The organism is Arthrobacter sp. Edens01 (assembly GCF_001307035.1).
Taxonomy (GTDB): domain Bacteria; phylum Actinomycetota; class Actinomycetes; order Actinomycetales; family Micrococcaceae; genus Arthrobacter_B.
In genome coordinates, this window is record NZ_LKIU01000002.1 from 795,229 (window position 1) to 852,526 (window position 57,298).

Here is a 57,298-nt window from a genome sequence, read left to right on the forward strand (position 1 = left end):
GCGTATTTGCGTCCGCCCAGGGAAGCCTTGTTCTTCGCGGCCTTGGCAACGGAGACGAAGTTGCCGTCCGAGCCTTCCCGGCTGACCAGCTTGTAAACCAGCCCCGCAGTTGGCGCGCCGGAACCCGTCACCAGGGACGTGCCGACGCCGTAGGTGTCCACGGGCGCGGAAGCCAGGGCTGCAATGGCGTATTCATCCAGGTCTGAGGTCACCATGATCCGGGTCGACGTGTTCCCGAGATCGTCCAGCAGCTCGCGGACCCACTGGGCCTGGGCCACCAGGTCACCGGAGTCCAGCCGGACGCCGCCCAGCTTGTGCCCGGCAACGGCAACGGCGTTGCGGACGCCCTGTTCGACGTCGTACGTGTCCACGAGCAGGGAGGTATTGAGTCCCAGCGAAGCGGTCTGGGCCCTGAACGCATCCATCTCCGAGTCATGGAGCAGCGTGAAGGAGTGCGCTGCGGTGCCGACGGTCTTGATGCCGTAGCGAAGCCCGGCTTCCAGGTTGGAGGTGCTGTCGAACCCGGCGATGAACGCCGCACGTGCGGCGGCGACGGCGGCTTCTTCATGGGTGCGGCGCGAGCCCATTTCAATGCACGGACGGCCCCCGGCGGCGCTGGTCATCCGGGAAGCGGCGGAGGCAATCGCACTGTCATGGTTGAGCACGGACAGGATCAGGGTCTCAAGGATGCAGGCTTCACCGAAGCTGGCTTCGACCTGCAGGATGGGGGATCCGGGGAAGTACACGTCCCCTTCCGCGTACCCGGTGATGGTGCCGGTGAAACGGAAATCGGCCAGCCAGGCCAGCGTCCGGTCATCCACGACGCCGGTGGACCCGAGGAAATCCAGCTGGGCTTCCTCGAAACGGAAACTGCCCAGTGCCTCGAGCAGCCTGCCGGTGCCGGCGACTATCCCGTAGCGCCGTCCATCCGGCAGCTTCCGGGCGAAGGCCTCGAACACTGAGCGCCTCTCGGCGGTCCCGGCGTGCAGGGCGGCCTGCAGCATGGTCAGTTCGTAGTGGTCGGTGTACAGGGCAGCATTTGGCTGCTGCCACGCGGTGGTAGCGTTCACACCCAAAACTCTAACCCGCCGTCCCCGGCCTGCGCCGCACCCGCTCACCTGTTGGCCGCACCCGCACGGCGGGCCAAACTACAATTGGCACCATGAGCGTAGCCACCCTCCCGGGCACCGGGACACAGACCGACTCCCGGACTGCAGAGCAGACTGCCACCGATGTGCCCTGGGTCGTGATCGTCTGGAATGATCCGGTAAACCTGATGAGCTACGTCAGCTACGTCTTCCAAAGCTACTTCGGCTATTCGGAGGCGAAGGCCAACCAGCTGATGCTCCAGGTCCACAACGACGGCAAGTCGGTAGTGGCCACCGGCCCCCGCGAAGAAGCCGAACGACACACCCTGGCAATGCACTCCTACGGTCTCTGGGCAACGTTCCAGAAGGCCGACCAGTCCTAACCAGGCCCGCACACCACAGGAAAGGTCGCTTTGGCTACCGGATTCAAGCTCACCCGCAAGGGAATCACCGCCCAACTGGAGCCGGGGGAGCGCTCACTGCTGCGCGGCCTGTTCTCCGACGTCACAACCATGCTGGAACCGGAGTCTGCCGCCCATGAGGATCCGCTGGCAGCCATGGTGGGCCTGGACGCCAGTGCCGAGGTCCCCGGGGATCCGGCACTGCTGCGGCTGCTGCCCGACGCGGTTCGGGAGAACGACGCCGATGCCCTCGAGTTTCGGCGGCTCACCGAACGTTCCCTGAGGGAAGGGAAAATCGGCTCGCTCCGGGCCGCCTCCCTGGCCCTTGAATCCAGCCCGCTGAACCTGGACCCGGCACAGGCCCGTCATTTCGCCCAGGCCCTGAACGACGTGCGCCTGGTGCTTGGATCCCGGCTGGGACTTGAAACGGATGAGGATGCAGAGGCCCTGCATGACATCACGGAGCCGGGTGATGCGCAGAACGTCGACGAGTACCTGGCCCTTGTCTACAACTTCGTCACCTGGCTGCAGGAAACCCTGATGAAGGCCCTGCTGGACAGCCTGCCCCGGCGCTGACGGTCCGCACGGCAGCGGCCCCGGCAGCGGCAATTGTGACCAAGACCACGGATTCCCGGGTGCGCCCTGTCCGGGCCGGGGACTATTGTCAATACATCATGAGCTCTGACCATCCGGGTACTTCGCCGCTGAAGGACGACCTGCCGAAGACCACTGACGCACCGATCGGAATTTTCGATTCGGGAGTTGGTGGCCTGACGGTTGCCCGTGCCGTGATTGACCAGCTGCCAAACGAATCCATCCTCTACGTCGGAGACACGGCACACGGACCGTATGGCCCGCTGCCGATCGCCGACGTGCGGGCCTACGCACTGGGCGTTATGGATGAACTGGTGGACGCCGGCGTCAAGCTCCTGGTGATTGCCTGCAACTCCGCTTCGGCCGCCGTCCTGCGCGATGCCCGCGAGCGCTACACCGGCCGCTACGGAATCCCCGTCATCGAAGTCATCCAGCCGGCCGTCCGCAGGGCTGTCGCTGCGACGAGGTCCGGACGCATCGGCGTGATTGGCACCGCCGCGACGGTGAGCTCAAGGGCCTACGACGACACGTTCGCGGCAGCCCCGCACCTGACGGTGTCCTCAGTGGCCTGCCCCGCGTTCGTCGAGTATGTGGAAGCCGGAGTTACCGCCGGACCCGAACTCCTTGAGGCGGCGGAAGAATACCTGGCACCGCTGAAGGACGACGGCGTTGACACCCTGGTTCTGGGCTGCACCCACTATCCACTGCTTACCGGCGTTATCTCCTACGTGATGGGTGAGAACGTCACGCTGGTTTCCAGTGCGGAGGAAACCGCGAAGGACGTCTACAAGGCACTGCTCACCCACGGACTGCAGCGCGGGGCAGGGGTGCCGCCGCGGCATCGCTTCGTTGCCACCGGAGACGCGGAATCCTTCGAGCTGCTTGCCCGCCGGTTCCTCGGACCCGAAGTGGTGCGCGTGGAGCACGCAGACTCGGTTGCTGCCAGGTATCCCACGGGGGTACTGGCACGAATCACTCCCGAAATGATCGCTGCCGCGCGTGCCCAGGCCGGTCTGCCGGCAGCCGGCGCGGCCCTGGGGAACGGTGCCCGGTGAAACTGACAATCGTGGGCTGTTCGGGTTCCTTCCCGGGCCCGGCCTCACCCGCCTCCTGCTACCTCGTTACCGCCAATGACGGCGAACGGGACTGGCGCATCCTCCTGGACCTGGGCAACGGCTCACTCGGCACGCTCCAGCGCTACATGGACATTAAGGACATCGACGCTGTCCTCATCACTCACCTGCATCCGGACCACTTCATGGATCTCTGCGGGCTGCACGTGGCCGTGCACTGGGACCCCAATGGCTGGAACCGGGACCGCGTGAAGGTATACGGCCCGGAGGCCACCGCGGACCGGATCGCGGTTGCCTACGGCCTGGACCCGGAACCGGGTATGCATGAGGACTTCGAGTTCCTGTCCTGGACCGCCGGCGTCCCTGTCCGGATCGGACCGTTTACGGTGACCCCGTACCCCGTGTCCCACCCGGCGGAGGAAGCCTATGCGCTTCGGGTGGAAGCAGCGGTGCCTGCCAAGGACGGCACCGAGGTAATCCGTACCCTGGCCTATTCCGGGGATACAGATTCCTGCCCCGGGCTGGAAGAAGCAGCGCGGGACACTGATGTGTTCCTCTGCGAAGCCGCATTCCATGAAGGCCGCGACGACGCGATTGCCGGTGTGCACCTGACGGGCAAGCGTGCCGGGGCCGCTGCCACTGCTGCCGGCGCCCGCCGCCTGCTGCTGACCCACCTGCCGGTCTGGAACGACGCGAACAGGGCCGTCGCCGAGGCAAGGGAAACCTACAGCGGAGACCTCGCCGTCGCGGTCGCCGGTGTTTCCTATGATGTGGGCACCGCGTTTGTTCCGCCGCTCGCCGTCGAACGGCTCTCCCCGCCCCTTGGCCACCCCTCGGAAGGACGTCCGGTAAGCGGCCGATAGACTGGGGCGCATGACTACAGCTTCTTCGTCTGCCCTGCGTGCCGACGGCCGCACCCCTGACCAGCTCCGCAGCATCAGCATTACCCGCGGCTGGTCCAGCCAGGCCGAGGGCTCGGCACTGATCGAGTTCGGCAGCACGCGCGTGCTGTGCACTGCCTCCCTCACGCCCGGAGTTCCCCGCTGGCTCAAGGGCGAAGGCAAGGGCTGGGTCACCGCTGAATATGCGATGCTGCCGCGGGCCACGAATACCCGCAATGACCGCGAATCGGTCAAGGGCAAGATCGGCGGACGCACCCACGAAATCTCCCGGCTCATCGGACGCTCCCTCCGCTCGGTCATCGACACCCGTGCCCTGGGCGAGAACACCGTAGTCCTGGACTGCGACGTCCTGCAGGCCGACGGCGGCACCCGCACGGCGGCCATTACGGGCGCCTATGTGGCCCTTGCGGACGCGCTGGCCTGGGCCAAGGAGAACAAGCTGGTGGCACGGAACGCAGAACCTCTGCTGGATACCGTGGCTGCGGTCAGCGTCGGCATCATTGACGGCGTGCCGATGCTGGACCTGCCGTACGTGGAAGACGTCCGGGCGCAGACCGACATGAACGTGGTGGTGACCGGCAGCGGCAAGTTCGTGGAGGTGCAGGGCACCGCCGAAGGAGCTCCGTTCGACCGCGCCGAACTCGATGCCCTGCTGGACCTGGCACTGCTCGGCACCTCTGAGCTGGCCGATATCCAGCGGCGCACGCTCGCAGGCCAGTGACCGCCCCCGGGCCCCGGCTGGTGCTTGCCACCCGCAACGCCGGAAAACTGAGGGAACTGCGCGAACTGCTGCGCGGACGGATCGAAGGGCTCGACGTCGACACCCAGGTGATCGACGCCGCCGCTGCCGGCGTGCCCGACGTTCCCGAAACGGGAGTCACGTTCGAAGAGAATTCCCTGCTGAAGGCACGCGCCGTGGCAGCGGCCACCGGACTGCCCGCCATCGCCGATGACTCCGGGCTGTCAGTGGACGTCCTGGGCGGTGCGCCCGGCATCTTCTCGGCCCGCTGGTCCGGGGTGCACGGCAACGACCAGGCAAACCTCGATTTGCTGCTGGCACAGCTGGCCGATATCGGCCCGGAACACCGGGGTGCTGCCTTTATCTGTGCAGCTGCGCTGGCAGTGCCGGGCGGCCAAGATGTCGTAGAGCACGGTGAGCTGCGGGGAACCCTGCTGGCGCAGCCGCGGGGGAGCGGAGGTTTCGGCTACGATCCGATCCTGCAGCCGGTCGGCGAGACGCGCAGCTGTGCGGAGCTCTCCGGGCCGGAGAAGAACGCCATCAGCCACCGGGGCCAGGCTTTCCGGGCACTGCTTCCGGCCATTGTCCGGGTGCTGGCGGGGTCTGAACCCGAGCAACTGACGTGAAATACGCCACTGGCTGAGGCCGGCGGGCCCTGCGGCGCCGGTCCCGGGCGGCCCGCTTCGTTCTTGCCCCGCGGGGGGATAGGGCACAATTGGTTCCGATATGAGTATCCTGACCAGCGCCTCCGTTGACCCTGCCAGCTCCGAATCGGCCCTGGGAGGGGTCGCCCAGTGGGCCGTGGACATCATGGAGGCGATCGGCGCCCCTGGTGCCGGCCTGGCAATCGCACTCGAGAACCTCTTTCCGCCGCTTCCCAGTGAAGTAATCCTTCCGCTGGCCGGTTTCGCAGCCAGCCAGGGCAACTTCTCCCTGGTTGAGGCGCTGATCTGGACCACGCTCGGTTCACTTCTGGGCGCGTGGGCGCTTTATGGCCTGGGAGCCTGGCTGGGACGTGACCGGATGCGGGCCATCGTCGCCAAGGTTCCGCTGGTGGACATCGAAGATGTCGACAAAGTAGAGGCGTGGTTCAACCGGCACGGCTACAAAGCGGTGTTCTTCGGCCGGATGATTCCGATTTTCCGGTCCCTGATTTCAATACCGGCGGGCATCGAGAAAATGCCCATGCTCAAGTTCCTCGGCCTCACCTTCGCGGGCAGCCTGATCTGGAATTCAATCTTCGTGTTCTCCGGCTATTTCCTGGGTGAAAGCTGGCACATCGTGGAGGAGTACGCCGGAATTTTCCAGAAGATCGTGATTGCCGCAGTTCTTGTCGGCGGCATCTGGTACCTCACCACGAAGATCCGGTCCTACCGGCGGAGGAAGGCCCAGCGCGCGGCCGAAGAGTCCTGACGTGGGAGTGGATTTCACCTCCATCGACTTTGAAACAGCCAATGGATTCCGCGGATCACCCTGCTCCGTTGGGCTGAGCAAAGTCCGAGGGGGACGGATCGTCGAGGAAGCCTCCTGGCTGATGCGGCCACCGGAAGGCCATGACTTCTTCGACCGGCGCAACACCCGGATCCACGGCATCGAGGAACACCAGGTGGCTGACAAGCCGCGTTTCGGGGAACTGTTTCCAGAGATCGGCGCGTTCATAGGGGATGACCTCCTCGTGGCCCACAATGCCGCGTTCGACCTGGGCGTGATTCGCTCCGCCCTGGAGGTTTCCGGCCTGGCCGGACCCGCCTACGACTACGCGTGCACGGTTGTTCTTTCCCGCCGCACGTACTCCCTGCCCTCACACTCGCTGCCGTTCGTGGCCGAGGCCGCCGGCGTCCCGCTGGAACACCACCACGACGCAACCGCAGATGCCCGGGCATGTGCCGGAATCATGATCGATATTGTTGCGCGATCAGGGGCCGGCAGCCTGGCAGAGTACTTCGCGCTGCAGGGCCTGCGCCCTAACCATGCCCCGGCGTACCGCCCGGGCCTGGACGAGCTGTCCAAAGCCACACGGGACGCGCTGGAGCGCGGAACCGGTACCGCTGCCACTGCTGGTTCATCGTTTGGCGGCTGGCCGTCCGAAGGCGTAAACCCGCCCCCGAACCCGGCGGCACAGCCGGGACATCCCCTTTACGGCCAGACCATCGTCTTTACCGGAAACCTCGGGATGCCCCGTCAAAACGCGAAGGACCGCGCCGCGGAGCTGGGTGCGCGCCCGGCCAGCAACGTTACGCGTGCCACCACCGTGCTGGTGGTGGGCGACGGCTTCGAGGCCGGAGACCTGCGCAACGGGCGGGTCACCGGGAAGGCCCGCCGCGTACTGGAATTGCATGAACGCGGACAGCGGATTGAAGTGCTGTCCGAGGCCGAGTTCCTCCAGATGATCGGCGGCACCTGGCCTGTGGGCAGCCAGTAGGCCGTACGAATACCGTGCTTCGCCCGGTTTCTCTTCCGGCACCTTGAGCCAGGGGTGAGAGTTAGCCGACCGTGACGCCCAGCAGGGCCTCGGCCATCTTCTCCACGGTTACCCGGGCATCGATGGCGGCGGCCCACTCTGCAGGCATGGCCTCCCGGCCGTAGAGCACTCCGAGGATGTTTCCGGTGACTGAGGCAGTGGAGTCGCTGTCGCCGTCGTGATTTACCGCCAGCGCAGCAGCCTTGCGGAAATGCTGTTCCGGTGAACCGGCATCTGCTGTTGCCAGCGCGGCGTAGAGACCAATGGCGAGGGCTTCCTCCGCTACCCAGCCTTCACCGAGTGCCGCCTTGAGGCGTTCCGGCGAAGGACGGGACTGCCCGGCCAGGTCCTCCGAAGCGAGCGCCACGGCGGCTTCGAGCCGCTGGGCCAGTTCAGGGACCCCGCTGGCTGCGGCACGTTCGACGGCGTTGGCCGCGGCGGCCTGCAGGGTGGCATCCGCCGGCAGCAGATCATGGATGAGGGTGCTGAACACGGCGGCACTGTGCAGGGCCGAAGGATGCCCGTGTGTCAGGGCCGCGCCGTCGGCGCTGAACTTGTAGACGGTCTCCGCGGCAACATAGGGGAGCAGCCCGAATGGTGCTGACCGCATCACGGTGCCGCAGCCCTTGGAATCCGGGTTCACCGGCCGCTTGCGGGTCCCCATTTCTCCGGTGAGCAGCCCCGAAAGGCAGGCATTGCCGGGCGCGCGGCGGTGGTGCAGGACTTCCTGCCCGTCGATCCAGCGGTCCGGCTGGTCCGGTGCGTTTACGGGCAGGGCCTCGCCCTGGGTCTTGAGCCAGCGGAGGTAGGCCAGCCAGAGGCAGGCCGTCTCGTCCGCGCCAACGCCGTCATTGGCCCATTGCAGGACTTCAACCAGGCCGTCAACGGTGTACAGCGTCATCTGGGTATCGTCGGAAACGGGGGCGGGCAGTTCCAGCTGGTTAAAGCCGGTGAGCCCGGACGGCCCAAACCGCGCCCGGATGCCTTCAGCGGAATCGAATTCAACCGCGTAGCCCAGGGCATCGCCCAACGCGCCGCCCAGAAGGCAGCCGTGGACCTTCGAGCGGAAACTGGATGGATCAACCGGGGGCAGGGCAGCGGAATTATTCACTGTTCCAGCATAGGTCGCGGCGGGCCAGGTCCCTGTGCGGAGCAGCAAGTGTATGCTCAGTGCGCACCCAGCAGCCTCACAGGAACCGGTGGAAGGCTGGGGTGTTTGTGCGTCCGCTGCACGTTTCGCGTGCGCAGCGGGTCCGCATGAGGGACACCCGTTTTCACCAACTGACAAGGAACCACACCTCCATGACTGCAGAGCCACATTTCCCAGCCGGCGCCCGCGCCGCAGCTGTTGAGACCGAGGGCACAATGATCACGTCCCTGCGCTCCTACGGGCTCCTGGGCCGCAGCGTCGCCGAAGCGGCGGGTTCCTTCCTGCTGGTGCTGGCAGGCCTGGGAGTCTCCTTCTTCAACCCGTCCGGCGGGCTGTCTGCCCCGCTTGCCTTCGGCCTGGTGCTGGCAGCGGCGATGATCGCTTTCGGATACATCTCCGGGGGCCACTTCCTGCCCACCATCACCATTGGCAGCGCGCTGGCCGGCCGTACCTCCTGGAAGTCCGTGGTGCCCTACATCGTGGCGCAGCTCGTCGGTGCCCTGTTTGCGGCACTGATTCTGTGGGTCTCCATGACCGGTCACCCGCAGATTCCCGAAACCCAGCCGTTCTTCGCCGCCGTGGCCAATGGTTTTGGTGAACACTCAGCAACGCAGTTCCCGGTAGCCGGAGCACTGCTGACTGAGGTTATTGCAGCGGCGCTGCTGACCGCCGTCTTCCTCGGTGCCGGAAGCCGCCTGGCTTCCGCTGCCGGTGCCTTCGCCGTCGGCGTCACCTACGCGGCCCTGCTGACCTTCCTGGTTCCCATCACGGGCGGCTCCATCAACCCGGCCCGCTCCACCGCAGTTGCTGTCTTCGCCGAGCCGTGGGCGCTGGAACAGCTGTGGCTGTTCTGGGCCGCACCGCTGCTGGGTGCAGCCATCACCGGGCTGATCTACCGCAGCATGGATTACGCGGCACCGGCCGTCGTGGCAATCATTGAAGACGACGAGCTCCTGGCTGAGGACGAAGACCCGGCGGCCGAGGCCGCTTCCGGGGCCTCAGCGGCAGCAGGCAGCGAACACGATGTCCGGCACACCGCTGCAGACGACGCCGATGCCCGCGGTTTCTTCGAGTCAGGGGAGCCCGGCAAGGCACCGGAGTCCGGTTCTGCAGACGCTGACGGCGACGATCCTAACGGCCGTCCCCGCAGCTGATTGCCGGCCTTCGGCACGGATGCTGACCGCCCGCCGGTGACATTTCCCGTTCAGACATGGGTCTGGCGATGGGGTGTCACCGGCGGGCGGTAGTTTTATTGGTATGCGAATCCTGCACACGTCCGACTGGCATCTGGGCCGTTCCTTCCACGGTGTGGGGATGCTTCAGGCCCAGCGCTCCTTCCTTGACCAGCTGCTGGCAACCGTCCGGGAAGAGAACGTTGACGCCGTCCTCATCTCCGGTGACGTCTACGACCGCGCGCTGCCGGGCGTGGATGTGGTGGGTCTGCTGGATGAGGCCCTTGCTTCAATCACGGCTGCCGGCGCGCGTGTGGTGCTCACCAGCGGAAACCACGATTCTGCCGCGCGCCTGGGTTTCGGCGGACGGATCTTTGAACAGGGCGGAGTGCACCTGCGAACCGGAATTGCCGGGATCACCTCTCCTGTTCTGCTGGAGACGGGCAGTTCGACAGTTGCCGTGTACGGCATTCCCTATCTTGAGCCGCGGCTTGCTGCGCCCGAACTTGGCAAGGATATTTCCCCGACGCACGCCGCAGTGCTGGGCGAAGCCGTGAACCGCATCCGCCAGGACGTGTCCGAGCGCAGGGAAGCAGGGCACCCGGTCCAGCCGGTGGTCATGGCGCATACCTTTGCTTCCGGCGGCATCACGTCGGACAGCGAACGGGACCTCACCGTGGGCGGTGTGGGAGCCGTGCCGCTGGATCTCTTCAGCGGTTTCACGTATGCGGCTCTTGGCCACCTGCACGGCAGGCAGGAACTCGCTCCGAACGTCTGGTACTGCGGCTCGCCGCTGCCCTATTCCTTCTCCGAAGCCAGGCAGTCCAAGGGCGGACTCCTGGTGGATCTTGGGGGTGAGGGTCTGCGCTCCGTCACGCCGGTCCCCTGGACAGCACCAAAACGGCTGGAGATCCTCCGGGGAACGCTGGAGGGCCTGCTGGCAGATCCAGGTCTCACGGATGCTGAAGATGCCTGGTGCCAGGTCACTCTGACGGACGATTCACGTCCGGCCTGGGCCATGGAACGGATCCGGTCCCGGTTCCCCGGCACCCTGGTGCTTTCCTTCGAACCCGCTTCCGGCTCCCGCGGAGTCAATGAGAGTTACAGCCAGCGTCTGGCGAAGGCAACGGACGACCTCGATGTCTGCTGTGGATTCCTGGACCACGTTCGTTCACGCGAAGCCGCCCCGGAGGAAACGGATCTGTTTGCCGAAGTCCTCCGCAAGGTGAACGCTGCTGAGGTGGCCAAATGAGGATCCACCGCCTGGAGATGCAGGCCTTCGGCCCTTTCGCTGACCGCCAGAAAATCGACTTCGACGAGCTCGGTGCCCAGGGCCTGTTCCTGCTCAACGGTCCCACGGGCGCCGGGAAGACCAGCGTCCTCGACGCGATCTGTTTCGCGCTTTACGGGGCCGTGCCCGGCGCGCGCCAGGAAGCCCGGAAACTGCGCAGCGACCATGCTGCTCCAGGGGTCCCGCCGGAAGTGGTGCTTGAGTTCAGCGCCGGACCACGGCGGTTTACCGTTGTCCGCAGCCCGCAGTGGGAACGGCCGGCCAAACGTGCGGGCAGTGCCAGGGGTACGGTAACCGAACAGGCCAAGACGCTGCTCAGCGAACAGGTAGACGGCGAGTGGGTGCAGAAGACTGCCCGCAACGATGAGGCAGCAGCGGAGATCCAGCAGCTGCTCGGTATGAGCCGCGAGCAGTTTACCCGCGTGGTGATGCTGCCGCAGGGTGATTTCGCCGCCTTCCTCCGTGCCGATGTCACGTCACGGGCAGAGCTTCTGCAGCGTTTGTTCGGTACCTGGCATTACGAGGAAGTCGAACGTGAACTCAAGCTCCAGGCTGATGACGCAAAGGCTGAGCTGGCCCAGGCACAGACATCAGTGGACCTGCTCCGTGCCCAGGCCCGCAACGAGGCTGCGCGCTGCGCGAAGCTGCTGGGCAGGGAAGATCCCCAGGAGCTGGTCCAGGCTGCGGCCGGGGATACCGACGCGGAGGCAGCGGACGCGCAGACGGCAGCGGCTGTACCGCCCAGCCAAAGAGCCGAGACCGGTTCGGACTGGCTCCGAACGGTCCGGGAGGCCCTTGCCGGGCACCTTTCCACGCTAAAGGCAGCGCAGGCCGTGCGGACCGTGACGCTTGCCGACGCCGAGGCATTCCTGCACAAACTTGAAGCACGGCGTGCCCGCGGACTCGCCGTCCTGCAGCTCGAAGCTGAGGAACGCGAGCTCGCCCGCAGGCAGTCGTCCAGCCTGCCGCAGCGGGCAGCCCTCGAGTCACATACGCGGGCGGAAGGACTCAGGGGTTACCTGGATGCTTTCGCGTCGGCCGAGGCCGGCGCGGGGAAGTCGGCTGCCGCCGCCGTCGAAGCGCTCACGGAATTGCGGATAGCAGCGGGTCCGGCCGGATTGGGAGACCTGGTTCCTGACGCAGAGTACCAGGGCAGCGGGAGCAGCGTGCTGCCCGAAGCCGATGCCCTTCAGGGCCTGGAAGAACGCACGGCCAAGGAAACCACGGCGGCTGAGAACGCACTGGCAGACGCGGAACGGGCCGCCGCCCTGGACCGCCAGGCAGCCGGGGAACGCTCCCGGGAAACCTCCCTTCGGGCTGAAGCCGCAGCGGCGGAGGAGAAAGCGGACGAACTTCGGATCGAGCAGGAATCGCTGCGGACAGACCTTCCCCGGCTAAGGGCCCTGGCCGCCGGCACTGAACCCGCCCGCCGCCGGATGGAAGACGCGGACAAGGTCCTGGCTGCGATCGAGGCCTTTACCGAGGCGCAGGCCGCTGCGGCTGCCTCGGCAGAGAAGGCCGCACTGTCGCGGCAGCGGTACCAGGACGCACGGGAGGAATGGCAGAACCTGCTGCAGCTGCGGCTGGACCAGGCTGCGGCGGAACTGGCATCCAGTCTGGAACCGGGGGAGGGCTGCCCCGTTTGCGGCAGTGAGGCCCACCCGTCCCCGGCACCGCTCCCGGAGGACGGAAAATTCGTCACCCGGGAAGAAGAGTCCGCGGCCCGGACCGCTGCCAGGAACGCTGAACGGTCCTGGGAAGGCGCCCGCACGGCTGCCGAAACTGATGCTTCGCACGCTGCCGCCCTGCAGGCGCAGGGCGGGGACTCCGACCCCGGTGAATCCCGCATTGCCCGGGACCAGGCCGCCGAAGACCTGCAGGCCGCGGAGGAAGCGGCTGCGATCCTGGCCGTTTCCGAAGAACGCCTCCAGGAGGTGGAAACCGAATTGGGGAGGCTGGGCGAGAAACGGTCCGGCCTCCTGCAGGAAGCCGCCCAGGCGCAGGCCCGTGCCTCGGCGGCTCAGGAAGAAATCGAAGAGCTTGCCCGCAGGGGTTCCGCGGAGCTTACCGAAACCGCTGAGCTCTCGGACCGGCTGGAACGCCTGCGGACAGTGCGCCGTCTGACGGCTTCAGCCAAGACAGGCCTGCAGGGTTTCCAGCAGGCAGCGGTGTTCAGGGAAGAAGCCGAAGCCTCGCTTGCCCACGCGCTGGACGGGACGGAATTCGCCGATGCAGCTGCCGCCCGGAAAGCCCTCCTGCCCGCAGACGAGGCAGGCGCCCTGCGCCGGGAACTCGAAGCCCTCGATGCCCAAGCAGCCCGGCTGGCCCTCCGGCGTGAAAATGAGGACGCGCTTGCGGCGCTGGACAGCGACGGCACTCCTGAGCAAATACCGGACGAAGAAGACGTGGCAGAAGCGTCCGAGGCCGCCGGTGCTGCCCGCCGCGCAGTTTCCGACGGAGCAGTGCAGATCGGGCAGCTGGAGGGCTCGGCCGGAACGCTGGAGGAACTCGGTGCCCAGCTGGCGGTTGCCGAGGAAGAACTCCAGCCGCTGCACAGCAGGCACGAGCTGCTGCAGTCACTGAGCGACACGGCCCGCGGTAACGGCGAGAACAACTACCGGATGGCACTCAGCACCTATGTGCTGGCTGCGCGGCTTGAACAGGTCGCGGCCGCTGCCACCGAGCGGCTGGCGGCAATGACTGCCGGGCGGTACTCGCTGGTCCACGACGATTCACGTTCCGGAAACCGCCGTGCCGGACTCGGACTCCACGTGATCGATGACTGGACCGGGGTCCGAAGGGATACTTCGACCCTTTCAGGCGGGGAGTCCTTTATGGCGTCCCTCGCGCTGGCGCTGGGCCTGGCCGACGTGGTGCAGCAGGAATCGGGCGGAACAAGCATGGAGACCCTCTTCGTTGATGAGGGCTTCGGCAGCCTGGATGAGGAAGCACTCGAACAGGTCATGGATGCCCTGGAAGGGCTGCGCGACGGCGGCCGGGTAGTTGGGCTCGTAAGCCACGTGGCGGAAATGAAGCTGCGCATCGCCGCCCAGCTGCAGATCACCAGGGGCCGTAACGGTTCCACTGTCCGTTACCGTGCTGCGGAAGCCCTGCCTGCCTAGGACCCGCACGGACGTCCATGCCCCTCCCGGAAAGGCTGTGTACGCCGACAGCGAGAACCGTCCCGGAGGCGGTGCTGTCCGGGTTAGGATCATTCTGTATTTGGGTTGGGCGCATCGGGAGGAGGGACGATGCGCGCTTTTTCCTGAACTGAGTAATCCATGAGTCCTGAACCTTTCACGCAGCAGGCCGGCACCGAGTCCGGTATCTCCACGAACAGCGCTTCCGCTGTCGACGCACCGCCGGCCAAGGGCCGATATGCCCGGATCTATGAAATCGCCGGCGCTGCCTTTTTCTCCGTGGCCTTCCTGGCCAGGCTTCCCCTGGCAATGCTGACCATCGGGGCCCTGACCCTCGTTACCAGCATTACCGGGTCCTATGCGCAGGGCGGCTTTGCTGCCGGAGCGGTGGGCGTTGGATCGGCGCTTGGGGGTCCGGCCCTGGGGTATCTGGCGGACCGCATAGGACAGCGGCCTGTGCTGCTGGGTGCCGCCGTCGCGAATCCCCTGCTCATTGTTGCCACTCTCCTGACTGCATCCCAGCTGCCCGACGGCGGGCCGCTCCTAGCCGTGCTGGCGGCAGCCTTCGGCATGGGTGCCACCGGCCCGCAGGTCGGTCCGCTTGCCCGCGTGCGCTGGATGGCACTCACCGCCAAGGACCGCAGCGGACGGGAAATGGGCACGGCCCTGTCCTACGAGAGCATGGCCGACGAACTGAGCTTTGTGCTGGGCCCGGCTTTGGTGGGCCTGCTCGCCGCAGCTGTCGCACCCTGGCTTCCGCTGGCCCTGGCAGCTCTCCTGTCCGCCACGATGGTTAGCGCCTTTGCCTTCCACCGCTCGGCTGCTGCCGTCGTCCCGTCCCGCCGCAGGGACAGCCGCGCTGCAGCGGCGGAGAGCGGAACGCCGGAACGCGGCGGTGTGTCCTGGGGGCTTCTGGCCCTTCCCGTCCTTGGGATGGTGGCCATGGGAACCTTCTTCGGCGCCACGCAGGCGAGCCTGGCGGCCTTCGGCGGCTCATTCGGCGCAGCGGATACCGCAGGCCTCCTGTATTCGGTCATGGGCATCAGCTCGGCTGCCGCGGCACTTTCAGTTGCCTTCTGGCCGCAGCGCCTGAGCCAGTCCGTGCGCTGGGTTCTCTCGGCTGCAGCGATGACCGGGGGCACTCTGCTGCTGCTCCTGCCCTCGGGCATCCCGGGGATGCTCCTGGCGCTCTTTGTTCTCGGCATCCCGGTGGGGCCCACCATGGTCAGTATCTTCGGCATTGGTGCTGAACTTGCCCCGCGGCACCTGATGGGTACGTTCATGACGCTGCTTGCCAGCGGAACTGTTGCCGGCACTGCCGTCGGGTCGGGCCTGGCGGGGCCGCTGGCGGAAGAGTTTGGACACCCGGCAGCTTTCCTGGTGAGCGTTGGCGCGGCATGCGCGCTCCTGATCCTGGGCCTGGCGTCTGCTGTGGCTGTGCACAGGGTTAAGAGCAGGCAAGTCTAGCCCAGCCCGGGCCGGTTCCAGAGACGCCCTGCGGCTGCGGGGTAACATTACGTACGCCGATCTCGATTGTGTTTCCAATCACATCTTTTCCTTGACGGAGGGTGACGCATTTCATAGCGTTTACCTGTAGAACTTCTGTTCAACATGCGAACATCCGCAGTTGCAGGACGTTCTTGGCCCCGTACCGTTCAAACGGGGTTTCCCACCTAAAGGAGCGCACTCGTGAAACGTACTGTCCCCGTTGTTATTGCCGCTACGGCGGCCCTGGCCCTTAGCGCCTGTGGCGGCGGGTCCCTTTCCGGTGACGACAGCTCCAGTGCCGCTGCAGGCTCGTCAGACCTGACCGCACTTTCTGTCGGTGTGATCCCGATCGTCGATACCGCACCTATCTGGCTGGGCAAGGAACAGGGTTTCTTCGAGGACGAAGGCATTGACCTGGACATCCAGACCACTACGGGCGGGGCGGCTGCCGTACCCGGCGTTGTCAGCGGTGATTTCCAGTTTGCCTTCGGCAACGTCGTCTCTGTGATGGTTGCAAATGACAAGGGCCTGAACCTCGAATTCGTTTCCAACGGAAACTCGACCACCGGCGATACCACGTCCGACTTCGGCGCAGTGGTAGTGCCGGCGGACTCCGACATTGAGACCGCAGCGGACCTCGCAGGCAAGACCGTGTCCGTTAATAACCTCTCCAACATCGGCGACACGACCATCCGCAAGGTCGTTGAAAACGCCGGAGGCGACCAGGAAAGCATCAAGTTCGTTGAAATCCCGTTCCCGGACGCTCCTGCAGCGATCGAGGGCGGCCAGGTTGATGCGGCCTGGATCCTGGATCCCTTCCTGACCCAGTCCGTGGATGACGGTGCCCGGGTGATTGCTTACAACTTCGCCGAAACCCACCCCAACCTGGACATCTCCGGCTACTTCACCTCGCAGCAGTATGCGCAGGAGAACCCGGAACTCGTAGAGAAATTCACCGCAGCGATGAAGAAGTCGCTGGAGTATTCACAGGAGAACCCGGACGCAGTCCGGGAAATCGTCGGCACGTACACCAAGATCGATGAAGAGATGCGCGCCAAGATGATCCTGCCCACCTTCCGCCCCGGCTTCGACCGCGAAGGCCTGACCGTGCTCGGCGAAGCTGCAGCTAGTTACGGCACGCTGTCCAAGGCTCCTGATCTGGACGCAATGCTGCCGGCGCAGGACTAGCGTCAGTACCATTCCGCCCGGTCTGAAAAGAACGAGAGCATATGAAATCCGCTAAACGTCTTCCCACGGGACCGTTGCTGGGTGTGGCAGGAATCCTCGGGTTCCTGCTCACCTGGGAACTCATCCCGCGGCTCGGGATAGTCAACCCGCGCTTCCTTCCGCCGGCCAGCGAGGTGCTGGGTGTCTTCGTAAGCAACCTGGGTCTTGGAGCCTTCTGGGCTGCTGTCCTGGACACCATGACGGGCTGGTTCCTTGGCCTGTTGATTGCCACGGTCGCTGCAGTGGTCCTGGGCCTGCTTATCGGTTCCAGCAACTTCCTGCGCAAGGCGACCAACTCCACCATTGAGTTCCTGCGTCCGATTCCGTCCGTGGCACTCATCCCGCTTGCGGTGCTGCTGTTCGGGCTTCGGCTTGAGTCGACGCTGCTGCTTGTGATCTATGCGTCCTTCTGGCAGGTCCTGATCCAGGTGCTCTACGGGGTGGCCGACGTCGATCCCGTAGCCAATAACACCGCCAAGAGCTTTGGCCTGGGCCGGCTGGCACGCATCAGGTATGTCGTATGGCCGACCACCCTTCCGTACCTCATGACCGGCGTCCGGCTTGCCGCAGCCGTTGCACTCATCCTGGCCATCACGGCGAGCCTGATTATTGGTTCTCCGGGGCTGGGCAAGGAAATTGCCAACGCACAGTCCGGCGGCGCAATCGCCCAGATGTATGCCCTGGTGCTCACCACCGGTGTGCTGGGCATCCTCATCAATATGGGAATGCGTGTGATTGAACGCCGGACCCTGTCCTGGCACAGCTCGGTCCGCGGGGAGGTCGTAGTATGAACACGCTCAAAAAAGCCGGCTACCTGGTAGGTCTTCCGGTACTGCTGATCTTCATCTGGTGGTTCAATACGCTCGGCAGCACCAATTTCTTCGTGCCCAAGCCGGGAATGCTCGTCGATAAGCTGCTGACCGTGTGGACGGGGGAGCGGCTGGTGCAGGATGTCCTGCCGAGCCTCATCCGTTTGGTCACCGGCATCCTGCTGGCGATCGTCCTCGGTACGGTCATGGGCATTCTCATCGGCACCACCCGGTGGCTGCGGAGCCTGCTGGAACCCGTGCTGGAGTTCTTCCGCGCCATTCCGCCGCCGGTGCTGATCCCCGTTTTGATGCTCCTGATCGGTGTCAACGACCAGATGAAGGTAGCCGTGATCGTCTCGGGCTGCATCTGGCCGGTACTGCTGAACACCATCGAGGGCGTCCGCGCCGTTGACGGGGTGCTCAGCGATTCAGCCCGGACCTTCCGCATCGGCGGATTCGCCCGGCTGCGTTACCTGGTTCTTCCGAGTGCCAGCCCCCAGATCATGGCCGGCATCCGTCAGTGCCTGTCCATTGGCCTGATCCTGATGGTCATTTCGGAGATGTTCGCTTCCTCCGAAGGCCTGGGTTTCACCATCGTTCAGTTCCAGCGTTCCTTTGCCATTCCCGAAATGTGGAGCGGCATTGTGGTCCTTGGCCTGATCGGTGTGGCCATGTCATTTTTGTTCCAGTGGTCCGAGCGCCGCATCCTTGGCTGGTACCACGGCTTGAGAGAGGTAGAACATGCAGAGTAATCCCACGGAAGGCCAGGTCCAGCCGCTGCTGTCGGTCCGCGGCGTCCAGAAGATCTACAAGGTCGATGCCGGGGAGATCGAAGCTGTCCGCAACCTGACCTTCGACCTGCGTCCCGGTGAACTGGTCTGCCTGGTAGGCCCGTCAGGCAGCGGCAAGACCACACTCCTGAAGATCATTGCCGGGCTGATGGCCCCGACTTCCGGTGAAGTCGTCCTCGCTGGCAAGAAGGTCACCGAGCCGCCGAAGGACATGGCAGTTGTCTTCCAGGAATACGGGCGCAGCCTTTTCCCCTGGATGACAGTCCGCGGCAACGTGGAACTGCCGCTCAAGAACGCAGGCATAGCCAAGGGCGAGCGGAACCAGCTCGTGGATGATGCGCTGGAGGCCGTGGGCCTGGCACACGTGCCCACCAGCTATCCGTGGCAGCTCTCCGGCGGTATGCAGCAGCGCGTGGCAATTGCCCGGGCCGTTGCCTACCAGCCGAAGGTGCTGCTCATGGACGAGCCGTTTGCCGCCGTCGACGCCCAGACCCGTGCCGACCTGGAGGACCTGGTCCGCAGCGTCTGGGAGAAGCTCGGCGTGACGATCCTGTTCGTTACCCATGACATCGATGAATCCGTCTATCTGGGGGAGCGGGTGGTGGTGCTCTCGAGCTCACCGACCGTGGTCCAGGAAGACATCGTCATTGACCTGCCGGAGAAACGGGACCAGCTGACCACCCGTTCACTGCCGCGCTTCGTGGAGCTGCGGAACCACGTGTACGAGCAGATTCAGATTGCCAAGCAGAACAAGGGAGCAGTATCTGCTGAACCTGCCGCCCCCCGGACGTCGGTGCCTCATGGTGTCGCGGCAACCCACGGAGTGCTGGCAGACGGCGGCGGAGGGGCTGACGCTTCCTAGCATTGGATGAAAGCAGCATCTGCTGAACAGGGCCGGTGGACTCTCCGATTCGGAGAATCCACCGGCCCTGTGTTGTATCCCGCAGGTGGCTTAGTATCGGTAGAGCGCCCGGACACCGGTATCCGGGCCACCCGACCGAAGGACGAACCATGGCTGAAGCAGGCAAGGGCACACCCGACGAAAAGGATGAGGACGGCGGAGCAGGGCCGGAAGGCACCATCCCCGAGACCGGCGACGGCGTCGCGGCATCCAGCACCGAGGAAGCATCCAGCTTCGAACCTGAAGAGGACGCAGACGGGGTCTGAGGGTTAACCCAGGCTGGGGGCGTGCGACGGCGGGAGCGGAATGTAGATGTTCCCGGTAGTGACTCCGCCGGTGCACACCTCCTCCGCGTCTGCGTCGTCGCCGCTGGCCGGGGGCACCGCTACTTCGGGCTCCACGGCCAGGAGGCGCAGTGCGCCCGCCGCCTCGTGGGCTGCAGGACGTGCCTCGGGCAGACGGTTGGTCATGGCGCGCAGCAGTTCCACCCAGTCGCTGCCAAGCGACTCGGGGATTTCGGGGTCGCGCAGCAGCCGGGCAACGGCTGCTTCGACAATCGGACCGGGGAATGCTTTCTCTCCGGTGAGGGATTCAAGAAGTACCAGTCCAAGCGAGTAAATGTCCGTGGAGGGTGAGACTGTACCGCCCTGGGCTTGTTCGGGGCTGAGGTAGTTTGCCGTGCCGATCGTCGCACCGTGGGCTGTGGCGACGGTTGCCTCCACCATGCGGGCAATGCCGAAATCGGTGAGCTTGGGGTAGAGCCGGGAGTCGTGCTCCGCCTGCGGGTAGAGCAGGATGTTTGCCGGCTTCACATCCCGGTGGATGACGCCGTTGGAATGGACGTAGCCCAGCGCGTCGGCCAGGTCTGCCCCCAGGGAGGCTACGGATACAGCCGGCAGCGGCCCGGATTTCAAGGTCCGGCGCAGGTCCGGGCCGTCCACAAGTTCCATGACCAGGTAATTCAGGACCTGTTCGTCTTCCTCATGGTGCAGGCCGGCGTCAAGAAGGGTGACCAGGCCCGGGTGATTCAGGGTTGCCAGCAGCAGTGTCTCGGTGTGCTGGCGGCGGTAGTCGTCGTCCTCCTGGGCGCTGGGACGGAAGACCTTGACGGCGACTTCGCGGCCAAGGTTCTCATCCATCGCCCGGTACACGGACGCAGCGCCACCGGAGCCGATCAGGTCGGTGGTGCGGTAACGCTGCCCCAGGAATAAGTCCACGGGCGTCCTCACTTAGGGGTTGAACTGCGGGGATGGGTCAATGGACGGATCATGCTCGATGAATATCGAAAGCACACTTACTAATCTCATGTCAGTGTACTGATTACTCGATCCTATCCTGTCCGGACACCCTTCCCGCGCAGATCTCTCCCGCCGTAACCAACTCTTGACCTGCGGCTGCCGCTGCCGGGGAGGATTCCTACCCGCCGAGAAACTCGAGGGCTGCGGTCTTAAACGCCCGCGAGGTCACGGCATTCGCATGTCTGCGCCCGGGCAGGAGCAGCAGGTCAGCCTTTCCGTTCAGCTCTGCCAGCTGCGGAGCGCTCACAGCCAGTTCATCCTGGTCTCCGGCAACCAGCAGCAGCGGCATGGAGGGAACGGACTCCGCTGGACGGAAGGGCTCTTCCTTGATGGCCTCAATCAGCGTGAACAGCGCCTCGAGGTTATTGCTGGGGACTATCTGCGCCATCTTCAAAAGGTCGGCGCTGACCGGGTCCGGGACCGGAGTGCCTTCTGACAGGAACTTCCGTGCACCCTCCAGATCGAAGTCAGCCAGCGGATCGCCGGCGCCGGGACCTCCAAGGACCATGCGGTGCACCAGCTGCGGGGCAGCTGCGCCGAACTCCCAGGCGAGCCTTGAGCCCAGGGAATAACCGATCACGTCCACACCAGACGCCGGATCCGCGTCAACCAGCGGGGTAACGCCGGACTCATCCAGCAGCTCAAGAATTGCCTTACGAATCCGGCTGGGCCGGTAGTGTTCCCTCTCTTCGGGGCTGCCGCTGAGTCCGTGGCCGGGAAGGTCCACGGTGATGACCCGGCGGCCTGCGCCGGTCAGGGCGCCTATCCATCCGGTGGAGGCCCAGTTCATCTCCGCGGAGGAGGCGAAGCCGTGCAGGGCCAGCACCGGGCGCAGCACGCTGCCGCCGTCGGGCTCGTGAATCTGGCTGTGCAGGAGCGGGGAGGTGCTGTCCAGGGTTCCGGCGCCCATCTCAGTCCTCATCAAGGACCGCGGACAGGCGGACCCGGCGGCGTGCCGGCGCCTCCTGCGGTACGGTGCCGACAATGCCGGCGGTGTCGTCGGGAACTTCGAAGACTACGAGGGGTTCGCCCACGTTGATCTTCTCTCCGGCTTCGCCGTAGACGCGGGCAACGACGCCGGCCTGCGGGGACGGCAGCTCAACAGCAGACTTGCTGGTTTCCACCTCAACCAGCGGCTGGTTGCGCTCAACCTGGTCGCCGGGGGCAACCAGCCATTCCAGGACGGTGGCCTCGATCAGGCCTTCACCAAGGTCGGGCAGGGGGAAAGAAATTTCAGCCACGCCGGTACTCCAATACTCGCTGGATCCCAAAAAGGATGCGGTCAATGTTCGGGATGTATTCGTCTTCCAGGTCACCCGAGGGATACGGTACGTCGAATCCGGTCACTCGCTCCACCGGGGCCTTGAGTGTGTCGAAACAGTGCTGCGTGATGAGTGCGGCAACTTCCGCCCCCAGTCCCGCGGTGAGCGGGGCTTCATGGACGACGACGGCGCGGCGCGTCTTGGAAACCGAGGCAGCCAGGCCTTCGGCGTCGATCGGCTTCAGCCAGCGCAGGTCCAGCACCTCGATTTCGATTCCGTCCTCGGCGGCAAGCTCGGCCACCTGCAGGCAGCGCGCCACCATGGCGCCCCAGGCGACCAGGGTCAGGTGCCTGCCCTCGCGGACCACCTGTGAACCGTGCAGGTTTCCGGGAGTGCCCGTGTCCACGGTGTCCTTCTGCCAGTAGCGGGACTTCGGCTCCATGAAGATGACCGGGTCCGGCTGGGCGGCGGCATGCTTGAGCAGGTGGTAGGCCTGGTGGGGGCTCGACGGAGAGACGACCTTCAGGCCCGGAACGTGCGCGAAGAGCGCCTCGAGGGACTCGCCGTGGTGTTCGGGTGCACGGATGCCGCCGAAGCTGGGAACGCGGAGCGTGACCGGCATGGGCATGGTGCCGCGGCTGCGGTAGTTCATGCGTGCCAGCTGGGTGATGATCTGGTTCACCGCGGGGTAGGCAAAACCGTCGAACTGCACCTCGGGGATGGGGTGGAAGCCGGCCATCGCCAGTCCCACGGACATACCGAGGATGCCTGACTCGGCCAGTGGAGTATCGAAAACCCGATCAGCTCCGAACTGCTTCTGCAGTCCGTCAGTGATCCGGAAAACCCCGCCGAGCCGTCCCACGTCTTCACCCAGCACTACGGCCTTGGGATCCTCGGCCAGGATCTCGGCGAGTGCACGGTTCAGCGCAGCCTGCATGGACATGGTCTCTACGGTGCCGGCGGGGGCATCAGCCTCCATGGGCCGGGCTCCTTCGGTCAATTGGCTAGACATGCTCGGATTCCTCCCGCCAGGCGCGGGCCTGGGCCTTGAGTGCGTCGGTGGGTTCGGCGAAGACGTAGTCGAACATCTCCTGGCCGGGGCGGGGTTTCAGCGCCTGTACACCTTCGCGGACTGTTTCGGTGTGTGCCTTTGCCTCTGCTCCGGCGTTGTCCAGGAATGCCTGGTCTGCGGCACCGCTCTCCAGGAGCAGGTGTGCCAGGCGTGCAACGGGATCCTCGCCGCCGTCGCGCCGTTCCTCGTCGAGGGTGCGGTACCGCCCGGGATCGTCGCTGGTTGAATGCGGTCCGCGGCGGTAGGTCATAGCTTCAATGAGCACCGGCCCGTTCCCGGAGCGTGCGTGCTTCAGGGCCGCCCGTGTTGCCCGGACGACGGCGGGGGCGTCGTTGCCGTCGACGGTCACCGCGGCCATTCCATACCCGGCGGCCCGGGCTGCCACGGTGCCGCCTGCCACCTGTTCCTCGGTGGGCAGCGAGATGGCCCAGCCGTTGTTTTGGACGAAGAACACCACCGGAGCTTTGAGTACGCCGGCGAAGTTCATGGCTTCATGGACGTCGCCCTGCGAGCTTGCACCGTCGCCGAAGTAGGTGATGGCCGCCGGCAGGCCGCCGGTTTCATCCTCTGACCGGACAACGTCTGCAGCGCCCAGGCGCTGGCCATGGGCCCAGCCGACGGCGTGCAGCACCGAGCCGCCCACGACGGCCTGGATCGGTGCCAGCCGGGTAGTGACCGGATTGTAAAGGCCTCCGTGCCAGCTGGCCTTGTGTGTGGACATGTACTCCACCATGTCCACGCCAAGGGTTAGGGCGACGCCCATCTCGCGGTAGGTCGGAAACGCAAAGTCGCGCGAGGTATCCAGGGCGAACGCGCTGCCCACCTGCGCAGCTTCCTGGCCAAGTTCCGGTGCGTAGCCGGGCAGGATGCCCTGCCGCTGCCAGGCGACGGCAGCGAGGTCAAGTTCCCTGGTGGAAATAAGCAGTTTGTACAGCTGCCGCAGTTCCTCGGCGGTGAGCTCGGGGATGCTCGTTGTATCTAGGTCCATGAGGGAAACGTAACGTGAGTCACCAGACTCTGCAATACGCATCACAAACGGTAGGCACAGTGCGCAGATCGTCAATCGCATCACTCAAGTACCTATACAAAGTGCAAAGACCCGCAAGCTGCTGAGTGTTCGGTCGGGGCGCCGGAACGTGCGGCTCCCGCGGCTGGAGCCGGATCAGGAAAACGAAAGCGCCCTCCCGGCCGGGAGTACCGGGGCGGCTCTTTTCGGGGTAAGCACATGAAGCGTTCGCAGCGCAGGACTGGCATTTATTTTATTTCCGGGTATGGTCTGGGTATCCGGTCTTTACGAATAAACCGGGTTTCTGAGTGTAGGCATAAAGTTAGGCGGCCTGAGGAAATTCCCGGCCCGCCGCTTACCAGTCGCTGAGGAGTGCACATTGTCGGGAAACGCAAAAAAGCCAGGCAAGTCCATCAAGGAGAAACGCGCCGAGAAGCGGGCCAAGTCGGCCGGTGCTGAGCCGGCCCCCCGTAAGCGCAAGGGCCAGTAGCAGCCCTACGTAGTTGAGCAGGTGCGGCCGGTGCGTGGCCATGAGGCTGCGCACCGGCCCGCACCTGCGCAAACGCTTCAGGCGGACGGGCAGCGGACGTTACTTTCCTGCCTTGATTTTTCACCCGCATCACTTACTGCATGGGGAATTCCGCAATTCACCGCGGCTGCGTTTTATATCCGCGGGAACGGAATTTCCGGCGGCAAATAGTATTTTCAATTCTGTGCCCGCAGGTCCGTTTTTCGCTTCTTGCACGGTGCCGGCCTGTAATTCATTCCGTGCGTGGCGCGCTGCAGCAGGGCTGCCGTGCCGCTAAAGTTCCCACAGGGGCAGTGCCACGTCCCTGATCCGGACGGTTGTCCGGTTCTTCTCCGGAACTTCCTGTACGGAAAGGTTGCCATGGCAACAGATCAGCTTGACGCCCGGATCGTGTCCCTTTTTACCGATGACCCTCGGATGTCGGTCCTGGAGGCTTCGCGGAAGCTGAAGGTTGCACGGGCAACCGTGCAGGCCAGGCTGGACCGCATGCAGCGAAGCGGCGTCATTGCAGGTTGGGGACCCCGGTTGGATCCGGCCGCGCTGGGCTATGTTGTCACCGCGTATTGCTCCCTGACGATCCGCCAGGACATGGGCCATGATGCTGTGGTAGCCGCGCTGGCAGAGATCCCCGAAGTGCAGGAAGTTCATACCGTGTCGGGGGAAAGCGACCTCATTGCCCGTGTCGCCGCTCGGTCAAACTCAGACCTGCAGCGGGTAATCGACTCCATGGTTGCCACTGGCGCCGTGCTCAGGTCTTCCTCGGTCATTGTGCTCAACACCCACTTCGAGGGACGCATGCTCCCGCTTCTGCACGCGGCAGCCGGTGCCGAGGCCAAGGAGTCCGGGCAAAGCGCGTAACGTTCCCGGTTCAAAGCGCCTGGAACCCAGGGTGATGAGTTAGAGTCGGCATGACTCTTACTTAGCTCCTGCGGGCACAGGCCCGCGTCCCGGGAAGGCCACGACTGATGAGCCCCAGATATGCCAACGTCTCGGAGCGGGAGCAGGAACCGCCGTCGCTGGCCATCTCAACGGTGATTTTCGCGCTCCGCCCGGATCCTGACACGGGCAGCCTGACGCTCTGGCTGCCGCTCGTCCGTCGGATCCGGCAGCCTTACCTCGATCTGTGGGCACTGCCGGGAGGGCCGCTGCAGCCCAGCGAATCACTCCAGGATGCCGCAGCGCGCAACCTGCAGGAGACCACCGGGCTGCAGCCAAGCTATCTGGAACAGCTGTACGCCTTCGGCGGCCCGGACCGCTCTCCGTCCCCCAGGGTTGTCTCGATCGTGTACTGGGCCCTGGTGCAGCCGGACGAGGCCGCCCTGGCCCGGCAGGACGAAAACGTTGCCTGGTTCCGGGCGGACAAAGTTGGAACGCTGGCCTTTGACCACAACCAGATTGTTGACTATGCGCTCTGGCGGCTCCGGAACAAGCTTGAATACGGCACCGTGGCCTATGCGTTCCTGGGTCCCACTTTCACCCTGGCGCAGGTCCGGGAGGTCTACGAGGCTGTTCTGGGGCGTGGCCTGGACCCTGCCAACTTCCGCCGCCAACTCCAGGCCTCCGTGCACATTGAACCCACCGACGGATACCTTCAGGGCGGCCGCCACCGCCCGCCGCGGCTGTACCGGTATGCGGGCCCGGATCCCCGGACGGATTCATTCCCCGCGAGCCAGGCACGCCCTCAAGCAACGGAGCACTGAGATGAACGAAACGATCCAGCCCTCCGGCGGCAGCGTTGCCACCAGGAACGCCCTGCTTTCCGGACCCGGGGAAGCACAGGTGGTGTCCGCAGCGTCGACCTGCACACCGGGACTGGCCGCCGCGCCCTGGGACTTCGACGCCGCACCCGGCTACGGCCCCGGGGCTTCCCTGTCAGATCCGGTCCCTGCCGGAACACCCCGGCAGGATGAGCTCCCGCAGGAATACCGGCAGGCGACGGACACGGAGCTGGAAGAACGGATTGCCAGGGCGAAGGATGCGCTGGGGGAGAGGGCCGTGATCCTGGGGCACTTCTATCAGCGCGACGAGGTGGTCCGGCACGCAGACTTCGTGGGGGACTCGTTCCAGCTGGCAAGGGCAGCCAGGAGCCGGCCGGAGGCGGAAGCGATCATCTTCTGCGGCGTGCACTTCATGGCCGAAACTGCTGATCTTCTTTCCGGCCCTGAACAGGCAGTGCTGCTCCCGAACCTGGCGGCCGGATGTTCAATGGCGGACATGGCCGATGCCGATTCTGTCGCTGAATGCTGGGAGCAGCTGACAGCGCTCTACGGCGAAACCCCGGACGCAGACGGACGGCAGCAGGTCATACCCGTGACCTACATGAACTCCTCCGCTGCATTGAAGGCCTTCTGCGGAGAGAGCGGCGGGATCGTCTGCACCTCCTCCAACGCGGCGGCTGTCCTGGAATGGGCCTTCGAACGCGGCTGCCGGGTGCTGTTCTTTCCGGACCAGCATCTGGGGCGGAACACGGCCAGGGCCATGGGTATTCCGCTTGAGAAGATGCCCATGTGGAATCCCCGCCTGCCCCTGGGCGGCAACACCGCCCAGTCCCTGCTGGAAGCCAGGGTGCTCCTGTGGAACGGGTTCTGTTCGGTGCACAAGCGCTTTACCGTGGACCAGATTGCCAGGGCACGCGCAGAACATCCCGGCGTCCGGGTGATCGTGCATCCCGAATGTCCCATGCCGGTGGTCGATGCCGCGGATGAATCCGGGTCCACCGACTACATCCAGAAAGCCGTCGCCGCAGCGGAGCCCGGAAGTACGTTCGCGGTTGGCACGGAGATCAACATGGTGAACCGGCTTGCCGCGCAGTACCCGGAGCACACCATTTTCTGTCTTGATCCCGTCGTCTGCCCCTGTTCCACGATGTACCGCATCCACCCCGGCTACCTTGCGTGGGTTCTTGAGGGCCTGCTCGACGGGCAGACCCGCAACCGGATCACAGTTCCCGGACACACCGCTGCGGCCGCCCTCACCGCACTGGAACGGATGCTGGCGGTCCGGCCGTGACAATAGCCGTGGCCGGCAGCGGCATAGCCGGAAAGCTTTCCAGACTAGTGAAGGGACACAGATGACCAACACAGAGCCAATGAGCGATTCGGAGCGCGGCTTCGGCACCGGGGTGCTGCCCCCGGACGGCGCAGCGCAGCCTATGCCGCTTCCCGTCACCGAAGTGGAAACAGTAGTCACGGCGGCGCTCGCAGAAGACTCACCTTGGGGCGACCTCACCTCACATGCGCTGGTTCCTGAAGCCGCGGAGGTTACTGCCTTCCTCACGGCGCGGGAAGAAGGCATTTTTTGCGGTGAACAGATTCTTGAGGCGGCCTTCCGGCTCGCCGGCCCGGGCACTTCCGTCATGTGCCTTGTGCGCGACGGCGAACGGTTCGACGCGGGCGGAATCCTCGCCGAGGTCTCCGGCCCGGCCCGGAGCGTCCTCACAGGGGAAAGGGTGGCACTGAATCTGGTGCAGCGGCTCTCAGGCATCGCTACCCAGACCGCCCGCTTCGTAGCGCAGGCAGCTGGAACCCGGGCCCGTATTGCGGACACGCGTAAAACAACACCGGGACTGCGGGCGCTTGAACGCTATGCGGTGCGCTGCGGGGGCGGGTTCAACCACCGCTACTCGCTCTCCGACGCCGTCATGGCAAAGGACAACCACCTGGCCGTTATCGCCGCAGCAGGGATGGACCTGGCAACGGCGCTTCGCCAGGCAAAGGACAGGCTGCCCCACACAGTGCACTTCGAGGTGGAGGTGGACTCGCTGGACCAGATCGAACCGGTGCTGGCAGGAGGAGCAGATACGGTGCTTCTGGACAACTTCAGCATCGAAGACCTCCGGCGCGGGGTGGCGGTTGTCAACGGGCGGGCACTTGTGGAGGCCAGCGGGAATGTCCGGCTCGACACCGTTGCAGCGATTGCGGACACGGGCGTGGACATCATCTCCGCAGGTGCCCTGACCCACAGCGTCCGTGCCCTGGACCTGGGACTGGACATCCGCGCGACGGTGCCTCAGGCGCAGCCGCGATGATCTACTTCGACGCCGCAGCCACAACACCGGTTCGTCCGGAAGTACTGGCAGCCCTGGCCCCGCTGTACACCAGCGACTTCGGCAACCCGTCCAGCGTCCATTCAGCCGGTGAGACCGCTGCCCGCGCCCTGGACTACGCCCGCCGCACTGCAGCGGGTGTCCTGGGCTGCCGTCCCGGAGATATCGTCTTCACCTCAGGCGGAACCGAGTCGGACAACCTTGCCATCAAGGGCCTGGCGCTCGCCGCCCCGCAGGGACGGCACATTGTCTCCAGCGCCGTCGAGCATCCGGCCGTCCTCGAATCCCTGGCCTACCTTCAGCGCCTGCACGGGTTCCGGATCACCCTGGTTCCGGTGGACGGGACCGGACGGGTTGATCCCGCTGGAGTTGAAGCTGCGCTGACGCGTGACACGACTCTGTGCACCATCATGACGGCGAACAACGAGGTAGGAACCCTGCAGCCGGTCAGCGAGATTGCCGAAGCCTGCCGCGCCCGGGGAATACCGTTCCACACCGACGCCGTGCAGGCTGCAGGCTGGCTGCCCGTGTCCGTGGCCGGCACCGGCATCGACGCGCTGAGCATCTCCGGGCACAAACTCGGTGCTCCCAAGGGCTGCGGACTGCTCTACGTCCGCGGAGTGCTGCCGCTGGAACCGCTGATCCACGGCGGCGGGCAGGAACGCGGCCGGCGCGCGGGCACCGAGAACGTGGCAGGAGCAGTTGCGCTGGCCACCGCACTGTCCCTGGCCGAGCAGGAGCGCCCGGCCGCCGCTGAGCGGGCCCGGAAACTGCGGGACTACCTGATCGACACGGTGCTGGAACAGGTACCGGGCGCACTGCTGACCGGCCACCGCACCGAACGGCTGCCGGGACACGCCTCATTCTGCTTCCCGGGTACGAGCGGCGAAGCCGTGCTCCTGGAAGCCGAGCGGGCCGGGGTGCTCTGCTCCTCGGGGTCGGCGTGCGCCTCCGGGGCGGACGAACCTTCCCCCGTGCTCACGGCAATGGGCCTGGACCGGGAAACGGCACAGACCGCCGTCCGCCTGACCTTTGCCCCTACTGTGCGGGAGAACGAGGTGGCACTGGCCGCCCGGGCACTCAGCGGTGCCGTGAAACGCCTCCGGGACCTGCAACAGGCGCCGTCGTAGTATCGCGTCGCAAAACTCATCCGTAACACGGCGGCCCTACACTTCTGCCATGTACACGAGCACACCGGCAGAAGCGCTGCCCCGGGACTTGGGCGAGGCTGCAGCCCCCAGGCTTGCCCGGCTAATTACCTGCCGCACGGTTTCCTCACGCAGCCCGGAGGAAGTGGATGACGCCGAGTTCGCCCGTTTCCGCGCTGAACTCGCCGCCCTGTACCCGGGGGTCCACAACAGCCTCACCGTGGAAGAAGTTGGCGGAGGCCTCCTGTTTCACTGGGCAGGCCGGAACCCCGGGCTTGAACCGGTGGTGCTGATGGCGCACTACGACGTTGTGCCCGTCGAGGACGAGGCAACATGGGACTACCCGCCCTTCGCCGGCGTTGTGGCCGGCGGTTATGTCCATGGCCGGGGAACCCTGGATGACAAGGGGTCCCTGGCAGCTGTCATGGAGGCCGTGGAAACGCTGCTGGCAGAGGGCTTTGTTCCCGAACGCAGTGTCTACCTCTCCTTCGGCGACAACGAGGAAACAGCGGGGGAGACCGCAGCGAAGGCAGCGGCCCTGCTGGAAACACGCGGGATACGCCCCTGGCTGGTCCTGGATGAAGGCGGTGCCGTGGCCGCGCAGGCCTTCCCCTTCGTGAAATCCCCGGTGGCGGTCGTTGGGGTCTCGGAGAAAGGGATCCTCGACGTCGAACTCTCGGCAGAGGATCCGGGCGGACACGCCTCGACTCCCAGCCGCATGGGCGCCACCGCACGGGTGGCACGCGCCGTCGTGCGCCTGGACCGGCGCCCGTTCCCGGCCGCACTGCATCCGGTAACCATCGAAATGCTGAACCGGCTTGCCGCCGGCGCAGGGTTTCCGGCGCGGCTCGTGTTTTCCCGCGCCGGAACCCTGCGGGGTCCGCTGACCCGGATCTTTGGCGCCCTTGGAGGAGAACCGAATGCGCTGACCCGCACAACGGTCGCGGTCACCCAGCTGCAGGGATCCAAAGCCTCCAACGTCCTGGCAACCCGGGCAAGTGCCAACGCCAACGTGCGGATCGCGCCGGGCGAGAGCATCGAAACGGCGCTGGAGCGGCTGCGCCGAACGGTCCGGGACCGCAAAATCACCCTCCGCGTAGTGGAAGGCACAGAACCTTCCCCCGTCTCACCGACGTCGAACGCACAGTTCGCTGCGCTGGAGCGGACCATCCGTGAAGTGTTCCCTGACGCCATTCCGGCTCCTTACATCATGCTTGGCGGGACTGATTCCCGCCGTTTCACCGGGATCAGCGGTGCGGTGTACCGCTTTGCCCCGTTCCGGATGGACAGGGCCGCCCGCGCCTCCATCCATGCGGACAATGAGAAGCTCTCCATCCAGGCACTGGGCGAAGGAATCACCTTCTACCGCCGCCTCCTGCAGAACCTGGCGCCCTGATGCGCGCGCTCGGGCCGGTGGTGCTGTTCCTGGTGCTCGTGGAGATCACCAGTGGAATCCTGCAGGGGTATTACACGCCGATCCTCACCGACATCGCACGGAACCTCGGAATCGCCGACGGCGACGTGAACTGGTTCGAGGCAGCCCAGCTGATGTTCAGCGCACTGGCCGTTCCGGTGCTGTCCCGGCTGGGGGATATGTTCGGACACAAACGGATCCTGCTGGTATCCACGGTGCTGACTGCCGCTGCGTCCTGGGGGGTGGCATTCGCTCCGGACTTCTGGACCTTCCTGGTTGCCTGGTCCCTGCAGGGCTTCTACGTGGTGTGGCTTCCGTTGGAGGTCGCGCTGATCTTTGCCCGGGCTGCGTCCGCGCCAAACCGCGCAGCGCTGACCCGCAAGGCGGCCGGTGTGCTGGTGGGAGGCCTGCAGTTCGGCGTGATCGCCGGAGCGCTCGCGGCCGGTGCACTGGTGGATGTGTTTGGCGGCGACCTGCGGCTGACCCTGATGGTGCCGGCGGCGGCCGCGACGCTCTGTGTGTTCGCTGTCTGGTTTGGCGTGCCGGAAACCGGGCTGCGGGCAGGCGGCGCGCTTGATGTCCGCGGGTTTACGCTGCTGGCCATTGGACTGCTGCTGCTGACTTCCGGGCTCACCTTCATGCGCATCAACGGAGCCGGGACCTGGTGGGTCTGGGCTGTCCTTGCGGCCGGGCTGGCGGCGTTCGTTCCCTTTGTGCGGTACCAGCTGCGGATCTCCGAACCGCTGGTGGACATCCGTATGCTCTGCGCCCCAACCATGTGGCCGGTGCAGCTCACTGCGGGACTGTTCGGCATCTCCGTACTGGGAGCACAGGCACCGATGTCCACTTTCGCCCGGACCGACCGCGAGCTGCACGGCTACGGGCTGGGGCTGGAAGCGGGTTCCGTGTCCCTCATCATCGGTGCCTACGTGCTTTCGGTGCTGACCGGTGCGCTCCTGTTCCCCCTGGCGGCCAGGCTTACGACGCCGAGGATCACTCTCTGCGGTGCCGCAGCGGTGGTGGGGACCGGCTACGGGCTGTTCCTGCCGTTCCATGATTCGCTGGGGCAAACCCTGACAAACATGGTGATCGCCGGCCTTGGGTCAGGCGCCCTGGTGGCGGCGCTGCCTTCGGCTGCTGCTGCAGCCGCTCCGCTGAACCGGACAGGAATGGCGACCGGCCTGACCAACACCACTAAGACAATCGGAGGGTCCTTCGCATCGGCGGTTTTCGGGATCGCGCTGCTCAGTGCTGCCGGGGAGACGCTGGGAGAGGTTGCCGGTGCGGCAACTGCCGCGCCGCTCACGGGGTACCTCACGGTGTGGTCGGTCTGCTCCGTGACCGCGTTCGTGGCGGCGGCAGCTCTCCTGTTTGTGCCGAAGCTGGCGTTCGCGGATCCGCCGCTGGTGCCGGGCAGTGGGAACAGCCCTATCGGGGTGCCTGGAGATAACGCACCCCGCTGACCACCGCCGCGGTGCCGTGCAGCTCCCCGTTGGGGACCCCGCGGCGCTGCGGCGTTGTGGTCATTCCGTGCCGGGCTTGCCTTCAGAAGCGAGGCTGGCGAGGAGCTTGTCCATGAGTTCCTTGACCTGGTCCAGCTCCTCCGCCGTCAAAGCCGGTGCCAGCAGGTCATGGATGCCGCGCACATGGATCCGGCCCAGCCGTTTCTGCATGGCCCGGCCCTCGTCGGTGAGCGCAAGCTCCACGCCGCGCTGGTCGTTCCGCGCTGGCCGGCGCTGGACCAGGCCCTTGTTCTCCAGCCGTTCCACCATCCTGCTGAGACTGGGCTGGCTGATGAGCAGGTGCTCGTTGAGCTCGTTGAGCCTGGTCCAGCCGGTGGGGCAGCGGCTGAGGTTGAACAGCACGTCGTACTCCCGCATGGTCAGTTCCTTGAACTCCGGATCCCGCTGAAGCCTGCGCATAACACCGACCTGGGCGCGGAAGAGTGACTCCCAGGCCTCAGCGGTCTGTTTTACGTTGGATACCTGGCTGGTCTCGGAACTCATTGCTTTAGCCTACTGAAGATGGTGCGTCGGTGGTGGACAAAGCTGCTGCGCGAGCCGCCGCACGTGCAGCATGCGTGGGGCCGTCAGGTACGTGTGCCGGACGCCGCGAGTCGAGTTCCCGGCGCAGCTCCGGCAGGACGAGCTCGCCGAAGAGGTCCAGCTGTTCCAGGACCGTCTTGAGCGGCAGGCCCGCGTGGTCGATGAGGAAGAGCTGCCGCTGGTAGTCCCCGAAGTACTCCTGGAACGTGAGGGTTTTCTCCAGGACTTCCTGCGGGCTGCCTACCGTCAGCGGCGTCTGGGCCGTGAAGTCTTCCATCGACGGTCCGTGGCCGTAAACCGGGGCGTTGTCGAAGTAGGGCCGGAATTCGTTGACGGCGTCCTGGGAGTTTTTCCGCATGAAGAACTGTCCGCCCAGGCCAACGATCGCCTGGTCCGCGGAGCCGTGGCCGTAGTGCTCGTAGCGTTCCCGGTACAGCCCGATCAGCTGCATGTAGTGCTCCTTGGGCCAGAAGATGTTGTTGGCAAAGAAACCGTCACCGAAGTAGGCGGCAATTTCCGCCACCTGGGGAGTGCGGATCGAGCCGTGCCACACAAACGGGGCAACGCCGTCGAGCGGGCGTGGGGTGGCGGTGAAATTGTTCAGCGGAGTACGGAACTTGCCCTGCCAGTTCACGGTCTCGTTGTCCCAGAGCTGGCGAAGCAGGTTGTAGTTCTCCACGGTGAGGTCCACTGAGTCCTGGGCATTCTTCCCGAACCACGGGTACACCGGTGCTGTGTTGCCGCGGCCCAGCACCAGGTCGGTGCGCCCGTCGGAGAGATGCTGGAGCATGGCGAAGTCCTCCGCGATCTTCACCGGGTCATTGGTGGTGATCAGCGTGGTTGCCGTGGAAAGAATAATGCGTTCGGTCTGGGCCGCAATGTAGCCCAGCAGGGTAGTGGGGGAGGATGCATAGAACGGCGGGTTGTGGTGCTCACCCGTGGCATAGACATCCATTCCGATCTCTTCGACCTTGCGTGCGATTGCCACCGCGGCCTTGATGCGTTCGCCTTCGGTGGGCATCCGCCCGGTCACCGGGTCCCGGGTGATGTCGCTGACGCTGAATACGCCGATCTGCATGGTGGCCTCCTGTTGTCCTGCACTCTTGGGAAGCGGTCTCGACGCTTCGAAAGATATATGCATTTGCATCTAATGGAAGTCTACAACAGGGGCCGCGGGAAATTCATTCCCTGTGCTTAACGCCGCAGTGCCGGGTCCGTTGCGGGACCCGGCACTGCTGTTGGAGTGCAGGAGATCAGCCGGCTGCTTCTGCCCGCAGCCGGGCTGCTTCTTCCTTGGCGGCCTGTTCCTTTGCGAGGGCGCGGCGTTCCCGCGGTCCTTCGACGAGCTGGTACAGCACCGGCACCAGGACCAGGGTCAGGAGCGTCGAGGAGATCAGGCCTCCGATGACCACAATCGCCAGCGGCCGGGAAATGAATCCGCCTTCCCCGGTCACGCCCAGAGCCATGGGGGTCAGGGCCAGAATCGTGGCCATCGCCGTCATAAGGATTGGCCGCAGCCGCTGCCGGGCACCGCGGAGGATTGCTTCCCGGACGTTCATTCCGGGTTCTCCGTCCCGTGGCCTGCGGTACTGGTTAATGAGGTCCATCAGCACGATCGCGTTCGTCACCACAATACCCACCAGCATGAGCAGGCCCACCAGCGACGGCAGCCCCAGGGGAACGTTCGCGACAAGCAGCAGGATGACGGCACCGGTCGCCGCGAAGGGCACGGAGACCAGCAGGATCAGCGGCTGCACCAGGGACTTGAAGGTGGCAACCATGATGACGTAAACGATCGCGATTGCCGCCAGCAGGGCCAGGCCAAGCTGCGTGAAGGACTCGTTTTGCTGGGTTGCAGCGCCACTGAGCGTGGCGGTTACCGAGGCAGGCAGGTCCACGTTCTCCAGCTCCGCCTGGACTGCGGCAATAGGACCGCCCAGGTCTTCCCCGGACGGGGTTACGGAGACGACGGCGGTACGTTCCCCGCCGGAGGAGGAGACCGTGGTGGGGACCTCGACTTCCTCAACCACCGCGAGGTCACTGAGGGGGACCGGTCCTGCGGCGGTGGGAATCACGATGCCGGCAAGCTGCTCGGTAGTGGTTACCTCCGTGCCCTCCCCGATGAGTACGGGCAGATCGTCAGTGCCCAGCCGTACCGTACCGGCGGGGAGGGGGCTCAGGGTCGATGCCAGGATCCCGGCCACCTGCTGCTCGTCCAGCCCCGCCGCCACTGCCTTGGCGCGGTCGATGCTGACCTGCACAACCGGCTCGGAGCTTGCCAGGTTGGAAGTCGCTTCGGCTACGCCGGGCAGGTCCGACATCGCTTCAACCAGGGCCTCTGAGGCCGGCTGAAGGTCGGCCGGATCTCCGGCGGAGATCTCGATGTCCACGGTGTTTGAGGTGCCGAAGCCGCCACCCTGGGTCCCGAGTGAGACAGTCCCGGCCTCTTCACCCAGGTCTTCGAGTTCGCGGCGGACGGTGTCGCGCAGGGCTACCTGGTCCACACCCTCATCCGTAATGACCGTGAAATTCGCAACGGAAGCACCTCCGGCGGTAAAGGCGGCGATCCCGGAGGTGGATGTTCCCATCGTGACCTGTACGTCCTTGATGCCCTCTGTTCCGGAGAGCACGTCCTCCACGCTTTCGGCGGCGGCGGAGGTGGTCTCCAGCGAGCTGCCCGCCGGCAGCTCCTGGCGGACGCTGAAGGTGTTCTGTCCGGTGTCACCCAGCAGGTTGGTCTGCAGCAGAGGCGTCAGGGCAGCCGTACCGCCCAGGATCAGTACCCCGGCCAGCAGCGTGTATACCGGATGGCGCTGTGTGCCGCGCAGGATCGGAAGGTAGCCGCGCTGGAGGAAGGTTTTCTGTTCGCGTTCCTCTGCCTCGGCGCGGTACGCCTCCGGATCAGCAACGGGCTTGGACGACTTGAGGAACCAGTAGGCGAGCACCGGGACGATGGTCAGTGACACCAGCAGCGAAGCCAGCAGGGCCAGCGACGTAGTCACGGCGAACGGACGGAACAGCTCACCGGCCAGTCCGCCTACCAGGGCGATTGGCGCGAATACCGCAACAGTGGTGAGGGTGGAAGCTGTGACGGCGCCGGCCACTTCGCGGATGGCCGTGAGGATCGCGGTACGTTTTTCCTCGCCATAACCCAAATGCCGCTTGATGTTCTCGATCACCACAATCGAGTCATCCACCACCCGGCCTATGGCGATGGTCAGGGCGCCGAGCGTGAGGATATTCAGTGAGTAGCCAAACGCGAGCAGGCCAATGAAGGTGACCAGCAGGGAGAGCGGGATGGAGACTGCCGTGACCAGGGTGGACCGGACCGAGAGCAGGAACACCAGGATCACCAGGACGGCGAAGCCCAGGCCCAGCAGTCCCTCGGTGGTGAGGTCCGAGATGGACTTTTCGATGAACGGAGCCTGATCGAAGATCACGGTGAACTTGGCGCCGTTGCCCAGCTCGTCCTGGAGCGACGGAATGAGGTCCAGGACCTCGTGGGAGATGCCCACAGTGTCTCCGGCAGGCGTTTTGGTAATCGAAATGGCCAGCGTGGCTTCGCCGTTGGTCCGGGTAATCGAGGTCTGTTCGTCGTCCGTGATCTCCACCGTGGCGACGTCGCCGATGGTCGGAGGCGCTTCTCCCGGCGTCGCTCCTTCCGCCTCAATCGGCAGGGCGGAAACCTTCTCCAGGGAATCAAGCGGGCTGCCAACCTGGATGGAGAGCGAGCGGCTTTCCTCCTGCACCGTTCCAGCCGGAATAAGCGCACCGCTGTTCTCCAGCGCATCGGCAATGGCCGACGGCGATGCACCCAGGGCTGCCAGTGCGGCCTGGTCCGGTGAGATGGCGATGTGCCGCTGGGAGCCGCCGGTTACTTCAGCGGTGCGGACACCTTCGATTTTCTGCAGCCGCGGAACCGTGAGCCGCTGCAGCTCCGAGTTCAGTTCGCTCAGGGACTGGTCGCTGGACACCGCAAGGTAAACGATGGGGAAGTCGCTGATGCTGCCGGCCAGCGACTGCGGGTTCGCATCTTCGGGCAGGGCCTGGCGGGCGTTTGAAATGGCGCGGTCCACCTGGCCGCGGGCACGGTCCAGGTCAGTGCCGTAGGCAAAGGTCAGGGTGATGGCGGAGATGGAGGACCGTGACGTCGCCGAGGATGATTCGAGGCCTTCGACGGCGGTAAGGGCAGCTTCCAGGGGTTCGCTGATCTGTGCGTCCACCACCTCCGGCGAAGCCCCGGGAAGGGCCGTAATAACGCTGATCTGCGGGAATTCAAGTGCCGGGATGAGTTCCTGCTTGAGGGAGTTCAGCGAGATCACGCCGAACACCGCTACAAAGACGGTGATAAGGGCGATGAGTGCCCGGTTGGAGAGGGAGAGCTTGGCCAGACGATCCATGAACCTGCCTTTATTCGTAGACTGATTCATCATACGTGCGCGCAGCACTCTCCCTGACGGTGTGCGGTGCCCCGGCCGGCCCGATGGCAGGGTGCCTGCTTTGGCTTTAACATTGGCGTTAACGCAGGAGTGCCCCGGTCCGCTTATGCGGTCCGGGGCACTCCTGCATGCGCGGGCGGTTTAGCCAAGTTTCAGTACGCGGTTCGTCTCGGCCAGGATCTCATCGGCCAGGGACTCGTTTTCGTTGAGCTTGACGCCGTAGCCCGGGATCATTTCCTTGATCTTGGCTTCCCAGGCCGGGAACTCGGCCGGGAAGCAGCGCTTCATCAGGTTGATCATGATGGGAGGTGCGGTGGAAGCTCCGGGGGAAGCGCCCAGCAGGGCTCCCACGGTGCCGTCGGCAGAAGTGATCAGCTCGGTGCCGAACTGCAGCACGCCGCCGCTCTTCGGGTCCTTCTTGATGACCTGGACGCGCTGGCCCGCAGTGATCAGGTCCCAGCCCTCAGTGATGGCTTCGGGGTAGAACTCGCGCAGGGCCTTGGTCTTGCCCTCGCGGGACTTCAGGACCTCGGTGACCAGGTACTTCACCAGGGACATGTTGTCCTTGGCCACGGCCAGCATGGGAAGGAGGTTGTGCGGGCGCACCGAGAACGGGAGGTCCGTGAAGGAACCGTTCTTGAGGAACTTGGGAGAGAAACCGCCGTACGGTCCGAACAGCAGGGACTTCTTGCCGTCCACAAAACGGGTGTCCAGGTGGGGAACGGACATGGGCGGTGCGCCGACCGAAGCCTGCCCGTAGACCTTCGCATTGTGGGCGGAAATGATCGACTCGTCGGTGGAGCGCAGGAACTGGCCGGAGACCGGGAAGCCGCCGAAGCCCTTGCCCTCGGGGATGCCGGAGCGCTGCAGCAGGTGCAGTGCGCCGCCGCCGCCGCCGATGAAGACGAAGCGGGCCGAGACGGTGCGCGTGGTCTTGGTGGCACGGTTGCGGACGGTGACGTCCCATCCGCCGTTTGAATTCCGGGTGAGGTTGGTGACTTCGTGGCCGAAGTTGAGGTCCGCGCCGTTGGCCCCAAGGTAGTTGACCAGCTCCCGGGTGAGGGCACCGAAGTCGACGTCCGTGCCGCCGGCAACACGGGATGCAGCCACACGCTGGCCTGAGTCGCGGCCCTGCATCAGCAGCGGGGCCCACTCTGCGATCTTGCTGTGGTCCTCGGAGAACTCCATGGACTTGAACAGCGGCTGGGCGCTCAGTGACTCCCAGCGCTTGCGCAGGTACTCCGAATGCGCGTCGCCCCAGACGAAGCTCATGTGGGGGAGGGGGTTGATGAAGTTTCCGGAGATGTCGCCCTGACCCACCATGTGGGCCCAGAACTGCCGGGAAACCTGGAACTGCTCGTTGATGCCAATGGCCTTGGCCGGATCAACGGTTCCGTCAGGTCCTGCCGGGCTGTAGTTAAGTTCGCACAGGGCGGCGTGGCCGGTGCCAGCGTTGTTCCACGGATCGGAACTTTCGGTTCCTGCCCGGTCCATCCGCTCGAAAAGGGAAATGTCCCAGTCCGGAGCCAGCTGCTTCAGGAACGCACCAAGGGTTGCGCTCATGATGCCGCCGCCGATCAGCAGTACATCAGTTCTGTTTGCGGACTTCTCCGCCGGGCTATCAGCAGTCAACTTCATATCTCCAGTCGCGTGGACGCTAGCCTTAGAAGCCTATCTCTCACAGTGGTGCTTACTAAAATTGCCGGGTCCGTTTGCGGGACCGGCGAGGCAGACAACTACACGCTAGTCCGCAAGACGGATGTTGTTGAAGACCTCGTTCAAGAGAGGCGAGGTGGGGTACTGCGCTACGCGGGGCGAGACAGTCAGGGTTGAGATGGGGAACGCCAGGGGGACGGCCGGAACGCGGGTGGAGATCCGGTCCGATATCGAACGGTATGCCTCCGCCCTTTCCTCGGAGTCGGCCAGGGTCCTGGCGCGGTCGACCTTCGTGAAGAGCTGCGCGTCGTCGTACCCGAATTCCTCGATATAGGACCCGAACAGGCTGCCCACAAAGTTGTCCGCGTCCATATAGCTTCCGGACAGCCCGGAAAGGTGCAGTGCACGGTCCCCGTTCTTGGAAACCGCTTCAATGTAGCCCTCGGACCACTCCATGGGTACGGGACGGATGTTGAACCCGGCGGCGGTGAGCTGCCTGCTCAGCTCGGCATATACCTTTTCCGGATTCGGCAGGTAGGCACGGGTAACCCGGCGGGGATAGTAGAACGGCAGTTCTTCCCCGGCGTAGCCTGCTTCCTTGAGCAGTTCCTGCGCACGCTCAGGATTGTGGCCGTAGTTCGTGACGTTGTCGGACCGCAGGCCGAGCTTCTCCGGAAGGAACTGGTTCGCTGACTTGGATCCGTTCAGGAAAATGCCTTCAAGCAGGGCAGGCTTGTCGATCGCGTGGGCAATGGCCTGGCGCATCTTGGGCTCGTCCATGCCGGGGAAGTTCTGGTTGATGCCCAGATACAGGATCGAGTAGGGATCCCGCTGCAGGATCTGCATTCCTGCCCGCGCGAGCTCACCCACGTCGGAGACCGTCACCAGGTCATAGCCGTCGACGTCGCCGTTCTTCAGTGCCCGCAGCCTGGACTCCGGGCTGGTGATGGTCCGGAAGACCAGGTCCTGGATCTGGCCGCGGTCGCCCCAGTACCCGGGGTAGGAAACCAGTGCCAGTTCGTCCTCAACCCAGCTCGAGAACATAAACGGTCCGGTTCCGACGGGGTGCCGGGCATAGGCGGAGAGCCGTGTGCCGTTTAGTTCCTGGTCCAGTTCGTCGGCGCGGCCCTCTGACAGGGCACGGGGCGAGGAAATCGCGAATTCGGGTGATGCCAGGGCCGGAACCAGTCCGGGAAGGCGGGTGTTGAGTTCCAGTTTCACCGTGTACTCCCCGGCGGGGGAGCAGGACTTGAACGCTGAGAGATCCGGCGTGTCAGCGAATCCCCTGAACACTGAACCGAACATCAGGACTTCATGTCCGCGTGCTGATTCGGGCAGGTTGTACCAGCGGTCAAAGTTGGCGCAGACCGCTTCGGCGTTGAAGGGTTCCCCGTCATGGAAGGTGACGCCGCGGCGCAGGACGAACTCGTAGGTCCGGCCGTCCTCAGATTCCGACCATTCCTCGGCCAGTGCAGGCACGGGGGCGGATGTCAGGGGATCGACGCCGACCAGGGTTTCCAGCACCTGTCTCGTCACACGGTGGGATTCGGTGTCGACGGCCAGGAACGGATCCAGGCCGGAGGGCCGCGCGGCGGTGGCGAAGGCGAATGCTGCAGAAGGGCCGCCGGTTTCGGCGGGTGACGGTGAAACGCTGGGGGACTCTTCTTCCGGCCGCGCAGCGGTGCACCCGGTCAGGGCGAGCGCGGCGGCGATGGCGGAAGCTTTGATCACGGAGCGCCGCGTGGCGGATTTGGTCACAGCTGCTGGGTTCTCCTTGAGACACGCACCGTCCCGGCCTGGGCGGTGGATTTCTTAGTCTAAATGATTAAAAAGCGGTAAAGGCGGGTGAGAGTTGCCTCACAACAGGGCTTTGGTAAGGCAGGATATGGAAATGACTGAAACCAGCCCTGAATCTCCGCTGCTCGAAGTGACCGATCTCGCCGTCGGCTTCCAGACCATGGAAGGCCCCGTGCAGGCCGTGCGCAAGGCCGGATTCAGCCTCGGTGCCGGGAAAACCCTGGCGATCGTTGGCGAATCCGGTTCCGGTAAGTCCACCACCGCAATGGCGGTGATCGGGCTGCTGCCCGGCAATGGAAAGGTCTCGGCGGGAAGTATCCGCTTCGACGGCCAGGAACTGGTGGGGCTGCCCGAATCCAAGATGCGGGCTATCCGGGGCCGTTCGATCGGGCTGGTGCCGCAGGACCCGATGTCCAACCTGAATCCGGTGACAAAGATCGGCACCCAGGTTGCCGAAACCCTGCTGGTGCACGGCATGGCTACATCCAAGGACGTTGACCGGAAAGTGGTGGAGGTGCTTACCGCCGCCGGACTTCCCGACGCCGCTGAGCGCGCCAAGCAGTATCCGCATGAGTTCTCCGGGGGTATGCGCCAGCGTGCACTGATTGCCATTGGCCTGGCCTGCCGGCCCCGTCTGCTGATCGCGGATGAGCCCACCAGCGCACTGGACGTCACGGTGCAGCGCACCATCCTGGACCAGATCGGCCGGATGACGGAGGAACTGGGAACGTCCGTGCTGCTGATCACCCACGACCTTGGGCTTGCCGCTGAGCGTGCATCCGACCTGGTGGTGATGCACCGCGGCGAAGTGGTTGAGACCGGTCCGGCCCGCCAGCTGCTCGAAGATCCCCAGCACCCCTACACAAAGTCCCTTGTCAGCGCCGCACCCAGCGTCGCTGCTGTCCGGCTCAGCCCGGGGGCTTTCGCGGCTCCCGCTGCCGAGCGCCTGACCCTCGTGGACGGCAACGCCACGGAGCCTGCTGCCCCGGCCGCTGAACCGGCCAGCGGTCCCGATGCCGGAGAGGGGGCTGCGCCGGACAACATCGTTGAGATCCGTGACCTTAATAAGGTGTTCAAGATCCGCGGCAAATCGGGAGACTTCCACGCTGTACGGAACGTTAGCCTGGAGATTCCCCGCGGCCGGACCGTGGCGATCGTGGGGGAGTCCGGGTCAGGCAAGACCACTACCGCCCGAATGCTGCTCAAGCTCATCGAACCGACCAGTGGTTCCATGACCTTCGACGGCGTGGACATTGCCTCGCTGGCAAAGGGCCAGCTGACCGACTTCCGCCAGCGGGTCCAGCCGATTTTCCAGGACCCGTATTCATCGCTGGATCCGATGTTCACCATCGAACGGATCCTCGACGAGCCGCTGAAGACCTACAAACGCGGTGACCGCCGGGAACGGGCGGCCCGCGTCCGCGAGCTTATGGAACAGGTTGCCCTGCCGGCCTCCATGCTGCGCCGGTATCCGGCAGAGCTATCCGGCGGGCAGCGGCAGCGCGTAGCGATTGCGCGTGCGCTGGCGCTGAATCCGGAGCTCATTGTCTGTGACGAACCCGTGTCCGCTCTCGATGTGCTGGTCCAGGCGCAGATCCTGAAGCTCCTCGGTGATCTTCAGCGCGATCTTGGCCTGAGCTACCTCTTTATCAGCCACGACCTCGCCGTCGTCCGGCTGATCTCGGACTACGTGTGCGTGATGAAGGACGGGGAACTGGTGGAGGCAGCAACCTCGGAGGAAGTGTTCCAGAACCCGCGCCATCCCTACACCCGCAAGCTGCTGGCTTCGATCCCGGGCAACGAACTGAATATTGAAGGCGAACTGGCGTCCTAGACCTGCGCACCAGGAGGGCTGTGGCCGGTAGCCGCACGGGAGATTGAGCGTGATGACAAAGATCGAAGAAGGCCGGATTGCCTGGGACCGGGGGACGTGGCGTAACCCGCCGGTCCGGGTCGTGGATGACGGGAACTGTCTGCAGGTGACCGCGGCCGGGCAAAGTGATGCGTGGAGGCACACCTCTTATGGGTTTGTCCATGACAGTGCACATGCCCTCCTTGCCCCGCTCGGCGCTGAGGGTGCAGTGGAAGTCTCGTTTCTCCTGGACTACTCGGAGCAGTTCGACCAGGCGGGAATCTTCCTTCACGTCTCGGAGCCGGTGTGGGTCAAGGCCGGGGTAGAGGTCTCCGACGGGATTCCGCAGGTTGGTGCCGTTGTGACACATGAAGTCTCGGACTGGTCGGTGGCACCTGTTCCGGAGTGGACCGGCCAGGAGATCACAGTGAGGCTGAGCAGGGCCGGTGACGCTGTCACGATCAGAGCCCGCGCCGGCGATGAACCTTTTCGCCTCATCCGCGTCGCACCCCTGAGTAAGACCGCCCGCGCCCAGGCCGGTCCGTTTTGCGCTTCGCCCACGCGGGATGGCCTCACTGTCACCTTCACCCGATGGGTCGAAACCGAAGCGGATCGGTCGCTTCACCCTGAGCCCGGCTAGAGTCGCGTGCTCCGGCAGGGGAGCCGTGCTCCCGGATCCCGGCCGGAACGGCAAAGGGTCCGCTTTCCCGGGAGGGAAAGCGGACCCTTTTTAGCGGAACCGCCGGCTACTTGCGCCTGGTCTTGGGATCCAGCGCCTCACGCAGGGACTCGCCCAGCAGGGTGAATCCAAGAGCCGTAATGGCAATGCAGATGCCCGGCAGGAACGCCAGCTGCGGGGCCACCGCCAGTTCGTTCTGCGCGTAGGTCAGCATCCGGCCCCATTCGGCGCTCTCCGGACGTCCGCCGCCGAGCCCCAGGAAGGACAGGGCCGCGGCGTCGATCACTGCCGTAGCCAGGGTGAGGGTGGCCTGGACAATCACGGGGCCAACGCTGTTGGGCAGCAGATGGCTCATGGTGATGGTCCGGGTGCTCAGCCCCAGTGCCTGCGCGGACAGGACGTAGTCTGCTCCGCGCTGGCTGATCATGGAGGAACGCAGCAGCCGGGCGAAGATCGGCACCTGCGATACACCGATGGCAATCATGACCGCGGAGGGTGTCTGTCCCAGTACTGCAGCGATGCTCACGGCCAGCAGCAGGTTGGGCACCGAAAGCAGGATGTCCACGAAACGCATAATGACGTTGTCCACCCAGCCGCCGAACCCGCCGGCGATCACACCGAGCAGCATGCCGCCCAGCAGGCCGAGCGCCGTGGAGATGACACCGATCAGGAGGGACGCGCGTGCTCCCCAGATGAGCTTGGAGAGGACGTCTCCGCCGAACCGGTCGAGGCCCAGGGGGAAACCCTCAACCTCGCCCGGACCGGGAATCGACGTCGGCGTGATTTGGGTACGCCCGGGCAGTTCCTCACCGCCGTAGGGAGCAAGGATCGGCGCGAAGACAGCGACCAGGATGAACAGGCCCACGATGACTGCGCCCGCGATTGCCGCGGGGTTGCGGCGCAGCCGCCGGAAGGCGTCCTGCCACATTCCGCTCCCGCGTGTGTCCGGCGCTGAAGGCTCGTCCGGTCGGACTGCCCCGCCGGAAGGAGGGGGAAGAACTGTACTCATTGCACCCTCACCCTCGGGTCGATGAAGCCGTAGGACACGTCAACCAGCAGGTTGATCAGTGAATACGCTACGGCGATGAAAATGATGAAGCCCTGCAGCACGGGGTAGTCGAGGTTGAAGATGGCATCCCGCAGGAATCTGCCAACCCCGCTGAATGCGAAGACTGTTTCCGTCAGCACCGCTCCGGAGATGAGCAGCCCGGTCTGCAGGCCGATCGTCGTCGTAACGGGAAGCATGGCGTTGCGCAGCACGAACCGGTTGCGGATGGTCCGTTCCATCAGGCCTTTGGCCCGGGCAGTGCGGACGTAGTCTGCACCCTGGACTTCAAGGACCGAGGCACGCGTAATGCGCACGATAATCGCCAGCGGAATGGTGCCCAGCGCGATGCCGGGCAGTATCAGGTGCATCAGGGCGTCCCAGGACGCGTCCCATTCCCGGGTTAACAACCCGTCCAGGACGTAGAAGTCCGTCACGTGCGTGGCGTTGATCCTCGGATCCTGCCGGCCGTCCGTGGGGAAGAGGGGAATCTGGATGGCCAGGAGCCATTTGAGGATGAAGGCCAGGAAGAAGACCGGCACGGTGATGCCAATCAGCGAGAGCACCACGGAAGAGTGGTCCCAGAAACGGCCGTAGTGCCTGGCTGCCAGGTAGCCCAGGGGGATGCCGATGCCGATCGCGAAGATGAGCGCGACGGCGGCGAGTTCCAGGGTGGCCGGGAAACGGGTGGCGAACTCTTCGAGGACGGGCCGGCCGGTCACTGTGGACGTACCGAAGTCGCCCTGGAGGAGCTTGCCGACGTAGGTGAAGTACTGCTCGATGAGCGGCCGGTCGAAGCCGTAGGCCTCATTGATCCGGGCGATGGCCTCAGGTGTGGCCTTGTCTCCCAGGAGGGCGGTTGCTGGGCCGCCGGGAAGGCTGCGGACCCAAATGAAAAGAAGGATGGACAAGCCGATCAGGGTCGGGATCAGCATTAACAGGCGCTTGCCTATAACTCGCAGCACGAGTGTCCTTTCTCAGCCGGTTGTGCGGCTGCTGAAAAGGTAAGGACAGAACGGACCGGGACCCAGCGCAAGCTGGATCCCGGTCCGTTTCGCCGCTACTTGTTGAGCTTGATCTGGTTGAACACTTCGTCGTTCACGGGGGAGGCCGGGTATGAATCCACCCGCTCCGAGAATGCGAGCGACGGCGCCGGGTGCGCCAGCGGGACGGCCGGGACGAACTTGGCGATGTCGTCGTTGATCTTCTCGTACATCGGAGTCTGCTCCTCCAGGCTGCTCACCTGGCGGGCTGCCTCGAGCTGGTCGAAGATCTCCGCGTTGGTGAAGCCGAACTCGGGCTTCTCCTGGCCGAAGAACACGCCTACGAAGTTATCCGTGTCGTTGTAGTCACCGGTCCAGCCCAGCAGGTGGATGCCGTGGTCTTCGGTGGCCTGCACGCGGTCAAGGTAGTCCGGGGACCACTTGCTCGGCTGCGGGTTGACCTTGATGCCGACTTCCTCCAGCTGTGCGGAGATGTTGGAGAAGACCTGCTCAGGAGTCGGCATGTACGGGCGGGAAACACCCGTCGGGTAGTTGAAGTCCACGGTAAAGCCGTCCGGGTAGCCGGCCTCGGCCAGCATTTCCTTTGCCTTCTCCGGGTCGTACTCGTACGTGGTGACGTCTTCGTTGTAGCCGTTGACGACGTCGGGAATGAACTGCGTTGCAACCTTGGTGCCTTCGGGAAGGGTCTGGTTGACCAGTGCTTCCTTGTCGATCGCGTGTGCGATTGCCTGGCGGACCAGCGGATCGGCGAGCTGCTCGACCTTCTGGTTCATGCCCAGGTAAAGGATGGTGAAGGGGTCACGCGGAATGACCTTGAATCCGGCGTCTGCCAGCGCCTGGGTATCGGCCGGAGCCACCAGGTCGTAACCGTCAATGTCACCGGACTGCAGGGACTGGCGGCGGGAGTTGGGGTCGTCGATCACGCGGAAGATGATGTCCGTGACCTGTCCCTGGTCGCCCCAGTAATCCTCGTAGGCGGACAGGGTGATCTGGTTGCCGACTTCCCAGCCTTCGAACTTGAAGGGACCGGTGCCGGTGGGGTGTTCCTTGGCGTAGGTCGTCAGCGTGGGGGCTTCCGCAGTGCCGGAGGCTTCATCGGCTGCGTACTCTTCCATCGCCGTCGGGCTCTGCATGGAGAAGGCGGGGAGCGAGAGAGCTGCAATGAACCCTGCGAAAGGCTTGGCCAGGGTGATGACGGCCTGGTTCTCGGCCGGCGCCTCACACGACTCGTAGGTGGCGGTCTCGGGGCTGTCAGCGAAGCCCTTGAACAGCTTGCTGTAGTAGTAGGCCAGGCTTTCGGCCTGCTGGATGCCGGTGAAGTTGTACCACCGGTCGAAGTTCGCGCAGACCGCTTCGGCGTTGAACGGGGTCCCGTCGTGGAAGGTAACCCCTTCTTCGAGATCGAAGGTGTAGGTCAGGGCGTCCTCGGACGTTTCCCAGGACTTGGCCAGAAGAGGGGCAGGATCGGCGGTGCCCGGTTCCACGCCCACAAGGCCTTCGAAGATCTGTCGGCTGACGCGGAAGGATTCGCCGTCGGAGGCGAATGCCGGGTCCAGGGTCTTGGGATCCGAGGAGGCTGCAAAGACGAACGTGCCGTCAACCTCGGAGGCGGTGGCGCCGTCGTCTGCGGCATCCCGGTTGCTTTCGGCGCAGCCGGAGAGCACCAGGGCGCTCATGGCCAGCCCGGCGGTTAGGGCGGCAGCCCGTCGCCGGGTCTGCCGGCTGAGAGTGAATCTGCCAGCAAGGGTCATTGTTCTATCTCCTCTGGGCGGTGAGGTCCGCTCCTGCCGGTCGGCCAGAGCGGGATGTGCTGTGGAACACACATATGTAATCCCAGAGCCTAACCGCAGAGACGGAGTGCTTTGGGACGCTAAGCATGTGCGGCGCGGTCACAATTCGGTTACACACCGGCGCAGTCTTTTGCCGCATCCCGTGGACAGGGCCCGGGGCCGGCCTTAGCGTCGAATGGTGGGTACTTCTTCGGCAGATAACGGACGCCCGGCGCTTACTGCACTGGCAGCGGGGGCCGCCCTTGGGCTCACCGCAGCGGCAGCCGGTGCGGTGGTGCAAAGACTGCGCAGGAACCCCGTGCTGGTCCGCGCCGGCCGCTTTCGCCCAGATCACGGGTCCGGGCCGGACCCTGAGGCCGTGACCGCACGCAAGGAAGCGGACATGCCCGGCTGGAAGCAGGGAATGCCGGGGAGTTTTGATGCGGGAACCCTGGAAATCAGCTCCCTGGACGCCGCGACAGGTACTCCGGGCCGCACCTGGATTGTCCATAACGGACCCGAATGGCAGGGACTTCCCGGTGAGCGGGTAGTGCTGCCATGGGAGAGAGGACGCGGGCCCGGACGTCCTGCGATGTGAATCAGCTCTCAAAATGCCGGTTCGATTTCTCCCCGCGGAAAAGTGCTGGTAGAGTTTCATGTCGTTGCCGAGCGCAAAGTGCTGGTTTTCCAGCACGGTGAGCACAGCAGCTGCCAGCACCTCTAGCTCAATTGGCAGAGCAATTGACTCTTAATCAATGGGTTCCGGGTTCAAGTCCCGGGGGGTGCACAGTCAAAGCCCGCTGTACCAGGATTCTGGTGCAGCGGGCTTTTTGCTGCGCACCGGGGCAGTGCGAGCGGTTCGTGTGCACGCGAAAAAGCTGGTAGAGTAACTTGTCGTTGCAGATCGAAACGCCGGAGAAAAACGGCGGGAAAACTGCACAGACTGCCAGCACCTCTAGCTCAATTGGCAGAGCAATTGACTCTTAATCAATGGGTTCCGGGTTCAAGTCCCGGGGGGTGCACAGATACGAGGGAGCCCCGTTCCGGGGAGGCTGCGGCCAGACCGGGACGGGGCTTTTTCATTGCCTCTGCACGGCCTGCACAGTCCCGCCGCTGCCGCATGCAGCCCGAAGCGGTCTATCGCCGCCCCGGAGACCCCGCGTAGACTTCCGCGGTAAGCCTTCCAGTGCCGGCATACCCGGGTTTGAACAGCACATCCACGGTGCGGCGCTGAGGGTTCCGGCGACTATGGGAGCGCACTCATGAGCAGTGAAGTCCGCATTGAAAGCCCGGCCAAAGACACCTACGTACTCCGCAACACCAGCGGCAGGGAACTTCAGCACGTCATGGTGGACCTGGCCCGGACCGGCGCTACTTCCCAGGATCTTCCGGCGGGTATGACCCTGGTTCCGGAGGAAGGCGTCGAGTTCCACCTGCACCACCACGGCGGTTACTCCCCGCCGGCCAGCATGCACGTCCGGTGGGACGGCGGCCCGGAGTGGGTGGAAGTGCCGGTCGCCTAGTGTGGGCATCCGGCTTTCCCTGCGCTACATCCTGCCCCAGCGGGCCCGTGCCAGGGCGAAAATGCCGTAGCAGATAAGCCCGACGGCGATCGCCAGGATCAGCGGTGCCCCCAGCGGGTACTGGAGCAGGGACTGCAGGCTGCCGTCCAGTCCCGTCGACTCGTCCGCCCGGTGGTTGACGGCTGCGGTGATGAACAGCGATCCAACCAGTACCAGTGCGATTCCCTTGGCAACATGGCCTGCTACCCCCAGTGCATTGAGCAAATGGCCTCGGCGGGTGTCCTCGAAGTACCTCAGTTCGGGACGGAAGCGCCGCGCTGAGCCTTTAAAAACGAAGTACGCTCCGATGCCCAGTACCAGTGCACCCACGCATCCAAGTGCCGGGGCGCCGGCGGGGGAGTCCAGTACGGCGGCACTGAAATCAGCAGTGCGGTCCCCGGAGTCCTTCCCGCGGCCGCTGGCGAAGGCAGCAAACGTGAGTGCCACGCTGCCGTAGATGAAGAAGAGCGAACCGGAAGAGATGCCCTTGGACACGCGCTCCTTTCCAGGTTTGTGCCGGGCACGGACAGTCGCCTCAGCCAGCTGCCACAGTGCCAGCGAGGAGCAGAAGGCACATCCAGCCCACATCAGTGCCGGACCAAACGGTTCCGACCGTGCCAGTGGCCCGATCGCGCCGCTGGTTTCGGCTTCGCCGTATCCGCCGAAGGCCACGCTGACTGCGATGGCGCCGATGAGAATGTGCAGCAGTGCCATGACCGCGAAACCGGTGCGGGCCATAACATCCAGCCCGGTATTGTCCGCCGCCTCTTCCAGGGACTCCGCGGCCTCGCTGCCGGAGGTGTCCCGGCCGGGTTGCGCAGTCATTGTGGATCCTCCCGCAGCGTCGATCCGGTTCGTGGCTCAACCATAATGCCGGCAGGTGCTGCGGGGCAGTATTAAACACTTGAAGGGCGCACCCGCAGGTACGCCCTTCAAGGGAAAACTAAACGTCCGCTTCGCTGCTAGGCAGTCTGGGAAGCGGTGTCAGCCGGTATGTCCAGAGGTGCATCCAGCGGGACCGGGAGACCCGGAACATCAACCGCCATGTGCCAGCGCGGATTGCCGAGTTCCCTGATGACGGTGCGCAGCTGGCTGCGCAGGTCTTCCGAAAGGAGCTCTCCGCCATCGAGCAGCGTTCGCTCAATATCCTGGGCCTCATGCAGGGCTTCAATGCCCGCCGGAGTAATGGACACCATGTGGCTGCGCTTATCCAGGTCATTCCGTACACGGGTAACGTGCCCGTGTGCTTCCAGCCTGGCCAGGGTCTTACCCATGGTTTGTGCTTGAACGCGGACCAGCTGCGCGAGATGCGCCTGTGTCATGGGACCCTGGGAATCCAGGACTCCCAGGGCGATAACGCCCGCGTGGGTCACTCCTATACGGACAAGTCGCTCGTTCCAGGCATGCTCAACCAGGCGGGCGGCTGTTGATAAGAGGCGACCGGTGGGCCAATGCTCCATATCCGGCATAAAACTGAACTCTTCCTTTCGAGTGCGGATTCACGCGGCCTGATCGGATAGCCTACAAATCCAGTGTCTAGGATAACCAACCGCAAGCCTGCTGTCGTCCTGCGACACAGCCTTTGCTCAATCGATCCCTAAGGAGCCCCGTCTTTTATGTCGAAACTCACCAGCGGTGACCCGGCGCCTGATTTCACCCTGACCGCCTCGGACTCCTCAGTTGTGTCTCTCGCAGACCTGCGCGGACGCAGCGTAATTGTTTACTTTTACCCGGCCGCAGCAACTCCGGGCTGCACTAAGGAAGCCTGCGACTTCCGTGACAACCTGAATTCGCTGGCCGCCTCCGGCTACTCCGTGCTTGGCGTTTCGCCGGACAAGGTGGAGAAGCTCGCCAAGTTCGCTGCGGACGAGGCCCTGAACTTCCCGCTTCTCTCCGACCCGGACCACGCAGTCGCTGAGGCATACGGTGCCTGGGGAGAGAAAAAGAACTACGGCAAGGTCTACGAAGGCCTCATTCGCTCCACCATCGTCGTTGATCCCGAGGGCAAAGTTTCCCTCGCACAGTACAACGTCAAGGCGACCGGACATGTTGCCAAACTGCGGCGTGATCTCGGTCTCGACTAAGTGTCAGGTACACTAAAGGCTGGCTTTGGCCGGGTAACCGGCCTGCCGGCCGCGCGCGAGTGGCGGAATTGGCAGACGCGCTGGATTTAGGTTCCAGTGTCTTCGGACGTGTGGGTTCAAGTCCCTCCTCGCGCACATAAGTAAAACGCCCTGGTCTTCCGGACCGGGGCGTTTTCGTTTGCCGGAGCCGCCGGCCGCACCGCTAGGCTTTGGGCATGTCACCAGAGCCGCAGAAAATCCGCACCATCACCGTGCCCACCGCCGAACTCTACGAGGCGCTCCAGCCGCTTCCCGCCGGAATCAGCGCCGCGGTCTGGGATTTCGACGGCGATCCGGACGGGATCGAGTATGCGGACATCGATGCGGTGGTAGCTCCCTATACCGGAGGCAAGGTCTGGCAGGAGAGCCTTGTCCGCGTCCCGAACCTCAAGCTGCTCCAGGCCCAGACCACGGGATATGACGGCCTTCCCGAGCTGGCGGGGGAGTCCACCGCCGTCGCCAGTGCTGCCGGAGTCCACGCTGCCGCGACAGCGGAACTTGCACTCGGCCTGATCCTGGCATCGCTGCGCGGCATCGATGCCGCGGTGCGGGACCAGCTGCGGGCCAACTGGAATCCGCAGCGTTATCCGGGCCTTGCTGACCGCAGGGTGCTGCTGGTTGGCGTGGGCGGGATCGGACAGGAAATAGCGGCCCGCCTTGAGCCGTTCGAGGTGGAGCTCACCAGGGTGGGAAGCACGGCACGTGACGACGACGCAGGCCATGTCCACGGCGTAGCCGAACTCCCGGTGCTTGCCGCGGAAGCTGAAGTGCTGGTGGTCATTACACCGCTGAACGAGAAGACCAGGCACCTCATTGATGCCAAGGTGCTGGCGGCACTGCCGGACGGGGCGCTGGTGGTCAATGTCGCCCGGGGACCTGTTGTGGATACCGCTGCGCTGACCAAAGAGGTCACATCCGGGCGGCTGCGGGCAGCCCTGGATGTGGTGGACCCCGAACCCCTTCCCGCGGATCATCCGCTCTGGAACTGCACGAACGCCATCATCACACCGCACAACGGCGGCAACTCAGGAGCCTTCACCCCACGGATCCAGGGTTTCCTGCGCCGGCAGGTGCAGCGGCTGGCGGACGGCCGGGAACCGGTGAACCTGGTGCAGGCCGGTCCGTGGAAACAGTCCCGGGACGCGGACTAGGCCAGCTCCAGGAAAGTCTCCAGGAACAGCCGGAAGTCCTCCCGGTCTCCGTGCTGGACCAGCACACGGCGCTGGCCGCCGGAAACCGGGGGCAGTTCAGGTGAGGGCTCAACACCGAACCTGAAGATCCGGCCCGTGCTGGTACCGACCTCGTAGCTTCCGGGGGAGACCTCGTCAGTGTGGGACAAATTCGTGGTGTTGACCGCGGTGGGTGCCTCGAGGCTCACCATTGAGTCCGCGGCGAAGGGGGCGAATATGAGTTCCGGCGGACTCCAGCGGTAGCCCAGCACGTAGTACCCGGCCGAGTCGGCCAGCGGTGTGGCACAGACCAGGTTGTAGTCGCCGTAATTGGGGATCTGCGAATCGAAAACCCGGCGAAGCGAAGACTTGAGGGAGTCACTGGACGTGGACTGGCCGTCTGGCGGCCCGGTTTCCGTGCTCATGGTCCCCAGTCTATGGACTGATACCCCCATCCGTGGAAGGGCCCCGGGCCCGGCGGGAAAGTTCATCAAGCTGTGCTGCCCTCGTAACCAGGGCGTAACAAGCCGCGGCCGCCGCAGCCGGATGTCCGGGCCGGGGCGGAGAAGGAATAGGATTTTGCTATGACCACGGAGAGCACCCCTGACATCAAACCCCGCAGCCGAGTCGTAACCGACGGGATCCATGCGGCGCCCGCGCGCGGTATGTTCCGTGCGGTCGGCATGGGCGATGACGATTTCGCCAAGCCCCAGATCGGCATTGCCAGTTCCTGGAACGAAATTACCCCCTGCAACCTCTCCCTGAACCGTCTGGCCCAGGGCGCCAAGGAAGGCGTCCACGCCGGCGGAGGGTTCCCGATGCAGTTCGGCACCATTTCCGTTTCCGACGGTATTTCGATGGGCCACGAAGGCATGCACTTCTCCCTGGTGTCCCGCGAAGTCATTGCCGACTCGGTGGAAACCGTCATGATGGCCGAGCGCCTTGACGGCTCCGTCCTGCTCGCCGGCTGCGACAAGTCGCTGCCCGGCATGCTCATGGCTGCGGCGCGCCTGGATCTCTCCAGCGTTTTCCTCTACGCCGGTTCGATCATGCCCGGCTTCGCCAAGATGGAAGACGGCACCGAACGCGAAGTCACCCTGATTGATGCCTTCGAAGCGGTCGGTGCCTGCGCTGCCGGGAAAATGAGCCTCAAGGACCTGGACACCATCGAACGTGCCATCTGCCCGGGTGAAGGTGCCTGCGGCGGCATGTACACCGCCAACACGATGGCCTGCATTGGTGAGGCACTCGGTATGTCCCTGCCGGGTTCCGCGGCTCCGCCCTCGGCTGACCGCCGCCGCGACGAGTTCGCCCGCAAGTCCGGCGAAGCCGTGGTGAACCTGCTGCGCAAGGGCATCACTGCCCGCGACATCATGACCAAGAAGGCGTTTGAGAACGCCATCGCCGTGACCATGGCCTTCGGCGGCTCCACCAACGCCGTCCTGCACCTGCTGGCAATCGCACGCGAAGCCGAAGTCGACCTCACGCTGGAAGACTTCAACCGCATCGGCGACAAGATCCCGCACCTGGGCGACCTGAAGCCGTTCGGCCGCTACGTGATGTTCGACGTCGACAAGATCGGCGGCGTCCCGGTCATCATGCGTGCCTTGCTGGACGCCGGGCTGCTGCACGGCGACTGCCTCACCGTCACGGGCAAGACCGTCGCTGAAAACCTCGAAGCGATTAACCCCCCGGATCCTGACGGCAAGGTGCTGCGCGCACTGGACAACCCGATCCACAAGACCGGCGGTATCACCATCCTCAAGGGATCGATGGCTCCTGAAGGTGCCGTTGTGAAGTCCGCAGGGTTCGACGCCGATGTCTTCGAGGGCACTGCCCGTGTCTTCGAGCGTGAGCAGGGTGCACTCGATGCACTCGACGCCGGAGAGATCCACGCCGGCGACGTCGTCGTCATCCGTTACGAAGGCCCCAAGGGCGGCCCGGGTATGCGCGAGATGCTCGCCATCACCGGTGCTATCAAGGGCGCAGGCCTGGGCAAGGACGTGCTCCTGCTGACCGACGGACGGTTCTCCGGCGGCACCACCGGCCTGTGCATCGGCCACGTTGCACCCGAAGCGGTCGACGGCGGCCCCATCGCCTTCGTCAACGACGGCGACCGGATCCGCGTGGACATCGCAGCCCGCACCTTCGACCTGCTGGTGGAGCCCGAAGAGCTCGAAGCCCGCAAGGTTGGCTGGGAGCCGCTGCCCGCCAAGTTCACCAAGGGCGTCCTGTCCAAGTACGCCAAGATGGTCAACTCGGCTTCCACCGGCGCTTACTGCGGTTGAAACCCTTCCCCAGCCGCAAGGCGCTGAGCGCCTTGCGGCTGGGGCCCCTAAAGGGTTTCAACCTTATTAAGCCCTGCCGCCTCGGGTGGTCAGGGTTTACACCACCTCCGGCACCCGCGTCTTCGAGTTGGAGGTGTCTGCCCTGGAAGGTAGGGGCTAATGCTCCCTGCACGCAGCGCAACATCTGGGTGTCCACACAGCGGACTGGAAAGTCCATATAATGAGACGCATCACCCTCTGGTTGACACCGTAACCGGAGGAGGGGAACACTGATCTCTATGCAGATCGTAACCGTCGTCCTTAGCAAGCGCGTGGCGTAACAGCCCGACTTGAAAGAGACGTCACGCGCGGACCCCTACGGAGCCAACAGGCACGAGGGGTTTTTTTATTGGCTTCAGAAAGCACAGAGACCGCACCGGGCTTACCCTCCGGGCGGTACGCCGCATCAGAACTAAATGGATATGTATCCGCAAAGGAAGTTTCCGATGAGTAAGGGATCGCCAATCAGCCCGTCGCTGATGGCACACAAGACTGGCCCTGCACGGTCCGTGCAGACCAAGAGCAAAGATGCAGCTTTTTCTGTCAACCCGGCTGAAGCCATGGACACCCGCGTCCAGGGCCCCAACAACGTAGTACCGCCAACTGAGATGACCGGTTCGCAGGCCATCGTCCGTGCGCTGGAAGAACTTGGAGTCGAAGACGTCTTCGGTCTGCCCGGCGGCGCGATCCTGCCGACCTACGACCCGCTGATGGACTCCACCAAGCTGCGGCACATCCTGGTCCGCCACGAACAGGGCGCCGGCCACGCAGCCGAAGGCTACGCGATGGTTACCGGCCGTGCAGGCGTCTGCATTGCGACGTCGGGCCCCGGTGCCACCAACCTGGTGACCGCCATTGCCGACGCCCACATGGACTCCGTTCCCATGGTTGCCATCACCGGACAGGTCAACAGCTCCGTCATTGGTTCCGACGCGTTCCAGGAAGCGGACATCGTCGGCATCACCATGCCGATCACCAAGCACTCGTTCCTCGTGACCAATGCCGACGAGATCCCCAGGATCCTCGCCGAGGCGTTCCACATTGCCACCAGCGGCCGTCCCGGTCCTGTGCTGGTGGATATCACCAAGGACGCACAGCAGGGCAAGACCACTTTCTCCTGGCCGCCGAAGATCGACCTCCCCGGCTACCGCACAGTGGTGCGCGGACACTCCAAACAGGTGCGCGAGGCTGCGCGGCTGATCGCAGCTTCGCAGCGCCCGGTGTTCTACGTCGGCGGCGGTGTGCTGAAGGCAGACGCTTCCGCGGAACTGCTGGAACTGGCAGAGGCGGTTGGTGCCCCCGTGGTCACCACGCTGATGGCGCGCGGTGTGTTCCCCGACTCCCACGCCCAGCACATGGGCATGCCCGGCATGCACGGTTCCGTTTCCGCGGTCACGGCACTGCAGCAGTCGGACCTGCTGATCACCCTGGGCGCACGCTTCGATGACCGCGTCACCGGCGTGCTGTCCTCCTTCGCCCCCGGCGCCAAAGTCATCCACGCGGACATCGATCCGGCGGAGATCTCCAAGAACCGCACGGCGGACGTGCCGATCGTCGGATCGGTGAAGGAAATCATTCCTGAACTCACCGAAGCTGTCCGCAGCCAGTTCGAGTCCACCGGCACCCCGGAGCTCGGGGCCTGGTGGTCGGTACTCAACCGGCTGAAGGAAACCTACCCCACCGGCTGGACCGAACCCGAAGACGGCCATGTTGCCCCGCAGCAGGTGATCAAGCGGATTGGTGAACTCACCGGTCCCGAAGGCGTCTACGTGGCGGGCGTGGGACAGCACCAGATGTGGTCTGCCCAGTTCATCAACTATGAGCGTCCCAGGGCATGGCTGAACTCCGGCGGCCTGGGCACCATGGGCTACTCCGTTCCGGCAGCCATGGGCGCCAAGGTCGGAAACCCGGACCGCGTGGTCTGGGCGATCGACGGCGACGGCTGCTTCCAGATGACCAACCAGGAACTGGCCACCTGCCTGATCAATAACATCCCGATCAAGGTTGCCATCATCAACAATTCCTCACTGGGCATGGTCCGGCAGTGGCAGACCCTGTTCTACGAGTCCCGGTATTCAAACACGGACCTGAACACCGGCCATGACACCGTGCGTGTTCCGGACTTCGTGAAGCTCGCCGATGCCTACGGCTGCGTGGGCCTGCGCTGCGAACGCGAAGAGGACATCGACGCCACCATCGAAAAGGCGCTGTCCATCAACGACCGCCCGGTGGTCATCGACTTCGTGGTCAGCCGCGACTCGATGGTCTGGCCCATGGTCCCGTCCGGGGTCAGCAATGACCTCATCCAGATTGCCCGCAACATGACACCCACCTGGGAAGAGGAGGACTAGGGAACATGGCACGCCACACCCTTTCAGTGCTCGTAGAAGACGTTCCCGGTGTCCTGACCCGGGTCGCGTCCCTGTTCGCCCGCCGGGCGTTCAACATCAATTCTTTGGCCGTCGGCCCGTCGGAGGTTGCGGGTCTTTCCCGCATCACCGTGGTGGTCGAGGCCGAAGGTGACCTGCTGGAGCAGGTCACCAAGCAACTGAACAAGCTCGTCAACGTCATCAAGATTGTCGAACTTGTTCCCGAGTCTTCCGTGCAACGAGACCACATCTTGGTCAAGGTTCGCGCGGATGCCGCAACCCGGCTGCAGGTAACCCAGGCGGCCGAGCTGTTCCGTGCTTCAGTGGTAGATGTGTCTACAGACTCCCTGATCGTTGAAGCCACTGGCACCGCCGATAAGCTCAATGCACTGCTCTCAGTGCTGGAGCCCTTTGGCATCCGCGAAATAGTTCAATCCGGAACCCTGGCCGTCGGCCGCGGT

General features: G+C 64.7%; 51 protein-coding genes and 3 tRNA genes (2 of these 54 running past the window's edge). 36 read left to right on the forward strand and 18 right to left on the reverse strand.

The window, feature by feature from the left end; all coding sequences use genetic code 11:
- Positions 1 to 1,070 carry the 5' portion of a nicotinate phosphoribosyltransferase gene (locus tag AO716_RS04115; protein ID WP_082413321.1) on the reverse strand. The gene continues 265 nt to the left of window position 1, outside the view, so only the first 1,070 of its 1,335 coding nucleotides appear in the window; its start codon is at positions 1,068 to 1,070; the stop codon falls past the left edge of the window.
- Positions 1,071 to 1,162: 92 nt separating this feature from the next.
- On the opposite strand from AO716_RS04115, the gene clpS reads away from it, so the two are divergent.
- The 8 genes from clpS to AO716_RS04155 all read left to right on the forward strand — a co-directional run bounded on the left by clpS (position 1,163) and on the right by AO716_RS04155 (position 7,219).
- Entirely contained in the window at positions 1,163 to 1,471 is a 309-nt protein-coding gene (clpS, locus tag AO716_RS04120) for an ATP-dependent Clp protease adapter ClpS (protein ID WP_055239648.1), read from the forward strand.
- Between the two features lie 30 nt (positions 1,472 to 1,501).
- Positions 1,502 to 2,065: a DUF2017 domain-containing protein gene (locus AO716_RS04125; protein WP_055239649.1), complete on the forward strand. Its 564-nt coding sequence runs from the start codon at positions 1,502 to 1,504 to the stop codon at positions 2,063 to 2,065.
- A 98-nt stretch (positions 2,066 to 2,163) separates the two neighbouring features.
- Positions 2,164 to 3,138, forward strand: a complete 975-nt coding sequence (gene murI, locus AO716_RS04130) for a glutamate racemase (protein WP_082413290.1) — start codon at positions 2,164 to 2,166, stop codon at positions 3,136 to 3,138.
- Positions 3,135 to 4,019 (forward strand): MBL fold metallo-hydrolase, encoded by an 885-nt coding sequence (locus tag AO716_RS04135; RefSeq protein WP_082413291.1) that lies wholly within the window; start codon positions 3,135 to 3,137, stop codon positions 4,017 to 4,019. Before murI ends, AO716_RS04135 begins: the two co-directional genes overlap by 4 nt.
- A 10-nt stretch (positions 4,020 to 4,029) precedes the next feature.
- Positions 4,030 to 4,779, forward strand: coding sequence for a ribonuclease PH (gene rph, locus AO716_RS04140; protein ID WP_055239650.1), 750 nt, complete (start codon positions 4,030 to 4,032; stop codon positions 4,777 to 4,779).
- Positions 4,776 to 5,423, forward strand: a complete 648-nt coding sequence (rdgB, locus tag AO716_RS04145; protein WP_055239651.1) for an RdgB/HAM1 family non-canonical purine NTP pyrophosphatase — start codon at positions 4,776 to 4,778, stop codon at positions 5,421 to 5,423. The genes rph and rdgB overlap by 4 nt, the downstream gene beginning before the upstream one ends.
- 100 nt (positions 5,424 to 5,523) lie before the next feature.
- Positions 5,524 to 6,210 (forward strand): DedA family protein, encoded by a 687-nt coding sequence (locus AO716_RS04150; RefSeq protein ID WP_055239652.1) that lies wholly within the window; start codon positions 5,524 to 5,526, stop codon positions 6,208 to 6,210.
- A 1-nt stretch (position 6,211) separates the two neighbouring features.
- Complete coding sequence (locus AO716_RS04155; protein ID WP_055239653.1) at positions 6,212 to 7,219, forward strand: exonuclease domain-containing protein; 1,008 nt, start codon at positions 6,212 to 6,214, stop codon at positions 7,217 to 7,219.
- A 61-nt stretch (positions 7,220 to 7,280) separates the two neighbouring features.
- Here AO716_RS04155 and AO716_RS04160 read toward each other — a convergent pair whose 3' ends face one another.
- Complete coding sequence (locus tag AO716_RS04160) at positions 7,281 to 8,369, reverse strand: ADP-ribosylglycohydrolase family protein (RefSeq protein ID WP_055239654.1); 1,089 nt, start codon at positions 8,367 to 8,369, stop codon at positions 7,281 to 7,283.
- A gap of 191 nt (positions 8,370 to 8,560) precedes the next feature.
- Between AO716_RS04160 and AO716_RS04165 the strand changes: the two genes are divergently transcribed.
- The 9 genes from AO716_RS04165 to AO716_RS17500 all read left to right on the forward strand — a co-directional run bounded on the left by AO716_RS04165 (position 8,561) and on the right by AO716_RS17500 (position 19,493).
- Positions 8,561 to 9,562, forward strand: a complete 1,002-nt coding sequence (locus tag AO716_RS04165) for an MIP/aquaporin family protein (protein WP_055239655.1) — start codon at positions 8,561 to 8,563, stop codon at positions 9,560 to 9,562.
- Between the two features lie 103 nt (positions 9,563 to 9,665).
- Positions 9,666 to 10,832 (forward strand): exonuclease SbcCD subunit D, encoded by a 1,167-nt coding sequence (locus AO716_RS04170; protein WP_055239656.1) that lies wholly within the window; start codon positions 9,666 to 9,668, stop codon positions 10,830 to 10,832.
- Complete coding sequence (locus AO716_RS04175) at positions 10,829 to 13,993, forward strand: AAA family ATPase (protein WP_055239657.1); 3,165 nt, start codon at positions 10,829 to 10,831, stop codon at positions 13,991 to 13,993. The genes AO716_RS04170 and AO716_RS04175 overlap by 4 nt, the downstream gene beginning before the upstream one ends.
- A 159-nt stretch (positions 13,994 to 14,152) precedes the next feature.
- Positions 14,153 to 15,478 (forward strand): MFS transporter, encoded by a 1,326-nt coding sequence (locus tag AO716_RS04180; RefSeq protein WP_055239658.1) that lies wholly within the window; start codon positions 14,153 to 14,155, stop codon positions 15,476 to 15,478.
- 222 nt (positions 15,479 to 15,700) lie between these two features.
- Positions 15,701 to 16,687, forward strand: coding sequence for an ABC transporter substrate-binding protein (locus AO716_RS04185; RefSeq protein WP_055239659.1), 987 nt, complete (start codon positions 15,701 to 15,703; stop codon positions 16,685 to 16,687).
- A 41-nt stretch (positions 16,688 to 16,728) separates the two neighbouring features.
- Positions 16,729 to 17,517, forward strand: coding sequence for an ABC transporter permease (locus tag AO716_RS04190; RefSeq protein WP_055239660.1), 789 nt, complete (start codon positions 16,729 to 16,731; stop codon positions 17,515 to 17,517).
- Complete coding sequence (locus AO716_RS04195) at positions 17,514 to 18,287, forward strand: ABC transporter permease (RefSeq protein ID WP_055239661.1); 774 nt, start codon at positions 17,514 to 17,516, stop codon at positions 18,285 to 18,287. The genes AO716_RS04190 and AO716_RS04195 overlap by 4 nt, the downstream gene beginning before the upstream one ends.
- On the forward strand, positions 18,277 to 19,188 hold the full coding sequence (locus AO716_RS04200) for an ABC transporter ATP-binding protein (protein ID WP_082413293.1): 912 nt from the start codon (positions 18,277 to 18,279) through the stop codon (positions 19,186 to 19,188). Before AO716_RS04195 ends, AO716_RS04200 begins: the two co-directional genes overlap by 11 nt.
- A gap of 149 nt (positions 19,189 to 19,337) precedes the next feature.
- Entirely contained in the window at positions 19,338 to 19,493 is a 156-nt protein-coding gene (locus tag AO716_RS17500; protein WP_200907580.1) for a hypothetical protein, read from the forward strand.
- 3 nt (positions 19,494 to 19,496) lie between these two features.
- Here AO716_RS17500 and AO716_RS04205 read toward each other — a convergent pair whose 3' ends face one another.
- From AO716_RS04205 to AO716_RS04225, 5 genes are all read right to left on the reverse strand, one after another.
- Complete coding sequence (locus AO716_RS04205) at positions 19,497 to 20,444, reverse strand: serine/threonine-protein kinase (protein WP_055239662.1); 948 nt, start codon at positions 20,442 to 20,444, stop codon at positions 19,497 to 19,499.
- Positions 20,445 to 20,643: 199 nt separating this feature from the next.
- Positions 20,644 to 21,435 (reverse strand): alpha/beta fold hydrolase, encoded by a 792-nt coding sequence (locus AO716_RS04210; RefSeq protein WP_082413294.1) that lies wholly within the window; start codon positions 21,433 to 21,435, stop codon positions 20,644 to 20,646.
- Position 21,436: 1 nt separating this feature from the next.
- Positions 21,437 to 21,766 (reverse strand): biotin/lipoyl-containing protein, encoded by a 330-nt coding sequence (locus AO716_RS04215; RefSeq protein ID WP_055239664.1) that lies wholly within the window; start codon positions 21,764 to 21,766, stop codon positions 21,437 to 21,439.
- Positions 21,759 to 22,799 (reverse strand): alpha-ketoacid dehydrogenase subunit beta, encoded by a 1,041-nt coding sequence (locus AO716_RS04220; RefSeq protein WP_055239665.1) that lies wholly within the window; start codon positions 22,797 to 22,799, stop codon positions 21,759 to 21,761. The genes AO716_RS04215 and AO716_RS04220 overlap by 8 nt, the downstream gene beginning before the upstream one ends.
- On the reverse strand, positions 22,792 to 23,847 hold the full coding sequence (locus AO716_RS04225; RefSeq protein WP_055239771.1) for a thiamine pyrophosphate-dependent enzyme: 1,056 nt from the start codon (positions 23,845 to 23,847) through the stop codon (positions 22,792 to 22,794). Before AO716_RS04225 ends, AO716_RS04220 begins: the two co-directional genes overlap by 8 nt.
- Before the next feature lie 907 nt (positions 23,848 to 24,754).
- On the opposite strand from AO716_RS04225, the gene AO716_RS04230 reads away from it, so the two are divergent.
- The 7 genes from AO716_RS04230 (at position 24,755) to AO716_RS04260 (ending at position 32,464) form a co-directional block, all read left to right on the forward strand.
- A complete protein-coding gene (locus AO716_RS04230; protein ID WP_055239666.1) occupies positions 24,755 to 25,252 on the forward strand; it encodes an Lrp/AsnC family transcriptional regulator in 498 nt (165 codons plus the stop codon).
- A gap of 107 nt (positions 25,253 to 25,359) precedes the next feature.
- Positions 25,360 to 26,094, forward strand: a complete 735-nt coding sequence (locus AO716_RS04235) for an NUDIX hydrolase (RefSeq protein WP_055239667.1) — start codon at positions 25,360 to 25,362, stop codon at positions 26,092 to 26,094.
- Position 26,095: 1 nt separating this feature from the next.
- Positions 26,096 to 27,403, forward strand: a complete 1,308-nt coding sequence (nadA, locus tag AO716_RS04240) for a quinolinate synthase NadA (protein ID WP_082413295.1) — start codon at positions 26,096 to 26,098, stop codon at positions 27,401 to 27,403.
- Between the two features lie 142 nt (positions 27,404 to 27,545).
- Complete coding sequence (nadC, locus tag AO716_RS04245) at positions 27,546 to 28,421, forward strand: carboxylating nicotinate-nucleotide diphosphorylase (protein WP_055239773.1); 876 nt, start codon at positions 27,546 to 27,548, stop codon at positions 28,419 to 28,421.
- Positions 28,418 to 29,569: a cysteine desulfurase family protein gene (locus tag AO716_RS04250; RefSeq protein ID WP_055239668.1), complete on the forward strand. Its 1,152-nt coding sequence runs from the start codon at positions 28,418 to 28,420 to the stop codon at positions 29,567 to 29,569. The genes nadC and AO716_RS04250 overlap by 4 nt, the downstream gene beginning before the upstream one ends.
- A gap of 49 nt (positions 29,570 to 29,618) precedes the next feature.
- Positions 29,619 to 30,983, forward strand: a complete 1,365-nt coding sequence (locus tag AO716_RS04255; RefSeq protein WP_055239669.1) for a M20/M25/M40 family metallo-hydrolase — start codon at positions 29,619 to 29,621, stop codon at positions 30,981 to 30,983.
- On the forward strand, positions 30,983 to 32,464 hold the full coding sequence (locus AO716_RS04260) for an MFS transporter (RefSeq protein WP_055239670.1): 1,482 nt from the start codon (positions 30,983 to 30,985) through the stop codon (positions 32,462 to 32,464). Before AO716_RS04255 ends, AO716_RS04260 begins: the two co-directional genes overlap by 1 nt.
- A gap of 60 nt (positions 32,465 to 32,524) precedes the next feature.
- On the opposite strand, the gene AO716_RS04265 is transcribed toward AO716_RS04260, so the two are convergent.
- The 5 genes from AO716_RS04265 to AO716_RS04285 form a co-directional block, all read right to left on the reverse strand.
- Positions 32,525 to 33,007, reverse strand: a complete 483-nt coding sequence (locus tag AO716_RS04265) for a MarR family winged helix-turn-helix transcriptional regulator (protein WP_055239671.1) — start codon at positions 33,005 to 33,007, stop codon at positions 32,525 to 32,527.
- 4 nt (positions 33,008 to 33,011) lie between these two features.
- A complete protein-coding gene (locus tag AO716_RS04270; RefSeq protein ID WP_055239672.1) occupies positions 33,012 to 34,124 on the reverse strand; it encodes an LLM class flavin-dependent oxidoreductase in 1,113 nt (370 codons plus the stop codon).
- Between the two features lie 175 nt (positions 34,125 to 34,299).
- A complete protein-coding gene (locus AO716_RS04275) occupies positions 34,300 to 37,446 on the reverse strand; it encodes an efflux RND transporter permease subunit (protein WP_055239673.1) in 3,147 nt (1,048 codons plus the stop codon).
- Between the two features lie 180 nt (positions 37,447 to 37,626).
- Positions 37,627 to 39,117: a malate:quinone oxidoreductase gene (locus AO716_RS04280; RefSeq protein ID WP_235471988.1), complete on the reverse strand. Its 1,491-nt coding sequence runs from the start codon at positions 39,115 to 39,117 to the stop codon at positions 37,627 to 37,629.
- A gap of 111 nt (positions 39,118 to 39,228) precedes the next feature.
- On the reverse strand, positions 39,229 to 40,899 hold the full coding sequence (locus tag AO716_RS04285) for an ABC transporter substrate-binding protein (protein ID WP_152969844.1): 1,671 nt from the start codon (positions 40,897 to 40,899) through the stop codon (positions 39,229 to 39,231).
- Between the two features lie 133 nt (positions 40,900 to 41,032).
- Here AO716_RS04285 and AO716_RS04290 point away from each other — a divergent pair, with 133 nt between their 5' ends.
- Both AO716_RS04290 and AO716_RS04295 read left to right on the forward strand, forming a co-directional pair.
- Entirely contained in the window at positions 41,033 to 42,772 is a 1,740-nt protein-coding gene (locus AO716_RS04290; protein WP_055239675.1) for a dipeptide ABC transporter ATP-binding protein, read from the forward strand.
- A gap of 52 nt (positions 42,773 to 42,824) precedes the next feature.
- Positions 42,825 to 43,430, forward strand: a complete 606-nt coding sequence (locus AO716_RS04295) for a DUF1349 domain-containing protein (protein WP_055239676.1) — start codon at positions 42,825 to 42,827, stop codon at positions 43,428 to 43,430.
- Positions 43,431 to 43,536: 106 nt separating this feature from the next.
- On the opposite strand, the gene AO716_RS04300 is transcribed toward AO716_RS04295, so the two are convergent.
- From AO716_RS04300 to AO716_RS04310, 3 genes are all read right to left on the reverse strand, one after another.
- Entirely contained in the window at positions 43,537 to 44,478 is a 942-nt protein-coding gene (locus AO716_RS04300; protein WP_055239677.1) for an ABC transporter permease, read from the reverse strand.
- On the reverse strand, positions 44,475 to 45,479 hold the full coding sequence (locus AO716_RS04305) for an ABC transporter permease (RefSeq protein WP_055239678.1): 1,005 nt from the start codon (positions 45,477 to 45,479) through the stop codon (positions 44,475 to 44,477). Before AO716_RS04305 ends, AO716_RS04300 begins: the two co-directional genes overlap by 4 nt.
- A gap of 95 nt (positions 45,480 to 45,574) precedes the next feature.
- Complete coding sequence (locus AO716_RS04310) at positions 45,575 to 47,269, reverse strand: ABC transporter substrate-binding protein (protein ID WP_082413296.1); 1,695 nt, start codon at positions 47,267 to 47,269, stop codon at positions 45,575 to 45,577.
- 217 nt (positions 47,270 to 47,486) lie between these two features.
- Between AO716_RS04310 and AO716_RS04315 the strand changes: the two genes are divergently transcribed.
- The 4 genes from AO716_RS04315 (at position 47,487) to AO716_RS04330 (ending at position 48,810) form a co-directional block, all read left to right on the forward strand.
- Positions 47,487 to 47,885 carry a hypothetical protein gene (locus tag AO716_RS04315; RefSeq protein ID WP_152969845.1) on the forward strand — a complete coding sequence of 133 codons (399 nt, stop codon included), beginning with the start codon at positions 47,487 to 47,489 and terminating at the stop codon, positions 47,883 to 47,885.
- 116 nt (positions 47,886 to 48,001) lie between these two features.
- Positions 48,002 to 48,074: transfer RNA gene (locus tag AO716_RS04320), tRNA-Lys, on the forward strand.
- A 162-nt stretch (positions 48,075 to 48,236) separates the two neighbouring features.
- A tRNA-Lys gene (locus AO716_RS04325) sits at positions 48,237 to 48,309 on the forward strand.
- Positions 48,310 to 48,549: 240 nt separating this feature from the next.
- Positions 48,550 to 48,810, forward strand: a complete 261-nt coding sequence (locus AO716_RS04330) for a hypothetical protein (RefSeq protein WP_055239680.1) — start codon at positions 48,550 to 48,552, stop codon at positions 48,808 to 48,810.
- A gap of 24 nt (positions 48,811 to 48,834) precedes the next feature.
- Here AO716_RS04330 and AO716_RS04335 read toward each other — a convergent pair whose 3' ends face one another.
- Together AO716_RS04335 and AO716_RS04340 are read right to left on the reverse strand one after the other, a co-directional pair.
- A complete protein-coding gene (locus AO716_RS04335) occupies positions 48,835 to 49,674 on the reverse strand; it encodes a DUF1206 domain-containing protein (RefSeq protein ID WP_055239681.1) in 840 nt (279 codons plus the stop codon).
- Positions 49,675 to 49,811: 137 nt separating this feature from the next.
- Positions 49,812 to 50,318, reverse strand: coding sequence for a MarR family winged helix-turn-helix transcriptional regulator (locus tag AO716_RS04340; RefSeq protein WP_055239682.1), 507 nt, complete (start codon positions 50,316 to 50,318; stop codon positions 49,812 to 49,814).
- A gap of 147 nt (positions 50,319 to 50,465) precedes the next feature.
- On the opposite strand from AO716_RS04340, the gene bcp reads away from it, so the two are divergent.
- The 3 genes from bcp to AO716_RS04355 all read left to right on the forward strand — a co-directional run bounded on the left by bcp (position 50,466) and on the right by AO716_RS04355 (position 52,123).
- Positions 50,466 to 50,933, forward strand: a complete 468-nt coding sequence (bcp, locus tag AO716_RS04345) for a thioredoxin-dependent thiol peroxidase (RefSeq protein WP_055239683.1) — start codon at positions 50,466 to 50,468, stop codon at positions 50,931 to 50,933.
- A 53-nt stretch (positions 50,934 to 50,986) separates the two neighbouring features.
- Positions 50,987 to 51,068 (forward strand) — tRNA-Leu (locus tag AO716_RS04350).
- Between the two features lie 80 nt (positions 51,069 to 51,148).
- Complete coding sequence (locus tag AO716_RS04355; protein ID WP_055239684.1) at positions 51,149 to 52,123, forward strand: 2-hydroxyacid dehydrogenase; 975 nt, start codon at positions 51,149 to 51,151, stop codon at positions 52,121 to 52,123.
- Here the strand turns inward: AO716_RS04355 and AO716_RS04360 are convergent.
- Complete coding sequence (locus AO716_RS04360) at positions 52,120 to 52,566, reverse strand: hypothetical protein (protein WP_055239685.1); 447 nt, start codon at positions 52,564 to 52,566, stop codon at positions 52,120 to 52,122. The two genes, AO716_RS04355 and AO716_RS04360, sit on opposite strands and share 4 nt — an antisense overlap.
- A 159-nt stretch (positions 52,567 to 52,725) precedes the next feature.
- Here AO716_RS04360 and ilvD point away from each other — a divergent pair, with 159 nt between their 5' ends.
- From ilvD to ilvN, 3 genes are all read left to right on the forward strand, one after another.
- Complete coding sequence (gene ilvD, locus AO716_RS04365) at positions 52,726 to 54,429, forward strand: dihydroxy-acid dehydratase (protein ID WP_055239686.1); 1,704 nt, start codon at positions 52,726 to 52,728, stop codon at positions 54,427 to 54,429.
- Between the two features lie 485 nt (positions 54,430 to 54,914).
- Positions 54,915 to 56,819 (forward strand): acetolactate synthase large subunit, encoded by a 1,905-nt coding sequence (locus AO716_RS04370; RefSeq protein ID WP_055239687.1) that lies wholly within the window; start codon positions 54,915 to 54,917, stop codon positions 56,817 to 56,819.
- A gap of 5 nt (positions 56,820 to 56,824) precedes the next feature.
- On the forward strand, positions 56,825 to 57,298 hold the 5' portion of the coding sequence (ilvN, locus tag AO716_RS04375) for an acetolactate synthase small subunit (protein ID WP_055239688.1). Its footprint extends 39 nt past the window's final position; only the first 474 of its 513 coding nucleotides appear in the window; its start codon is at positions 56,825 to 56,827; the stop codon falls past the right edge of the window.

Bases quoted from the DNA above. Each gene is read 5' to 3' on its own strand.
- AO716_RS04355 (WP_055239684.1), top strand. From the start codon at position 51,149: ATGTCACCAGAGCCGCAGAAAATCCGCACCATCACCGTGCCCACCGCC.
- nadA (WP_082413295.1), top strand. From the start codon at position 26,096: ATGAACGAAACGATCCAGCCCTCCGGCGGCAGCGTTGCCACCAGGAAC.
- AO716_RS04265 (WP_055239671.1), bottom strand. From the start codon at position 33,007: ATGAGTTCCGAGACCAGCCAGGTATCCAACGTAAAACAGACCGCTGAG.
- AO716_RS04150 (WP_055239652.1), top strand. From the start codon at position 5,524: ATGAGTATCCTGACCAGCGCCTCCGTTGACCCTGCCAGCTCCGAATCG.
- AO716_RS04295 (WP_055239676.1), top strand. From the start codon at position 42,825: ATGACAAAGATCGAAGAAGGCCGGATTGCCTGGGACCGGGGGACGTGG.
- AO716_RS04250 (WP_055239668.1), top strand. From the start codon at position 28,418: ATGATCTACTTCGACGCCGCAGCCACAACACCGGTTCGTCCGGAAGTA.
- AO716_RS04195 (WP_055239661.1), top strand. From the start codon at position 17,514: ATGAACACGCTCAAAAAAGCCGGCTACCTGGTAGGTCTTCCGGTACTG.
- AO716_RS04290 (WP_055239675.1), top strand. From the start codon at position 41,033: ATGACTGAAACCAGCCCTGAATCTCCGCTGCTCGAAGTGACCGATCTC.
- ilvD (WP_055239686.1), top strand. From the start codon at position 52,726: ATGACCACGGAGAGCACCCCTGACATCAAACCCCGCAGCCGAGTCGTA.
- AO716_RS04255 (WP_055239669.1), top strand. From the start codon at position 29,619: ATGTACACGAGCACACCGGCAGAAGCGCTGCCCCGGGACTTGGGCGAG.
- AO716_RS04335 (WP_055239681.1), bottom strand. From the start codon at position 49,674: ATGACTGCGCAACCCGGCCGGGACACCTCCGGCAGCGAGGCCGCGGAG.
- AO716_RS04360 (WP_055239685.1), bottom strand. From the start codon at position 52,566: ATGAGCACGGAAACCGGGCCGCCAGACGGCCAGTCCACGTCCAGTGAC.
- rph (WP_055239650.1), top strand. From the start codon at position 4,030: ATGACTACAGCTTCTTCGTCTGCCCTGCGTGCCGACGGCCGCACCCCT.
- AO716_RS04190 (WP_055239660.1), top strand. From the start codon at position 16,729: ATGAAATCCGCTAAACGTCTTCCCACGGGACCGTTGCTGGGTGTGGCA.
- AO716_RS04340 (WP_055239682.1), bottom strand. From the start codon at position 50,318: ATGCCGGATATGGAGCATTGGCCCACCGGTCGCCTCTTATCAACAGCC.
- AO716_RS04175 (WP_055239657.1), top strand. From the start codon at position 10,829: ATGAGGATCCACCGCCTGGAGATGCAGGCCTTCGGCCCTTTCGCTGAC.
- AO716_RS04200 (WP_082413293.1), top strand. From the start codon at position 18,277: ATGCAGAGTAATCCCACGGAAGGCCAGGTCCAGCCGCTGCTGTCGGTC.
- AO716_RS17500 (WP_200907580.1), top strand. From the start codon at position 19,338: ATGGCTGAAGCAGGCAAGGGCACACCCGACGAAAAGGATGAGGACGGC.
- AO716_RS04170 (WP_055239656.1), top strand. From the start codon at position 9,666: ATGCGAATCCTGCACACGTCCGACTGGCATCTGGGCCGTTCCTTCCAC.
- nadC (WP_055239773.1), top strand. From the start codon at position 27,546: ATGCCGCTTCCCGTCACCGAAGTGGAAACAGTAGTCACGGCGGCGCTC.
- AO716_RS04165 (WP_055239655.1), top strand. From the start codon at position 8,561: ATGACTGCAGAGCCACATTTCCCAGCCGGCGCCCGCGCCGCAGCTGTT.
- AO716_RS04180 (WP_055239658.1), top strand. From the start codon at position 14,153: ATGAGTCCTGAACCTTTCACGCAGCAGGCCGGCACCGAGTCCGGTATC.
- AO716_RS04230 (WP_055239666.1), top strand. From the start codon at position 24,755: ATGGCAACAGATCAGCTTGACGCCCGGATCGTGTCCCTTTTTACCGAT.
- AO716_RS04220 (WP_055239665.1), bottom strand. From the start codon at position 22,799: ATGTCTAGCCAATTGACCGAAGGAGCCCGGCCCATGGAGGCTGATGCC.
- AO716_RS04370 (WP_055239687.1), top strand. From the start codon at position 54,915: ATGAGTAAGGGATCGCCAATCAGCCCGTCGCTGATGGCACACAAGACT.
- AO716_RS04275 (WP_055239673.1), bottom strand. From the start codon at position 37,446: ATGGATCGTCTGGCCAAGCTCTCCCTCTCCAACCGGGCACTCATCGCC.
- AO716_RS04235 (WP_055239667.1), top strand. From the start codon at position 25,360: ATGAGCCCCAGATATGCCAACGTCTCGGAGCGGGAGCAGGAACCGCCG.
- AO716_RS04300 (WP_055239677.1), bottom strand. From the start codon at position 44,478: ATGAGTACAGTTCTTCCCCCTCCTTCCGGCGGGGCAGTCCGACCGGAC.
- AO716_RS04260 (WP_055239670.1), top strand. From the start codon at position 30,983: ATGCGCGCGCTCGGGCCGGTGGTGCTGTTCCTGGTGCTCGTGGAGATC.
- AO716_RS04210 (WP_082413294.1), bottom strand. From the start codon at position 21,435: ATGGGCGCCGGAACCCTGGACAGCACCTCCCCGCTCCTGCACAGCCAG.
- AO716_RS04330 (WP_055239680.1), top strand. From the start codon at position 48,550: ATGAGCAGTGAAGTCCGCATTGAAAGCCCGGCCAAAGACACCTACGTA.
- murI (WP_082413290.1), top strand. From the start codon at position 2,164: ATGAGCTCTGACCATCCGGGTACTTCGCCGCTGAAGGACGACCTGCCG.
- clpS (WP_055239648.1), top strand. From the start codon at position 1,163: ATGAGCGTAGCCACCCTCCCGGGCACCGGGACACAGACCGACTCCCGG.
- AO716_RS04310 (WP_082413296.1), bottom strand. From the start codon at position 47,269: ATGACCCTTGCTGGCAGATTCACTCTCAGCCGGCAGACCCGGCGACGG.
- AO716_RS04270 (WP_055239672.1), bottom strand. From the start codon at position 34,124: ATGCAGATCGGCGTATTCAGCGTCAGCGACATCACCCGGGACCCGGTG.
- bcp (WP_055239683.1), top strand. From the start codon at position 50,466: ATGTCGAAACTCACCAGCGGTGACCCGGCGCCTGATTTCACCCTGACC.
- AO716_RS04225 (WP_055239771.1), bottom strand. From the start codon at position 23,847: ATGGACCTAGATACAACGAGCATCCCCGAGCTCACCGCCGAGGAACTG.